Source organism: Actinotignum schaalii FB123-CNA-2 (assembly GCF_000411135.1).
GTDB lineage: Bacteria > Actinomycetota > Actinomycetes > Actinomycetales > Actinomycetaceae > Actinotignum > Actinotignum schaalii_A.
The window spans coordinates 640,976-696,847 of record NZ_KE150262.1 but is presented as its reverse complement, the minus strand read 5'-3'; the positions used below and the strand labels follow the sequence as shown (position 1 = coordinate 696,847).

The 55,872-nt window shown below is 60.1% G+C and carries 40 protein-coding genes and 3 tRNA genes; 21 read left to right on the top strand and 22 right to left on the bottom strand.

Annotated elements, in window-relative coordinates; genetic code table 11:
* Positions 1-468: 468 nt before the first annotated feature.
* Positions 469-2,667: a BspA family leucine-rich repeat surface protein gene (locus HMPREF9237_RS08845; RefSeq protein ID WP_016442212.1), complete on the top strand. Its 2,199-nt coding sequence runs from the start codon at positions 469-471 to the stop codon at positions 2,665-2,667.
* Here the strand turns inward: HMPREF9237_RS08845 and HMPREF9237_RS02810 are convergent.
* Positions 2,664-3,041, bottom strand: coding sequence for a DMT family transporter (locus tag HMPREF9237_RS02810; RefSeq protein WP_016442211.1), 378 nt, complete (start codon positions 3,039-3,041; stop codon positions 2,664-2,666). The two genes, HMPREF9237_RS08845 and HMPREF9237_RS02810, sit on opposite strands and share 4 nt — an antisense overlap.
* Positions 3,041-3,355: a DMT family transporter gene (locus tag HMPREF9237_RS02805; protein ID WP_016442210.1), complete on the bottom strand. Its 315-nt coding sequence runs from the start codon at positions 3,353-3,355 to the stop codon at positions 3,041-3,043. Before HMPREF9237_RS02805 ends, HMPREF9237_RS02810 begins: the two co-directional genes overlap by 1 nt.
* Before the next feature lie 109 nt (positions 3,356-3,464).
* Between HMPREF9237_RS02805 and HMPREF9237_RS02800 the strand changes: the two genes are divergently transcribed.
* Positions 3,465-4,190 (top strand): hypothetical protein, encoded by a 726-nt coding sequence (locus HMPREF9237_RS02800; RefSeq protein WP_016442209.1) that lies wholly within the window; start codon positions 3,465-3,467, stop codon positions 4,188-4,190.
* Positions 4,191-4,328: 138 nt separating this feature from the next.
* A complete protein-coding gene (locus HMPREF9237_RS02795) occupies positions 4,329-5,813 on the top strand; it encodes an AI-2E family transporter (RefSeq protein WP_016442208.1) in 1,485 nt (494 codons plus the stop codon).
* 65 nt (positions 5,814-5,878) lie between these two features.
* Here HMPREF9237_RS02795 and HMPREF9237_RS02790 read toward each other — a convergent pair whose 3' ends face one another.
* The 4 genes from HMPREF9237_RS02790 to HMPREF9237_RS08835 all read right to left on the bottom strand — a co-directional run bounded on the left by HMPREF9237_RS02790 (position 5,879) and on the right by HMPREF9237_RS08835 (position 10,094).
* Positions 5,879-6,805, bottom strand: a complete 927-nt coding sequence (locus tag HMPREF9237_RS02790) for an AEC family transporter (RefSeq protein ID WP_016442207.1) — start codon at positions 6,803-6,805, stop codon at positions 5,879-5,881.
* Positions 6,806-6,883: 78 nt separating this feature from the next.
* Entirely contained in the window at positions 6,884-7,681 is a 798-nt protein-coding gene (locus HMPREF9237_RS08840) for an endonuclease/exonuclease/phosphatase family protein (RefSeq protein WP_016442206.1), read from the bottom strand.
* A gap of 90 nt (positions 7,682-7,771) precedes the next feature.
* Positions 7,772-8,248 (bottom strand): peptide-methionine (R)-S-oxide reductase MsrB, encoded by a 477-nt coding sequence (msrB, locus tag HMPREF9237_RS02780; protein WP_016442205.1) that lies wholly within the window; start codon positions 8,246-8,248, stop codon positions 7,772-7,774.
* Positions 8,223-10,094, bottom strand: a complete 1,872-nt coding sequence (locus HMPREF9237_RS08835) for a mechanosensitive ion channel family protein (RefSeq protein ID WP_016442204.1) — start codon at positions 10,092-10,094, stop codon at positions 8,223-8,225. Before HMPREF9237_RS08835 ends, msrB begins: the two co-directional genes overlap by 26 nt.
* 271 nt (positions 10,095-10,365) lie before the next feature.
* Between HMPREF9237_RS08835 and HMPREF9237_RS02770 the strand changes: the two genes are divergently transcribed.
* The 5 genes from HMPREF9237_RS02770 (at position 10,366) to HMPREF9237_RS02745 (ending at position 15,842) form a co-directional block, all read left to right on the top strand.
* Positions 10,366-10,438 (top strand) — tRNA-Glu (locus HMPREF9237_RS02770).
* Positions 10,439-10,463: 25 nt separating this feature from the next.
* A tRNA-Asp gene (locus HMPREF9237_RS02765) sits at positions 10,464-10,537 on the top strand.
* A gap of 39 nt (positions 10,538-10,576) precedes the next feature.
* Positions 10,577-10,652: transfer RNA gene (locus HMPREF9237_RS02760), tRNA-Phe, on the top strand.
* A gap of 1,470 nt (positions 10,653-12,122) precedes the next feature.
* Complete coding sequence (locus HMPREF9237_RS02750) at positions 12,123-13,313, top strand: NAD-dependent formate dehydrogenase (RefSeq protein ID WP_016442202.1); 1,191 nt, start codon at positions 12,123-12,125, stop codon at positions 13,311-13,313.
* 291 nt (positions 13,314-13,604) lie between these two features.
* Positions 13,605-15,842 (top strand): CAP domain-containing protein, encoded by a 2,238-nt coding sequence (locus tag HMPREF9237_RS02745; protein WP_016442201.1) that lies wholly within the window; start codon positions 13,605-13,607, stop codon positions 15,840-15,842.
* Between the two features lie 60 nt (positions 15,843-15,902).
* On the opposite strand, the gene HMPREF9237_RS02740 is transcribed toward HMPREF9237_RS02745, so the two are convergent.
* Entirely contained in the window at positions 15,903-16,841 is a 939-nt protein-coding gene (locus tag HMPREF9237_RS02740; protein ID WP_016442200.1) for a sugar kinase, read from the bottom strand.
* Between the two features lie 330 nt (positions 16,842-17,171).
* Here HMPREF9237_RS02740 and HMPREF9237_RS02735 point away from each other — a divergent pair, with 330 nt between their 5' ends.
* The 5 genes from HMPREF9237_RS02735 (at position 17,172) to HMPREF9237_RS02715 (ending at position 21,382) form a co-directional block, all read left to right on the top strand.
* On the top strand, positions 17,172-18,605 hold the full coding sequence (locus HMPREF9237_RS02735; protein ID WP_016442199.1) for a sodium/glutamate symporter: 1,434 nt from the start codon (positions 17,172-17,174) through the stop codon (positions 18,603-18,605).
* A 67-nt stretch (positions 18,606-18,672) separates the two neighbouring features.
* Complete coding sequence (locus tag HMPREF9237_RS02730; protein WP_016442198.1) at positions 18,673-19,428, top strand: HPP family protein; 756 nt, start codon at positions 18,673-18,675, stop codon at positions 19,426-19,428.
* 202 nt (positions 19,429-19,630) lie between these two features.
* Positions 19,631-20,131, top strand: a complete 501-nt coding sequence (locus HMPREF9237_RS02725; protein WP_016442197.1) for a phage holin family protein — start codon at positions 19,631-19,633, stop codon at positions 20,129-20,131.
* The gene (locus tag HMPREF9237_RS02720) at positions 20,128-20,841 is read left to right on the top strand and encodes a DUF3618 domain-containing protein (RefSeq protein ID WP_016442196.1); all 714 of its coding nucleotides are present in this window, start codon (positions 20,128-20,130) and stop codon (positions 20,839-20,841) included. The genes HMPREF9237_RS02725 and HMPREF9237_RS02720 overlap by 4 nt, the downstream gene beginning before the upstream one ends.
* A gap of 265 nt (positions 20,842-21,106) precedes the next feature.
* Entirely contained in the window at positions 21,107-21,382 is a 276-nt protein-coding gene (locus HMPREF9237_RS02715) for a DUF3073 domain-containing protein (RefSeq protein ID WP_016442195.1), read from the top strand.
* Between the two features lie 507 nt (positions 21,383-21,889).
* On the opposite strand, the gene HMPREF9237_RS02710 is transcribed toward HMPREF9237_RS02715, so the two are convergent.
* From HMPREF9237_RS02710 to HMPREF9237_RS02695, 4 genes are all read right to left on the bottom strand, one after another.
* Positions 21,890-22,306 carry a sterol carrier family protein gene (locus HMPREF9237_RS02710; RefSeq protein WP_016442194.1) on the bottom strand — a complete coding sequence of 139 codons (417 nt, stop codon included), beginning with the start codon at positions 22,304-22,306 and terminating at the stop codon, positions 21,890-21,892.
* Between the two features lie 135 nt (positions 22,307-22,441).
* The gene (gene gdhA, locus HMPREF9237_RS02705; protein ID WP_016442193.1) at positions 22,442-23,791 is read right to left on the bottom strand and encodes an NADP-specific glutamate dehydrogenase; all 1,350 of its coding nucleotides are present in this window, start codon (positions 23,789-23,791) and stop codon (positions 22,442-22,444) included.
* 78 nt (positions 23,792-23,869) lie between these two features.
* On the bottom strand, positions 23,870-24,820 hold the full coding sequence (locus HMPREF9237_RS02700) for a phosphoribosylaminoimidazolesuccinocarboxamide synthase (protein ID WP_016442192.1): 951 nt from the start codon (positions 24,818-24,820) through the stop codon (positions 23,870-23,872).
* A gap of 293 nt (positions 24,821-25,113) precedes the next feature.
* Positions 25,114-26,397, bottom strand: coding sequence for an adenylosuccinate synthase (locus tag HMPREF9237_RS02695; RefSeq protein ID WP_016442191.1), 1,284 nt, complete (start codon positions 26,395-26,397; stop codon positions 25,114-25,116).
* Between the two features lie 222 nt (positions 26,398-26,619).
* On the opposite strand from HMPREF9237_RS02695, the gene HMPREF9237_RS02690 reads away from it, so the two are divergent.
* A complete protein-coding gene (locus HMPREF9237_RS02690; protein ID WP_016442190.1) occupies positions 26,620-28,983 on the top strand; it encodes a glycogen/starch/alpha-glucan phosphorylase in 2,364 nt (787 codons plus the stop codon).
* Between the two features lie 562 nt (positions 28,984-29,545).
* On the opposite strand, the gene HMPREF9237_RS08830 is transcribed toward HMPREF9237_RS02690, so the two are convergent.
* The 10 genes from HMPREF9237_RS08830 to fbaA form a co-directional block, all read right to left on the bottom strand.
* Positions 29,546-30,316, bottom strand: coding sequence for a hypothetical protein (locus tag HMPREF9237_RS08830; protein ID WP_016442189.1), 771 nt, complete (start codon positions 30,314-30,316; stop codon positions 29,546-29,548).
* Positions 30,317-30,530: 214 nt separating this feature from the next.
* Positions 30,531-31,361: a carbohydrate ABC transporter permease gene (locus tag HMPREF9237_RS02675; protein ID WP_081637306.1), complete on the bottom strand. Its 831-nt coding sequence runs from the start codon at positions 31,359-31,361 to the stop codon at positions 30,531-30,533.
* 158 nt (positions 31,362-31,519) lie between these two features.
* Positions 31,520-32,362 carry a carbohydrate ABC transporter permease gene (locus HMPREF9237_RS02670; protein WP_016442187.1) on the bottom strand — a complete coding sequence of 281 codons (843 nt, stop codon included), beginning with the start codon at positions 32,360-32,362 and terminating at the stop codon, positions 31,520-31,522.
* A gap of 132 nt (positions 32,363-32,494) precedes the next feature.
* Positions 32,495-33,844 carry an ABC transporter substrate-binding protein gene (locus HMPREF9237_RS02665; RefSeq protein WP_016442186.1) on the bottom strand — a complete coding sequence of 450 codons (1,350 nt, stop codon included), beginning with the start codon at positions 33,842-33,844 and terminating at the stop codon, positions 32,495-32,497.
* Positions 33,845-33,968: 124 nt separating this feature from the next.
* Positions 33,969-34,103 (bottom strand): hypothetical protein, encoded by a 135-nt coding sequence (locus HMPREF9237_RS09800; protein ID WP_269208110.1) that lies wholly within the window; start codon positions 34,101-34,103, stop codon positions 33,969-33,971.
* Complete coding sequence (locus HMPREF9237_RS02660; RefSeq protein WP_016442184.1) at positions 34,103-35,896, bottom strand: glycoside hydrolase family 13 protein; 1,794 nt, start codon at positions 35,894-35,896, stop codon at positions 34,103-34,105. Before HMPREF9237_RS02660 ends, HMPREF9237_RS09800 begins: the two co-directional genes overlap by 1 nt.
* 83 nt (positions 35,897-35,979) lie before the next feature.
* Positions 35,980-37,212, bottom strand: coding sequence for a hypothetical protein (locus HMPREF9237_RS02655; protein ID WP_155875792.1), 1,233 nt, complete (start codon positions 37,210-37,212; stop codon positions 35,980-35,982).
* A gap of 21 nt (positions 37,213-37,233) precedes the next feature.
* Positions 37,234-37,716, bottom strand: coding sequence for a tetratricopeptide repeat protein (locus HMPREF9237_RS02650; protein ID WP_016442182.1), 483 nt, complete (start codon positions 37,714-37,716; stop codon positions 37,234-37,236).
* A 269-nt stretch (positions 37,717-37,985) separates the two neighbouring features.
* A complete protein-coding gene (locus HMPREF9237_RS09795) occupies positions 37,986-42,482 on the bottom strand; it encodes an SdrD B-like domain-containing protein (protein WP_016442181.1) in 4,497 nt (1,498 codons plus the stop codon).
* Between the two features lie 975 nt (positions 42,483-43,457).
* Positions 43,458-44,486, bottom strand: a complete 1,029-nt coding sequence (fbaA, locus tag HMPREF9237_RS02640; protein WP_269208114.1) for a class II fructose-bisphosphate aldolase — start codon at positions 44,484-44,486, stop codon at positions 43,458-43,460.
* A gap of 246 nt (positions 44,487-44,732) precedes the next feature.
* Here fbaA and HMPREF9237_RS02635 point away from each other — a divergent pair, with 246 nt between their 5' ends.
* The 3 genes from HMPREF9237_RS02635 (at position 44,733) to HMPREF9237_RS02625 (ending at position 48,021) form a co-directional block, all read left to right on the top strand.
* Positions 44,733-45,572, top strand: coding sequence for a Sir2 family NAD-dependent protein deacetylase (locus tag HMPREF9237_RS02635; RefSeq protein ID WP_016442177.1), 840 nt, complete (start codon positions 44,733-44,735; stop codon positions 45,570-45,572).
* Positions 45,573-45,576: 4 nt separating this feature from the next.
* Positions 45,577-47,340 carry a hypothetical protein gene (locus tag HMPREF9237_RS02630; protein ID WP_016442176.1) on the top strand — a complete coding sequence of 588 codons (1,764 nt, stop codon included), beginning with the start codon at positions 45,577-45,579 and terminating at the stop codon, positions 47,338-47,340.
* 114 nt (positions 47,341-47,454) lie between these two features.
* The gene (locus HMPREF9237_RS02625; RefSeq protein WP_155875790.1) at positions 47,455-48,021 is read left to right on the top strand and encodes a hypothetical protein; all 567 of its coding nucleotides are present in this window, start codon (positions 47,455-47,457) and stop codon (positions 48,019-48,021) included.
* Here HMPREF9237_RS02625 and HMPREF9237_RS02620 read toward each other — a convergent pair.
* Positions 48,018-48,428, bottom strand: coding sequence for a hypothetical protein (locus HMPREF9237_RS02620; RefSeq protein ID WP_016442174.1), 411 nt, complete (start codon positions 48,426-48,428; stop codon positions 48,018-48,020). The genes HMPREF9237_RS02625 and HMPREF9237_RS02620 overlap by 4 nt on opposite strands.
* 42 nt (positions 48,429-48,470) lie before the next feature.
* Here HMPREF9237_RS02620 and HMPREF9237_RS08825 point away from each other — a divergent pair, with 42 nt between their 5' ends.
* From HMPREF9237_RS08825 to HMPREF9237_RS02600, 4 genes are all read left to right on the top strand, one after another.
* Positions 48,471-49,010 carry a hypothetical protein gene (locus tag HMPREF9237_RS08825; RefSeq protein ID WP_016442173.1) on the top strand — a complete coding sequence of 180 codons (540 nt, stop codon included), beginning with the start codon at positions 48,471-48,473 and terminating at the stop codon, positions 49,008-49,010.
* Positions 49,011-49,159: 149 nt separating this feature from the next.
* Positions 49,160-51,070, top strand: a complete 1,911-nt coding sequence (locus tag HMPREF9237_RS02610) for a Dam family site-specific DNA-(adenine-N6)-methyltransferase (RefSeq protein WP_196800225.1) — start codon at positions 49,160-49,162, stop codon at positions 51,068-51,070.
* Position 51,071: 1 nt separating this feature from the next.
* Positions 51,072-52,850: an AlwI family type II restriction endonuclease gene (locus HMPREF9237_RS02605; protein ID WP_016442171.1), complete on the top strand. Its 1,779-nt coding sequence runs from the start codon at positions 51,072-51,074 to the stop codon at positions 52,848-52,850.
* A gap of 168 nt (positions 52,851-53,018) precedes the next feature.
* Complete coding sequence (locus HMPREF9237_RS02600; protein WP_016442170.1) at positions 53,019-55,622, top strand: AAA family ATPase; 2,604 nt, start codon at positions 53,019-53,021, stop codon at positions 55,620-55,622.
* Positions 55,623-55,872 lie beyond the last annotated feature (250 nt).

The window sequence follows — 55,872 nt, the reverse complement described above, 5'->3', positions numbered from 1 at the left end:
GAACTGTTGGCTGGCTTGGGTGATGTCCATGTTGCCCTGGGTGATTGCTAGGACGAGGGCACGGTTTCTTGAGAACGTCATGTCTCATTTTGCTGGTTTGAGTGTGGACGGATGTCGTGGGACATGCGCGGACGTATGTCGTGGGACATGCGTGTTTAGGTTGTGGTGGGGTGGGATGGACATATGTCCTGAAACTAGACACCACGGGGCCTACCATTACGCTACCCCTCCCCGGGCTATCCCTTTTCGCCCACCCGCGGTTATACAAGCAAAGCACCAGCCCACATCGGCCACCACAGCCCATTCCACAATCTCGTCATTTCTATTTACCGAAAATACTAAAATCCCCGCTTTGCATTCATTCAATAATCATGCCTAATACCGGTATAATTAATTGATGACCTGCCATTATGGCCATCCGCACGAGGGAGGCACAGAAGCTTCCCACCCAAGATAAGGAATACTACTGTGACTATAAAACGCACTAGGCAGCTGGTGGCGGCGGGGTTGTTAACCGTGATGACCTCCACCGCTCTCGCGCCAGCAGTTTTCGCGGAGCCCGTCAATCCCGCCCCACCTTCCGCAGCGCAGTGCAGCGTGTGGAATACCTGGGATAAGGCCGAGTGGTGCCTCACCGATGGCACACTCTTCCTCCGGGGACCAGCCATTCCAGCAGTGGCGAATAGTGGAATACCGCCGTGGGATCGCAACGCCGTCGTCAATATGGAACTCATCCCCGTGGGGGCTGAGAAAATGGTGCTCGAAGGGCGCTTCGGAGGCGGTTCAACAACCGTGTTTTCCCGGATGCCGAATCTGCGCGCTATTAAAGGTCTCGACAAAGTTGATGCCAGCAAAATTGAAGATATTTCTAACCTCTTTTATGAGGATGCCTCGCTGACCTCTCTTGATCTATCAAGCTGGGATGTTAGCAAGGTATACAATATGACTTCCACCTTCGCGAAGACACCCAAGCTTACTGATCTCAAGATTTCAACCTGGCGACCGGTTGCTTTGGAAACTGCGCGGCAAACATTCCGCGGCTCCGGGGTACGTGACCTTGACCTGTCGGGGTGGGATACTCCGAGGCTGAGTGACACCTCGGATATGTTCAACGAATCGCAGATCCGCAGTCTCGATATTTCCGGCTGGGATCTCACCGGAACCGACGGCGGTTACCGCCCGCGCATGCTCTTCGCGAAATACCTACACACTCTCACTCTCGGTAAGAAGAGCACCATCACTCAAACCGACCTGCTTGGCAGTCTCACGGGGCTCAATTTGCTGGCGGATAACTACGGGCCTGCCTGGCGCGCCGTCGATAAGATCGACCCCGCAACCGGTGCGGTGCTCGAAAAGGGCACTCTCACGGACCCCAAGGGTGAGCCGATTGGCGGCGCTGATGTTGCGGCACTGAGCACGAAACTTGGAAACCTCCAGCAAGATAAGCTCACCTTCGTACGCCGGCCCGTCACTGTCACCGTTCATATGGGCGATGCCGCCGCGGGCGGTTCCGAAACCGTGTACACCTGCCTGACCAGCGTGGGCACTGCCTTCGGTTCCGGTTCACCTTTCACTTGCCTCAAGGGTACGACGGCGCCCGTCGTTGATAACGACGGGAATGTCGCTGGCGACGACGAAGCAACCAAGCTGGTGAACTCCTGGTTCGCAAAGACCAACCCCGTCGCGCCTACCCAGGAAGGCAAGACCTTCAAGGGCTGGAGCACCGATGCTGCCGGCAACCAGGCCTATGATGTGGCCAATGCTCCGGCCATCACAGTTGGCACGAACCTTTACGCACAGTGGGAGACTCCCGAGGTAAAACCGCCGGCACCCGAACCGCAGCCGCAACCCGAACCGCAGCCGCAACCGGATCCCGCACCGGCACCGCAGCCCCAACCGGATCCTGCACCGGCACCGCAGCCCCAACCGGATCCTGCACCGGCACCGCAACCCCAACCGGATCCTGCACCGGCACCGCAACCCCAACCGGATCCTGCACCGGCACCGCAACCCCAACCGGATCCTGCACCGGCACCGCAACCGGAACCGCAGCCCCAACCGGAACCGCAGCCGCAGCCCGAACCGCAACCGGAACCGCAACCGGATCCCGCACCGCAGCCGCAGCCCCAACCGGATCCTGCACCGGCACCACAACCGGAACCGCAGCCCCAACCGGAACCGCAGCCGCAGCCCGAACCGGATCCCGCACCGCAGCCGGAACAGCAACCGGAACCGCAACCGGATCCCGCACCGCAGCCGCAGCCCCAACCCCAGCCTGAAAAGCCGGCAGTAGTTGCCCCGACAGCTCCGGAATGGCCGAGTGTCAGTGCTCCGGCGGGTAAGACGATTAAGGTCAAGAACAAAGGTGGCGCGGTTCCGAGCGGTGTCGCCCTTGAGGTGAGCGGCCCGGGTACCGCCGCACTCAATGCGGATGGCTCCATCACGCTAAGCCTCGATAAGAACGCCAAGCCGGGCGCTACTATTACGGTCACGGCCCTGGCCAAGGATGGGACGAAGCTCGCGTCCTTCACCGTGACTATCAGCAGCCCCGCGGAGGGACCTGCGCTTCCGGCAACGGGCGCGGCAACTCTGGGACTGACGGCTGGCGCGTTTGCGCTTCTCGCACTCGGTAGCGCGGCTGTCGTACGGCATCGTCGTGCTTCCTAAGCATCTCCGTTAACCGGAACGTTCATCGGCTGGCTACCCTCGTGGTAGCCAGCCGATTTTCGTTCTACAACCCGCAGCCCGACCACCGCACCGACGACCCCACATAGGAACACCACTTTCAGCACGCTGAGTTCCTCGACTCCCCGTGCGGCCGCAATCACCACGGTGAGCACCGCACCGATCCCTGTCCACACCGCGTAGGCAGTACCGAGCGGAATCTCGCGTAGCGCCCGGGAGAGACCCCACATGGATACAATGAGCGCCACGCCGAACACAATCGCCGGCAACGGGCGGCTGAGCCCGCGTGACTCGCCGAGCGCCGTCGCCCATACGGCCTCGAAAATACCGGAAGCTACCAGAATTACCCAGGCCATTACCCCACCACCTTGAGTCCCACCACCGAAGCGAGGAGCACGATAAGCAGCAGCACGCGGGCACGTGAGGTGCTTTCCTGGCCGCTCAGCCAACCGTAGATCAGCGTGAGGCTTGCGCCCACCCCCACCCAGACCGCGTAGGCCGTGCCGGTGGAGATCTCGCGCATGGCCCAGGCCAGGCCGAGCAGTGAAAGTGTTTGCGCCAGCACAAAGACCGCGACCGGCCCGCGCCTGGAAAAATGGTCGGATTTATCCAGGGCCGCAGCCCACACAGTTTCGAGCGCTCCGGAGAGCAGCAATATTATCCACGCCATAGTTACGGTGGCCGTCTTTGCGCTGGGCGGGTACGGCTCCCTCGTCCGCGGCGGTTGGTGCGCGCCCGGGCCCAGGCTAACACAGGCCGCCGGGGAGTATCCTCGAAGCATGAATATCACCTCCCTCACCCTTTCCGGGCAGCCGCTTGCCGCACTCGATATCACCCCTTCCGAGCAGGGCTTTTGCCTTGTTGCGATCACGTACGTGAACGGTTCCGAGCAGCGCCGTGTCCTTTCCGACGACGCCGCCCTTATCTTTTCCGCCGCTCCGGCCGCGGATGTTTCCACCGGCGTCACGGCGCTTCTCACCGAACCGGGCGAGGGGAAAGCGGATTTTGCACCGTTGGCCGGGCAGTTGGTGGCCCTGGGAACCGCGCGTTTCCAGGCAGGTGCACCGGACGTGGCGGGAGCGCGCGGCAGCGAGCTACTGGAGCTCCGGCCGGTGGCCCCCGGGCGGGTGAGCGAGCGGGACACTCCGCGGATTGTGCCTGCTGAGATGCTTGAAGGGCGCGATCCGGCGGCGGTATTCCCGCGTATTCCGGATGGTTTGCCCGATGCGTGGAGCACGCCGGTGGGGCGTTTCACTCCCGAATATGAGGAGCGCGCCCGGGTGGTATGGGAGACTCTGGCCGCGGCCGGCTACAGCCCGGAGTTCTGGTGGGCGGGCAGCGAGGATGGGGAGGTCATCGCGGTACCTTTCGGCGAATGCGGAGAGTCGTTCCTCGTTGGTATTGAGGAACCGGATGAGCAAGTGGAGATTGATGCGCATATTGCCGCGGGTGAGCTCGCCGAGTGGCTGGAAAGCGAAATTGATCTGTTGCGGCCAAATGAGTAGCGCGGCGGGGAGGCGGCGGCGTCGTACCACCGCACACGGCACGCCCGCGTACTAACGCTCGTGCCGTAACGCGCCCGGCGCAGGCCGTTCTTCAGTAAGCTAAAGCTTGTGAAGGAATCAAAGAAGTCACCCTCCTTGATGGATCGAATTCGCTCGGCGGTGTCGCGGCGCGAACAGATTGAGCGCGTGGCCGAGGAGGCCGTGGAGCGTTACGCGAAGGATCCTGCTGATAGTAGTGGGCGTTCGCAGCGCACCGTGGTGGAGATTCATCCGGCTGGGGTGCAACCGGTTCTGGTGACGTGGGGCGTGAGTGCCTGGCTGCTTATCGGCGTGGTAATTGCCATTTGGGGCATTTTCCACATGGCGGCGTCCGTGCAGTGGGTGCTCGTGGCGGTGTTCCTCGGGCTGGTGATGACCTCGCTTCTCCATCCGATTGTCAATATTTTGGATCGGATTATGCCGCGGGCGCTGGCGACGGCGTTGGCCTTGCTGGGCCTGTTCGCGGCATTGGGTGGGATTATTTACTGGATTGTTGATTCGGTGGCGAATCAGTGGTCGAGCCTGTCCGAACAGATGCAACGCGGCCTTGATGGCATTTTTAATTGGATTGCGAACGGGCCGATTCCGATTAATATTACGGTCGATGAGCTGCGCGAGGGCCTGAACGAGGGTATCGAACGTGTGGCTACGTACTTGCAGAATAACGCGGGAAATATTGCGTCGACGGCGCTTTCGCAGGCCGGCACGGTAGCTTTGGCTTTCACCTTAGTTGCGCTGGCGCTTTTCTGCTCAATTTTCTTCCTGGCAGCCGGGAAGAATATGTGGCTTTGGTTTATTAATGTGTTACCGGATCGGGCGCGGCGGCGCACCCACGCTGCTGCTACCGCCGGGTGGTACAGCTTCTCCGGGTATGCGCGCGGCACGATTCTTATTGCGTTATGCGACGGTGTTATGGCCGCGATTCTGCTGGTGGCTTGCGGGGTGCCGCTCGCCGCTCCCCTGGCGACGCTCGTTGTCATCGGTGCTTTTATTCCGCTTTTCGGTGCTCCGGCGGCGATGATTATTGCGGCGCTGGTGGCTCTGGCCACCAAGGGTGTGGTTATCTCCTTGGTGGTGCTGGTGGGTGTGGCGCTCATTGGCCAGTTCGAGGGGCATGTGCTCCAGCCGCTGATTATGGGGCACCAGGTTTCTCTCCATCCGGTGGTTATTGCGGTGGGCGTGACGGCCGGTACGTTCGTGGCGGGGTTGCTGGGTGCGATTATTGTGATTCCGCTTATTTCTATCGTGTGGGAAGTTTTCAAGGTGCTGCGCCGTACCCCGGACAAGCCGCTTACGGAGCTTCCCGAGTTGGATCTGCGCGATTTGGCGGGTACTGCGGTGGCGAAGCAGCTGCTGGAATACAACGCGAAGGAGCTCAATACCCGCGCGGAGGAATCTCCCTCGCCGGTCACGGCGAGGGCGGCGTCGTACACCCCCGGCGGGGAGGATCGCGTGCTCGATACCACGGATATTAACTCCCCTACCCCCGCGGCTCCGGAACCGGATTATGCCTTTGACCAGCCGGGCTTTGAGGTGGATGGGGAGGTACCCGGCCCTGATTACAACCCGGTTAAGGGCCAGTAGCTCCGCGGCATGTAATTCCGCCGGCGCGGCTTCATACCGAAAGTGGCCTCATGGCGAAAGCGCCCTTATACCGTTTGCGCGATGACGGTAATGAGGAGGATAACGAGGAGCGAACCGACCGTGGTGATGATAACGGCGTCGCGGGCCATGGTGACGCCGGAGCGGTAGCGGTGGGCGTAAACGAACACATTGTTGGCCGTGGGGAACGCTCCGATGATGGCTATCGCCATGAGGGCTTCGCCGCGCGCGCCCAAGAGGTAGCCGGCTCCGAAGGCAATAAGCGGCCCGAGGACTAACCGGCAGAAGATACCGAGCAAGAGGGGTGCGCTTTCGCGCCCGAATCGGGGCAGGTGCGCCCCGCGCAGGGACATTCCCATGGCTAGCAAAATAATGGGAACGTTGGCACCTGCCATTTTGGTGAGCGGTGCGGACACAAGTTCCGGGATGGGGATCTTGAGGAGGGCGACCATGAGCCCGGCGAAGACCGCGATGAGTAGCGGGTTTTTGAGGCGGGAGAGGATGGTGCGCCACAGCCCTTCCGTTTTCTTCCCGGTTTGGTTGTCGAGGATGGAGAAGAATACCGGCACCATAACGAGGATTTGGAAGAGCAGGATAGGAGCGGCCGGGGTGGGGTCGCCGGTGATGGCCACGAGGAAGGCCACGCCCAGGTTGCCAATATTGGTATAGCAGGCAACGAGCGCGCCGACGGTAAGTTCGGTCCCTCGGCTTTTGAGCAGGGTCGCGGCCAGGGCTGTGTAGATGAGTCCGGTCCCTACCGAGGAGATGATATTGGCTAGTCCGTTCACTCCGAAGAAGGACGCCGGGTCGGAGTTCGCCAGGGTGGTGAACATGAGTGCCGGCAGGGTGGTGTAGAAGACGAGCTGGGTGAGGGTACGGTCGCTTCCCGGGGGTACGATTTTGCAGCGCGCGACGACGTAGCCGACGAGCATGATCGCGATAATCACCCAAAAGTTGAGCAGTACAGAAGCCATAACAGCACTAGTGTAGACAGAGTTCTTCAGGTGTGAGGGCGTATCTCGAGTGCGCGGTGCGGCAGTGGCGGGGCGAGCCTATTTCCAGACGACGGTAGCGCGCAGGGCACGGTGGTCGGAGAGTGGCAGGAAGAGGTTTTCCGCAGCCCGCACTTCGACCCCGGTTCCGAGGATATGGTCGATTTGACTTTCTGGCTCGTCGGAGGGGTAGGTGAGGGCTTCGGCGGCCGCTTCGTATCCGGTGGCTGCTAGGGGTACGTCACATCCGCGGATATTGAGGTCCCCGATGATGAGGCGCGGGGCATTTTCCAGGCCGTAGCGCTGGGCAAACCCGGCGAGGGCTCCGGCTACGGTACGGAGTTGCGTGACGTTGAGACGGTACGTGTAGGTGAGGTGCGTTGCGGCGACGACGACGGAGTGCCCAGGCGCCACTTTAATTTCTGCGAGGATCGCAACCCGAGGAATTTCACCAATCCCGATATTTGTCCGCAGGGTTTTCAGCCATGTTTCTTGCTGGTGGACGGGGAGGTTGATGACTTCCCTAGCACCGATGGGGTAGACGGAGAGAAGTGCGGTGCCAACGCCGCGGGCCTGCCCTTTTTTGGTGGCGCGGAGCCGGCTGCGTTCATTCTTGGTGGGCGCGAAAATGGCTTCGTGGTAGTTGCCTGCGGCGAGGAGGGGCGCGTAGAGGTATCCTCCGGGGGTGGTGACTTTGAGTTCTTGAAGGGCGAGGAGATCCGGGCCGGCGGCGGTGATCTGCCGAATGGCTTTACTAATGGATTCGCGCTGCCATGCCACTTTGTCCGTGCCCGGGCGCGGGCGCCGTGAGGCCTTACCTTGTTGGAGGTTTGCGGACATGACATGAAGGCTCGGCATGGTTTCTCCTTTGTCGCGACCCGGTGGACACCGCCAGCCCGGGGAGAGCCCCGTTGGCCGCGGTGTACAACACCGGTGATTCTACCGAATCTATGCGGTGGTGGACTTACGTGTGGGTTCGGATAGCGGCCCGGGTGCGGGCGAGGCCTGGGAGCCGGGTGCGGGCTCGGTTTCAGGTTCGAAGGCGAGTGCTACGGAGTTCATGCAGTAGCGCTGCCCGGTAGGAGTATGGGGAGCATCTGGGAAGACATGCCCGAGGTGGGAATCGCAGGTGGCGCACCGGACTTCGGTGCGCGGGTATCCGAGTTTGTAATCAACGTCTGTTCGCACGGCGTCACTGCGGGAGGGGTCATAGAAGCTAGGCCAGCCGCATCCGGCATCGAATTTGGTGGTGGAGCGGAAGAGTTCTGCCCCGCAGGCCCGGCACCGGTAGATACCTTCGCGTTTTTCGTTCAGGAGTTCACCTGTGAAGGGCGCTTCGGTTCCGGCTTGGCGCAGAACCGTGAATTCTGCCGGGGTGAGAACCCGGGCCCATTCTTCATCACTTTGCGGGAGCATCTGTGCCATGTGCTGTCCTTTCTTCAATTTCCTCATTGCTGTCAGTTTGCTTTGTGATGTCACTTTCATCCGCTTCTCCGGAAACTGCCGGGAAGACCGCGGTAGGAGGAGCCGATGATTCTGCCGGGACCTTGCCGGCTTCGTGGACGGGTTCTTGCTGACCGGTGCGGCGCGCAGCATTATGTTCGCGCTCTGCCAGGACTTCAGCACCCGGGCCGGAGAATTCTTGGCCGCGTTTTTCGGCTTGGATGGATCCGGTGAACAGCGAGGCTTCGTGGCCTTCCCGGATCCGGGTGGCCGGGCCTTCCGTGCCGGCGGGGCTTGCGGGGCGGCTAGCTACGGGTACCCGCTCCGGGCGCACCGCCGCTTCAATATCAGCTGCGGAGAGGATACGAGTTTCCCGGTAGTCCTGCGGGTCGAAGGTGGTATCCGGCTCGGTTTGTTCCTGGACACCGATGGAGGTACGGGAAACTTCGCGAACCGCGGGACTAGCCGGCTCTTCAACCTCCGCCAACGCGGATTGTGCGGATTCCTCAGCCGCGACTTTCTCAGTTTCTTCGGCCTCGGCTTCGCGCGATTCGCCAGCCGTATTGCTTCCCGAATGTTCCGAGTCGGATTCGGCTTGCTCCGCATTACTTTCCGCGAGAAGAGCGCCGGGTGCGGAAGAGGCTGCGGCGTCGTTATAAAAACGGGTGTGCGGGAAGGCATCCGGGGCGTTGTTTTGTAACCACACGATGAGCTTTTCACGCACGTGGTTACGCAAGTCGGTGAGTTCGCCGGGTGAGGAGGCGGAGACAATCGCAGAGACTTGCAGACCGTTCGCGGTGGAGGCATCCCCCACCACGAGGGTGCCGGTGTCACCATCCCAGAGATCGGTATTGGCGAGGATGCGGTCAAGTTCGGCACGCAGCTCCGCGATGGGAGCGCTCCAGTCCAGCTGGAGGACCACCGAACCCGTAATATCCAGATCGCGGCGGCTCCAGTTTTCAAACGTGGTGGAGGTGAGTTTATTGGAAGGCACGATGAGGCGCCGGCCGTCCCACACTTTGAGGACCACATAAGACAGCGTGATTTCCTCAACGGTGCACATATTTCCATCCCAGATGACGATGTCATTGACGCGAATGGAATCCGAGAAAGCCAGTTGCAGCCCCGCGAAGAGGGTGCCCAGAGTGGATTGCGCAGCAATACCAACAACCAGGGAGATCACGCCCGCGGAGGCGAAAAGTGAAGCGCCGGCGGCTTTTGCACCCGGGTAGGTCATGAGCATGGCGGCCACACCAATCACGACAATGAGGGCTACCGCCAAGCGCCGCAAAATCTGCAGCTGGGTTTGCACCCGACGATAGCGCGTTTCAGCCACCCGCTCCACGAATTTGAGGTACGCACGCGCTGCCCCGTTGACCACACCGACAAGAAGCCAGGTCAGGCCCGCGATAATGAGGAGAAGCAGCAGGTGCTTGAGCACGGGCGACCAATTGGGCCGATCCTGTTCCGGGAAATTCTCCATATAGGAGAACACCCCGAAGCGCGCGCCCACCACCGCGAGCGTGAATTGCGCGGGCACTTGGATGCCACGTACCACATCGATCAGCCCGGTATGCCGCCGGAAACCGGCCTTGACCACCGCCACGATGACCACGGCAATCACCCAGCCGATGAGCGCACCCAGCAGGCACACCCCGAGCAGCTGCGCGATATCAACCGTGGCGGCGACGGCTTGTTCCGCAACTTCGTGCAGATCCGAGGTGGGGGTGGGTTCCGGCGTGGGCGCCTCACTTTCCGCCCGCAGTAAGGGCGCGAGCGAAAGAGCTTTCCAGGCAGCCGGGGCCACCGCGAGTACCGATGCGTTCATATCTGAAAGCCTAGTGCGTGCTTGCGACAGAAAAAGCGGCGTCGAACTTCTTTCGCCTGCGGCGTGAGATCGCCGAGAGGCGCCCACACGGCGTCTATCTGGTACGACGACGCCCGCCTGCAGCGTGGTCACCTCTCCGAAAAGCGCGGATTGCCGCGGAAAACTCGGGTGGTGATCGAGAACACCCTCGTTCAATTTGCTAAGACCTGGAATCCTACGTAAGCTTATACCCGTTCCCTCAGCGGGGACGCTTTGAGAACAACGTTCTTGAGCCCCCATCGTCTAGAGGCCTAGGACGCCGGACTTTCACTCCGGTAACACGGGTTCGAATCCCGTTGGGGGTACGCGATGGTTATTTGCCTAGCAAATGGCCCCGTAGCGCAGTTGGTTAGCGCGCCGCCCTGTCACGGCGGAGGTCGCGGGTTCAAGTCCCGTCGGGGTCGCGAAGGAAGAACGCCCGGGAAACCGGGTGTTTCTCTTTCGGCTCTGTAGCTCAGTTGGTAGAGCGTTCGACTGAAAATCGAAAGGTCACCGGATCGACGCCGGTCGGAGCCACCACCTCTCCCCCTTGCTACAACAACACTTTCTCGCATTCACGCCACTTCCTTTTCTTTGCTTTGGTGACCCAGTCCGAGAAAACGGCCAAACACATCCCCAAGCCTTTGGGCGAAGCCAATAACATACACTCGCTAAGATAGCCGCCATTCCGCAATATACAGGCGCATACTCAACGTGTTTTATACAAAAACCGCAAACTCAGAACCGTATTCAGTATCACAGTCTCTTTTGGGTAGTTTTTTATAAAGTTAAGGCCATTACCGCACTATTATTGCAATTGAGCACCCCCCCCCCCGCGGGGTTGGCCATTCGTAAAAATAACGCATTTGTAACAAAAAAGGGGGAGATTATGATTCCTACCGTGAAACGTATCATCGGACTTGGCGTCATCACCGCCTTGCCCTTCCTCACGCCAACAGCGGCAGTCAGCGCCACTCAAGACAGCCCTCAACCAACGGCAAGTCCAGACGAAGCTGCACCTACGATTATTAGGGAAATAATCGACCATCCCGATCTACTTATACCCCTGCCTCCCGTACCGAAACCGATGCCCACGGCTACACCCGTGGTAGAACTGCCCCCGGTTCCAGTGCCACCTCGCAGGCCGAAACTTAGACCAGTCCCACCACCACCGCCACCATTGACGCCACCAACACCGCGGCCGATGCCCACGGCTACACCCGTGGTAGAACTACCCCCAGCTCCGCCGAAACCACCCCGCCGGCCAACGCCTTTGCCAACATTGCCGCCACCAACACCGCGGCCGATGCCCACAGCCACCCCAGTCGAGGAAAACCCTCCCGTTCCAGTACCATCACCAACAACAACGCCGACACCGACCGCGACACCGACGGCAACACCCGTCCCCACGGAGTCACCTTCTGCGGACCCCACACCCACACCGACCGCCTCGGAGACGCCGACGCCGACGGCAACACCTGATCCCACCGAATCGCCTTCGGCAGAACCCACGCCAACACCAACGGCTAACCGGCCGGCGAAAAGCCTGGCCAACTCAGGCGCTTCCATCGGGGCCGCAGCGCTTCTCGCCGGGGGATTGCTCGTGGCGGGGAGTGGCGTCGTCGCCCGAAAGAAGCGCGCCTAGCGGACCGCACCCAACAACACCCCATCGCGTACACGAAGAAGGGTGGCCGGCCTTCACACACCGGCCACCCTTCTTTCGCACCACCACCCACAAGCAAGGACTAAGAAGGCTCGCAACAAATCCGCAAGCTAGGACTAATGGCACACTCTCATAAACTCCATATCCATTATTTGCGATAAAAAATAATACTATTTCGATCATAAAAACTCGTAATAACAGCGCGGTTTCGCCATTTTCACCCCAACGCACCACAACTTAGCGACACCAATAAAAAGGGTCTTGACACACACGCACCACCTGGGACTAAAGTACTAAGCGGGCTGGCGAAGAAGCTGGCCTCTCACTACTAAAAGAGGTGATTTTTAATGGCGAAAATTCTCATGGTGCTGTACCCGGATCCCGTGGACGGCTTCCCACCCAAGTACATCCGTGATTCAATCCCCACGATTGATTCCTACCCGGGTGGCTCCAGCACCCCTACGCCGTCGGGCATCGATTTCACGCCGGGCGAGATGGTGGCATGCGTATCCGGCGCCCTGGGCCTGAAGAAGTGGGCTGCGGATAACGGGCACGAACTCATCGTCACCTCCGATAAGGAAGGCGAGAATTCGGAATTCGAGAAGTACCTGCCGGAAGCGGACGTGGTTATCTCGCAGCCGTTCTGGCCCGCTTACCTGGGCAAGGATCGCCTGGAGAAGGCTAAGAACCTCAAGCTGGCCATCACCGCCGGCGTGGGCTCCGATCACGTGGACCTCACCGAAGCTATGAAGCGCAATATTACGGTTGCTGAGGTCACCTACTCGAACTCGATTTCAGTGGCCGAACATGCGGCTATGACCATCCTCAACCTGGTGCGCAACTTCGTTCCCGCCCACCGCATCGTCACCGATGAGAAGGGCTGGAATATCGCCGATGCCGTCAAGTGGTCCTATGACCTGGAAGGCATGGATGTCGGTGTTATCGCCGCTGGGCGTATCGGCCGGGCTCTGCTCAAGCGCATGAAGCCCTTCGATGTTAACCTGCACTACTACGATCTGTACCGTCTCGATCCGCAGACCGAGAAAGAACTCGGGGCCACCTACCATGAATCCGTTGAGGATCTCATGCGCAGCGTGGACGTGGTTTCCATCCATTCCCCGCTCACCTCGGATACCTACCATATGGTGGACGAGAAAATGATCAACTCGATGCGCCGCGGCTCCTACATTGTCAATACCGCCCGCGCGGAGATCGTGGTGCGCGACGATATTGTCAAGGCCCTCGAATCCGGCCAGCTCGGTGGCTACGGCGGCGACGTGTGGTACCCGCAGCCCCCGGCCGAGGATCACCCGTGGCGCACCATGCCGCGCAACGCGATGACCCCTCACACCTCCGGTTCCTCGCTGTCCGCACAGACTCGCTACGCTGCCGGCACCCGCGAAATCCTCGAAGATTTCTTCGCTGGCCGCCAGCTGCGCGATTCTTACATTATCGTCCAGGGTGGGGCGCTCGCCGGAACCGGCGCAAAGTCCTACACCACTGACGGTAAGGCCAGCCCCGGATCCACCGGTAAGTAAGAAATTCTCTAGCTCTCGCAAGTCCTGAACTCTCCGTCGGCGCCGTGTGGCGAAGCGTGATCTCCCCTCTCGGGAATCCGATTCGCTGCGCGGTGCCGGTGTCGTATACGGGTATTTCGCGGCGCCGGTGTCGTGCATGCGGATTAACCGCCCGGCTCCGCGCGCTAGCAGCCTTCCGCTAGGCCAGCATCTTCCCAATCTATGTCCGGTTTATATCCAGAAACGCCCACTAACCTGCGCACCGGGAATCATCCCTTTCACTTTCACGGTCGAAACAGAAAGAGAACTCTTATGCGCACATCGGCACTCCTCATGACGGGGGCTCTGCTGGTCCCGCTCGCCGCCCAGGCACTGCCGGTCATCAGTCCCGCTCCCGCCGCCGCCAGTGAATCCACGCCCGGTGACAATTCCGCAGCGCAGCTCGCCGAGGCTCGCGCCCGGCTCGCCGCCGCCATCGCGGCTCGCGACTCCATTCTCACCGAGATGAAGGAAAGCGGCGCGAGCACCGCGGATATCCAGAGCGCCGCGCAGGCCTACGCGCGGGCGAATGCGCAGGCGGAGGCCGCGCAACAGGCTTATGATGCCGCGGTAGCGAAAGCTTCCGGTTTCGATTCCGCGAAGAAGGGGTACGACGACGCCGCAGCAGCCATGCCCCATCTCACCACAAATGCCGAGTCAACTAAGGCCCGCCGCGATGCCGCACAGGCCGCTTACGATAAGGCCATCGCGCCCAATCCTGAGGCTGCCAAAACGGCCCAGGAAAAGGTTGACGCTGCACGGGCCAAGCTTGAAGAATCCAAGGCCGCAGCGCAGCAACAATGGGACCGGGGAGCCCTCGGGTTCTATGAAACCCGCAATGCCCAGAAAGCCCTCGATGTTTTTGCTACCGACAAGGACTACCAGGGTAAGCCGCTGGCCTCCTATACCCATCCGGGCGCAGCCGATGATGCTACGAACCTGGATTCCATGGCGAAAACCCTCAGCCTTATTAATAAGATCAACGAGCTGCGCGCGCAGCATCAGCTCGAGCCCTTCAAGGTCACGGACTACCTTATGGCGGTAGCGCAGCTGCAGGTGAACGCGCAGTCCCGCACCAATAAGATGGCTCATATTAAGGCTTTCAATGTGGCGGAGAACCTCGCTTCCGCCCGCTATGCCGGAGATGAGCTCTCTCTCAAGCTCTGGTATCACAACGAAAAGGCCCTCCACGACCAGGGCGTCACGGATTTCGCGAAAGTCGGGCATTACCTTAATATTGTCAGCCCCAATTACACGGTGACGGGGCTGGCCTACGCTCCCAATATTCAGGCAAATACTTTCGATCACACGCCTCTCTACGAGGATCGCTCCGAAGCGCAAACGGTTGCCGAATACTCCGATTCATTGCAGCGCTATATGGAGGGTCTTAAGAACACTATTTCGAACGGATCCCTCGCAGCTCGCATGGCTCTCGATACTGCCACCGCGGAACTAGCCACCGCCAGCAAGAACAATCCCGATTCCATAGAAGCCCAGGTCGCGAAGGCGAAACTAGAAACTGCCACGCGTGAATACGAGGCCGCCAAAGCCGCACTCGATGCCGGGCAGGCCAAACTCACTGCTGCGACCGAAACCTACGAGAGCGCGAAGTCCGCAAAGCAAGCTGTCCAGAAACTGGCAGAACAGCTCGCCGCGGCAACCGCGGAACGTGATCGTGCCGCCGCCCGCGCCGCACAGCTCGGCGAATTTGGCCAGCGGCTTGCCGCCGCCGAAGCTGATGCGGCGCGCGCTCAGGCCGATGTGGATCGTCTCTCCCCGGCGCCCGCGCCTAAGCCCACGCCGGGCGGCCCCGGTAGAGATATGCCCGCCACCGGCAATGTTTTCTATGTTTCCAATGATTGGACCTCGCGCCAGGCCAGCAATGTGTTCTCCTACGGTCGCGCGGGCGATGAGGTTCTCGTGGGTGACTGGGACGGCGACGGTGTCGATACCTTCGCGGTGCGGCGCGGCAATAAGATCTACGTGAAGAACAGCGTCGACGGCGGGGCGGCCGATGTTGAATTCTCCTACGGTCGCGCCGGTGATGAGATCCTGGTGGGCGATTTCGATGGCGATGGGAAGGATACCTTCGCGGTGCGGCGCGGCAATACCTTCTACGTCCTCAATTCCTTGCACGGCGGAGAGGCCGACGAGGTCGTCCACTACGGCCGCGCGGGCGATACCGTCCTCACCGGAGATTTCGACGGGGACGGGAAGGACACGTTCGCGGTGCGGCGCGGCAACCTGTACTACGTCAAGAACATTGTTGCGGGCGGCGCGGCGGATACCGTTTTCTCTTACGGCCGTGCGGGTGACGCCACAATCCTGGGCGATTTCGATGGCGACGGCGTCGATACGCTGGCAGTGCGCCGGGGCAATACCGTTTATGTGAAGAACTCGCTGGCCGCTGGCGAAGCGGATCAGGTCCTCACCTACGGGCGGGCCTCCGATCAGCTCTTCGTGGGCGATTGGGACGGCAACGGTACCGATACCCCCGCCGTTCGCCGCTAACCCGTAACACTCCGAACCGCTACCGAGGTGGCGCGTTAGCCAAGGCCCGCAACCTATGTGCTAGCGCGCCACTTCGCCGCCGGAAATCTCCGCGATGGTGAGTTCTTCGCGGGTGGGCCCGCCTTCCCAATCGCCGATGGTGCCCACCGCGAAGGCTCCCAGGAGGTGCCCGCGATCCAGGCGCTCCGCGAAGGAAAGCCCCTCGAGCCACCCGGAAAGATACCCGGCCACGAAGGCATCACCAGCCCCGATGGTGTCCACCACGGTGACCCGCCGCCCGGGTCGTTCCACCGACTCGGTGGGGGTGGTCACGCGCGCCGTCGTCGAATCCTTCCACACCACTTCCGCAACGCCCCAGTCCAGCAGGCGCTGAGTTGCCGCGGCTACCTCGGATTCACCGGTGAGCAGCTCAAGTTCCTCCGTACCGCCGAAGACCACATGCGCCCCGCGCGCGATCCGCGCGAGCACCGGGGCCGCATCCGCCGCCTCCCACAAGCGCGAGCGGAAATTGACGTCGAAGGAGACCGGTACCCCGCGCTCCCCGGCCAGCTCCACCGCAAGCATCGTGGCGGCGCGCGCCTCCTCCCCGAGCGCCGGGGTGATACCCGTGAGATGCACGATTTTTGGTTCCAGCTCAAACATGGCGCGGATCTGATCAGGGGTAATGAGGCGCCCCGCGGAGAACTTACGGTGGTAATCCACCGCGAAGGTCCCCAAGCCCGCGTGGCGCGAGACCAGCACCCCGGTGGGCGCGGTGGTGATCTGGCGGGCGTGATCCCAGCGCACGCCCTCGCCGCGCAGGGTGCGCATAATCATGTAACCAAATAGGTCCTTGCCGACGCTCCCGACCCACGCGGTGGAATGCCCCAGCCGCGCCATCCCGATGGCCACATTCGTTTCCGCACCGCCGAAAGACGCGCGCGGCCGCGCCCCGATCTGCGGGGATTCCGTAAAGGTCAGCGCCCCCATCGATTCGCCGAAAGTCACCAGATCCGTCATATTTTTCCTCCTTGATGACGACGCCGCCCGCGCCCCGCCGCCCCGGCCTGGTGCGCCGGCGCCGCGTGCGTGGCGGTCACCATAGCCATCATATCGAGGGGGAGCACGCACGGGAGAAGAGGTCCGGCGTCGTCGTTAATGAAGGAAAAAGCACACAGCGCAAGCCACGACGAGACGCAAGCCCCGGCGTGAAACTCCGCACATCACAACCCCCAGCACCACACCTAACTAAAACATCACAGGAGTTTTACTGTATCTTTACCAATGGGAGGAGGTTCCACGCACCCCTCCCCTAAGCTTCGCGCAACTATCGCAACCGTAGGAGGGACGATGAACGCATACACGCCGTGGACCATGCTGGTCGACGCCGGAATGATTGGCCTGCTGCTCGCCATTGGGGTATTCCTGCGCGCCCGGGTGAAGTGGCTGCAGAATATGCTAGTTCCCGCCTCGGTGATCGCCGGCGCATTGGGGCTGGTGCTCGGCCCGAATGTGCTCGGTGCGATAGCGAAAAACCGCGGCTGGCATATCGGCTCCTGGCAGGTAACCGGGATTCCGTTCTCCGAGCATATGGGCACCTACGCCTCGATTCTTATCGTCATCGTATTCGCCTGCATGGCCCTCACCGATGATTTCGACATCCGCAAAGTCAATAAAACGGTAGGCGGTTTCGCCTCCTACGGAGTGCTCATGTACGGGGCGCAGGTGGCGCTCGGCATGGCTTTCGCGCTGCTTTTCCTCACCCCGGTACTCGGTTCGCCGGACGTGCTCGGAATTATGCTCTTCACCGGCTGGGCGGGCGGTTTCGGAACCGCCGCGGCCGTGGGCAATATTTACGCGGAAAATGGGCAACCGGAAGTGGCCTCGCTAGCCTTCACCTCGGCCACGGTCGGCCTGCTGGTCGGGGTGATCGGCGGGATTATTCTCGCGAAATTCGGGGCGCGGCGCGGGCAGGCCAAGGCTTTCCGCGGCATGGATTCCCTGCCCGATGAACTCCGCACCGGGGTGCTCGACGCCAATAAACGCCGCCCGGCCCTGGGCTACCACACCTTCTCCGGCGGCTCGATTGAGACGCTCTCTTTCGAGGTTGGGATTGTGAGCCTGGTGGCGGTGGTGGGCTACGGCATCGGACAGCTCCTCAAGCACCTGTTCCCCGGCATTTCCTTCCCGCTTTTCGCCATCGCTTTCCTGGTGGGTATCGTGGTGCGTATCGTCATGAACGGGGTGGGTGCCTCCCACCTGCTCGACGCGGGCACCCTGCGCTCGGTATCCGGCCTATGCACGGACATTCTTATCGTGTGCGGTATCGCGTCCATTCAGCCGGAATTTGTATCTGACCATATTCTTGCTCTCGGGTTGCTGTTCCTCTTCGGCCTTATCCTGTGCACGGTTCTGGGCCTGGTAGTGGCCCCGCGGCTCATGGGCGAGGGCTGGTTCGAGCGCCAGCTCTTCACCTGGGGCTGGGCCACCGGCTCGGTCTCCACCGGCCTGGCGCTGCTGCGCATCGTGGATCCTAAGCTGGAATCAGGAACCATCGAGCAATTCGGTTACGCCTACCTACCCGTCGTGCCGGTGGAGATTTCCGCGGTGTCCTTCGTGCCCGTTATGGCTTTGGCCGGTATGGGATGGGCCGTGGTGGGTGTCTGGGGCGCCATCGCGGTGCTCGGACTGCTGGGCGGCTGGTGGGTGGTGCGCTCCGGGCACGCGAATACTCACGGTGCGCCCGGCCCGGTGGGCACCCTGGGTACCGGGTTTACGGGCTAGGCGGATCGGTTGCGCGGGGCGGGCCACTAGGCGACTCGCGGCACCGCCGCTTCGCTACCATGGTGATATGCACGACGACGCTACTTCTTCCACCGCGAACTCCCTCACCCAACGTTTCCTTTCCGCGGTGGAAGATCTCCGGGCCGAGCTTGACCATGCCACCGGGCTAGATTCGCGCGGTTTTGGGGATGCCTGGGCGAAAGCGTACGCGAAGCGGGTTCCCGCGGTGGTCCGCAATCATGACTTGGGAGAGGTGCTGCGCAACCTGCGTAATACCATCGCGCATAACAACTACAAAAATGGCCAGCCCATTGCCACCCCGCGCGCCGATCTGGTGGAGGCCGCTGAACGGTTACTTTTCCAGGTGCGTAACGAACCTCAAATCCAGAACTTCATGGTTCACGACGTCGCTACCGTCTCCCCCGCGGACACCTTCGCTACTGTCGCCACCATTCTGCACGCCCACGGCTACGCCCAACTGCCGGTGGTGGACAAATCCACGGAGTCCACAGACGCCACGATTACCGGACTACTCACCACCAATATGGTGGCCCGCTGGGTGGCCGGCATGGTAGCGGCCGGGAAGGAATCACAGCTGGCTGAGGTACCGGCCGGGGAGATCCTCGCCCACAGCGGTGCACATGATGCTCCTCTCTACGCCAAACCTTCCGACCGCGCCATGGCGGTATGCACGGCCCTGACCGACCGCGGCCACCCCGCCGTACTGATCACCCGCACCGGAGATGCCACCGGGGTGTTGATCGGGCTGGTGGCCCGCGCCGATGTGGGGCGAATTTTCCGAGAAATCGCCATTGCGAGATAGGCGCACCGCGCGGGAGGCTGCTGCGGCGTCGTACCACTGAGGGAACACCCCGTCATCGGAACGGCACCGCCCCGCACGGCGTGAAACCGCCGCGCCCTCGCTCAGGAAGAAATTTTCAGCCTTCCGTTATCTATTTAAAGCTTTCTGGGGCACACTAGAATGTATCTATCGCCACGTTATTGGCCGACGCAAAGGGGATGTGATGGCGCAAAAAGATGTTGAGAACGCACGGGCAAGCACCACCGGGCCACTTCCGGGCTCCGGCTACGTGGCGTCCTCCTCCGAAGAAGCGCGAGCAGCCGCGGCACGCGAACCGAACCGCCGCACCGTGGGCGAATTGTTCTCCTCCGCCACGGCTCAGTTCTCCACCCTGGTTCGTGACGAGATTCAGTACACCCAGGCCAGTCTCAAGCACAAGGTCCTCAATCTCGGGATGGGCGGGGTACTCCTCGCGGTGGCCGGCGTGCTGGCGCTGTTTATGTTCGGTTTCCTGCTGCACGCGGCCGCGGCTTTCTTCACGATGGTCTTCGGTGGGCGCTGGTGGGCCGGCTACCTGACGGTTGCCGGGATGCTGCTCCTTATCATTGCGGTGCTCGCGCTGCTGGGGCTGCGCAAACTCAAGAAATCCGGAAAGTATCCAACTAATCTTGTTGGCGGCCTGAGCAAGGACGTCGACGCCGTGAAGAAAGGCCTATCGAAGTGAGCGCTTCCGATAACCGTAAACCTGAGGACATCCAGCGCGATATCGAACGCACCCGCGCGGAGCTAACCGCCACCGTCAATGAGCTGGTGGATCGCCTCGATCCGCGCACGAATATCAAAAACGCTACGGATGCCGCTAAAGACAAGGTGGCTTCCACCACGGCCACCCTGAAAGATAAGGCTGCTGCTTTGACAGAAGCCGCGAAGGATAAGGCTTCGGCTTTTGCGGATAGCGCGAAGAGCACCGCGGCCGAGGCCTCCGCCAAAGCCTCCGATTTCGCGTACACCGCGAAGGAGAAAGTGAACTGCCTGGCTGATTCCGCGAAGGAGCGTTTCGCCGACGTGGGTGCCAGCGCCGCGGGTGCCGATGACTGTGGCCCGTGCGGTTGCGGTTGTGCCGATACCGACGTGACACTCGCAGAATGCGAGGGTGGCGGGACGTGCGGTGGGGCGTGTGAATGCGGTGGCGCGCACCATTACGACGACGCCGCCGCCGGCCACGGGTGCTCCGGGCATTGCTCCGCCGGGCATTCCCCCGCCGGGCATTGCTCCGCAGGAATTCCCTCGCCCGCGCAGGTAGCCCAGGATGTTATTGCCGATGCTCGGCGCGGGGAACAAACCGGGCTGGCCGTGGTGGCTGGTCTTGGGATTGCCGCCTTGGGTGCAGTTACACTACTGGGTAGTGCCCTCTTCGGGCACCGGCGCAAGTAGCTGCGCGGCGCCTTCACCTGCGGGTTGCTCGCCGGGAGGTACGTTGCCCCGAGGTGGGGCGAATCATTTCCGGGGCCTGTCTGACCTAAACTGCGGGCGTGGCGCGTGACACCTGTCGCGGGCTCGCAAGATCTTTACAGGCCATCTACCTGGGAAAGGTGAGGAGCGCCGTACTCTTTCCGCGTATGTCACATAGCCATCTATGGGCTACAGCGGCTAATATAGGTCACGAAATAGTAAACCGGGCTAGAAGAGCCCAGATGAGATGAAGGGGGTCGAGCTCATGGGGCGCGGCCGTCAGAAGGCTAAGCAGCGTAAGGTAGCCCGGAATCTCAAGTACTTTACACCGGATACTGATTACGCCGCTCTCGAACGTGAGCTGGGTATTAATCGTGATGCGCGTCAGGAATCCCACTACGATTCCTCGGATGATCCGTACGCTCGTTACGCAGACTACGCAGATTACGACGAGTCAGATGACAATGACGATGACTGGGCGGACGACTACGATCCGAACAATATTCCACCAGCCACCAAATAGGTACTCATTCCGTTAACGAACGTGCCGGCGGCCACAAGGCTGCCGGCACAATTGTTTCCAAGCCAAGCCCGAAAACAAAGTGCGCGGGAGAGCACCGTTTCAGAGCGATTTAATGCCCGTGGCGTACACTCCGCGGCCCTAACAGTCCAAAATGCACCTTTTACAGCCTTGACGCTTGAGAATGACCCATCCTGCCTACCTTGGGCCGGCGGGAGGCGGGTGTGTTTTTCCGAGATGTACTTCGCATGTACGACATCTGCACTACAGCTCGGAAAACACCTACCCCCCCCCCCGCCGGGACGCGTGTGACTGTTGAGGCTCCAGAGACTTGTGTGACTTATGGGATTCCCGCGATCAGCTCCCACGCCGGCCCGAAAAACGTAGTGCAAATTGGCGCACGGTTTTGGAGGTTTTTCTGTCACCAGGTTGCACTACGAGGCCGGCACAGTCCAGGATTTACACCTGACGGCTCTCGCGGTCCGGGAAATTGCCTTACGCGCCCTCAGCTCAGCGCTCCATACCCTCGGTGCGGCGCTCCACACCCTCAGCTAAGCGAGCCGAGCCGGCCACATGCACCAGCGGGAGAAACTCGGAGAGGTTCGCGCGGGTTCCGGAGGCGTCCACCCGCCCGGAAGCCACGGCTTCATCCCAGTTCAGAGTACCCACGCACAATCCCAAGAACGTGCCCGCATCACATTCGACCACATTCGGCGGGGTACCACGCCGGTGGCGCACCCCGGCAACCGCCTGCACCGCCCCAACATAAGGAACTCGAATTTCCACCGCGTGCCCGGGATGCCGCGCCGCGAGCTCCTCGAGAAGGAACCGCACAGCCGTGCGCGATTCACTCGCGCTGAGCTCCTCACCCGCGTGAAAACGGGAGAGGAGGGGCAGCGCATCCGCGCTATCGATTTTTCGTGTCACGGATCCACTCTACGACGGCTTGGATAACAACGGCATCTAAGGTACGACGGCGCCACCGCGAGCGCGCCGGGCACGCCGAGCGCGCCGGGCACGCCGAGCGCGCCGGGCACGCCGAGCGCTCCGGGCACACCGCTCTTAGATCACGCCCTGGGCAATCATCGCCTCCGCGACCATCTCGAAGCCCGCGGCATTGGCGCCCACCACATAATCACCTTCGTGGCCGTAGCGGGCGGCGGCATCCAGGGCGGTGTCGTGGATATCGCGCATAATGTCGTGCAGTTTGGCATCCACTTTCTCGAAGTCCCAGCTTTGGCGTGCGGAATTCTGCTGCATTTCCAGGGCGGAGGTGGCCACCCCTCCGGCGTTCGCGGCCTTGCCGGGCGCGAAGAGCACACCGTTCTCCTGGAGCAGGTGGGTGGCCTCGAGGGTGGTCGGCATATTCGCGCCTTCCACCACCGCGCGCACTCCCCCGTCGAGAAGCTGGCGCGCATCGGCCTCATTGAGCTCGTTCTGGGTGGCACACGGGAAAGCAATATCCGCGCGAATCCCAAGGTCTGCCAGGTTCCACACCTTCGCCCCGGCCTGGTACCGGGCCCCGGGGCGCTGCGCCGCGTAATCAGAGACCCGCCCGCGCAGATCTTCCTTAATATGGCGAAGGAGCTCGACGTCGATGCCGGCGTCGTCGTACACCATCCCGGAAGAATCCGAGGCGGTGACCACGCGCGCGCCCAGCTGCTGCGCCTTCGCAATCGCGTACAGCGCAACGTTCCCGGAACCGGATACCACCGCGGTGCGCCCGTCCAAGCTTTCCCCGTGCGCGGCGAGCATGGCGTCGGCGAAGTAGACCGCGCCGTAACCGGTGGCTTCGGTGCGCGCGAGCGAGCCGCCGAAGCCGAGTCCTTTGCCGGTAAGCACGCCGGCGTCGAAGCTATCGCGGATGCGGCGGTACTGGCCGAAAAGATAGCCGATTTCGCGCCCGCCCACGCCGATGTCACCGGCGGGAACATCAATATCCGGGCCGATGTGGCGCTGCAGCTCGGTCATGAAGGACTGGCAGAAGCGCATCACTTCGTTATCGCTTTTACCCTTGGGGTCGAAGTTCGCCCCGCCCTTGGCGCCACCGATGTGCTGGCGGGTCAGCGCGTTCTTGAAGATCTGCTCGAAGCCGAGGAATTTGAGCATGCCCAGGTAGACGGTGGGGTGGAAGCGTAAGCCACCCTTATAGGGCCCGAGCGCGGAGTTGAATTGCACCCGATAGCCTTTATTGACGCGAATTTTCCCGGCGTCATCCACCCACGGCACCCGGAAGGCAATGATGCGCTCGGGTTCGACGAGCCGTTCCAGGATGGCTTGGTCGGCGTACTCGGGGTGAGCATCGAGGACCGGCGCAATGGAGTCGAAAACTTCGCGCACGGCCTGATGGAATTCGGGTTCGCCCGGGTTGGCGGCGACGACCTGATCGTAAACTTTATTCGCGTAATGCATATCAAAATGGTAAAACGTCCGGGTGCTTTCGCGGTAAGATTTCGCACCGCGAACACGACTCCGCGGTGCACGTCACACTTACCGCCCGGGCCAGCGCTCCCCGGTGAGCATTTCACAAACACGCAGGTAACGGTCGCGAATATCGGCCACCACAGCGGCGGGAAGGGCTGGCGGTTGGGTGCCTTGCTCCGCATTCCACCCGGATTGCGGGGACATGAGCCAGACCTGGGCAGCGTCCTTATCGAAAGAACGCAGCGCTTCCGGGGTGGGCAGCACCTCCCCGGATTTCACCGCACGGTAGTCGGTGGAAAGCCAGTAGTGGGCGGTATCCGGCGTGAAGGCTTCGTCGGCCAGGATGAGCCGGCTGGAACCGGCATCCATATCCGTACCGAACTCCAGCTTGGCATCCGCGAGCACCAGCCCGCGGGCCAGCGCGATGGCGTGGGCGTGCCGGTAAAGATTGAGAGCCAGCACGCGCACTCGCTCCGCGGTGCTCTCCCCCACTCGAAGTATGAATTCCTCCCACGGAATGGGGATATCCGGGCAGCCAGGCCGGCGCTTTTCCGCAATCCCGACCCAGGGTAGTTCCAGTTTGGCGCCCACCTCGATAGCGCCGTTGTACGGCATGGCATCGAGCGTGCCGAGGGTTCCGAGCGAGCGCACCGCGCCCGCGGTCAGATAGCCGCGCACCATTACTTCGTACGGGAGCATGCGCAGGGCCCGCACCAGGATCCCGCGCGCGGCAATATCCCGCGGGACGCCGCCAGGTAGGTAGTGGCTTTCTGCGATATCCCCGGTACGGTCGAACCACCAGCGGGCGATCCGGGTGATTATTTCGCCCTTATCCGGAATGAATGTGGGAACAACGTGGTCGAAAGCCGCGATGCGATCCGAGGCCACAATAAGATAGGTATCCATCCCGGCCATCGCACCCCCGGGCACGGGCCGGTATAAATCGTGCACCTTCCCGGAATAGGTGCGTTGCCATCCCCGAATGGGGACAAGGCTACCTGTGGTGTGTGTAGACATTCCCGCCCCTCAATCTCTTCACGCGGGAGGCTCCTTCGCGTTCCCGCTCCGGTGTTGCGCGAGGGATCACCGCGGGCTCCGCATCACGCATCGCAGCCCAACGGTGATTCTCCCCACACAACGTTCTTTCCTTATAGTAAAGGAATCTTCACCGCCTGTCCTGGGAGCTAAGTCACCTATGCCGCATTTACGTAGGTCAAGCGGGGTAAAGCACGACGGCGCAGCTGCCCGTGGGGCAGCTGGCGGCGCGCCCGCGAGCTACCGCTCCGCGTCACGCGGCCGCGCCGCCAAGCTCAGCCCAGCAGGTCGTGGAGCACAATCGTCTGTTCGCGATCCGGACCCACCCCGATGAGCGAGAAACGGCAACCGGCCATCTCCTCCAGCCAGCGCACGTAGCTTTGCGCATTGGCGGGCAGGTCCGCGAATTCACGCACCGTGGAGATGTCCTCCGTCCAGCCCGGGTGATATTCGTAAATGGGCTTGGCATTGGCGAAATCCCAGGTATCGATGGGGAATTCATGAACGCGCTGGCCGTCAATCTCATAGCCCACGCACACCGGGATCTCTTCCACGCCGGTGAGCACATCCAGCTTGGTGAGGACCAGGTCCGTTAGGCCGTTGACCCGCACCGCGTAGCGTGTCACCGGGGCGTCATACCAGCCACAACGCCGCGGGCGCCCGGTTGTCACCCCGTATTCACCGCCCGCTTCGCGCAGCCAATCGCCGGTATCTCCGTGCAACTCGGTGGGGAAAGGTCCTTCGCCCACGCGGGTGGCATAGGCCTTGACGATACCCACCACCCGGTCGATTCGGGTAGGGCCCACCCCGCTGCCGGTGACAGCCCCGCCGGCCGTGGCATTCGAGGAAGTCACATAGGGATAGTTGCCGTGGTCGATGTCCAGGAGGGTGGATTGCCCGCCTTCAAAAACGACCGTCTTGCCGTCATCAAGGGCCTCGTTGAGTTCACGCGAGGCGCTAATCATCATGGGTGCGAGGCGTTCCCCATAGGCGAGGAGCTCGGTGAGTACGTCGTCGACATTAATCTCCTCGCGCCCCAGGGCCCGCAACACCAAGTTTTTCTGCGCCACCGCGGTCTCCACCTGCCCGCGCAAGCGCCGCGGGTGCACGAGGTCTACGATTCGGATCCCCACGCGATTGGCTTTATCCGCGTAGGTGGGGCCGATGCCGCGGCCGGTGGTGCCAATTTTGCCGTCGCCGAGGACCTCCTCGTTGAGGCGGTCGAACATTTTCGTATACGAGGTGATGACGTGGGCATTTCCGGCGATGCGGAGGTTTTTTGTTGAAACGCCGCGCGATTCCAGCTCCGCCATTTCCGCGAAAAGCGCTTCGGGATCAACGACGACGCCGTTTCCAATCACCGAGATGCAATCTGAATTAAGAATGCCGGACGGGAGGAGGTGGAGAGCGAATTTCTGGCCATCCACGCTGACCGTGTGGCCGGCATTATTACCCCCGTTAAATTTCACAACATAATCGGCACGCTGGCCGAGCTGGTCAGTTGCCTTGCCTTTTCCTTCGTCGCCCCACTGGACGCCGAGAATAATGACCGCGGGCATAGTATCTAATCTCCTCGTTATATCAAACAGGTGTAAAGAGCTCCGCCGCCCGTGCCGCTCTGCGGCTACCGTGCCGCCACCGTTGGACAGCCCAGGCTAACGTCCCGCTTTACTACACAATAATAACCGCCACAGCCCGCCGCGGGCATCTTTGCACATTTTCAGAAAGTTTCTCAGCTAAGGTAGAGGAGGCACGTGCCCTAATATTTTTCGAGGAGAAAAATGTCTGAACTGACTCAACCACTCGGGGCTTTTACCCGTTCGGTATCCGGTGTTTCGACCTCCGGATCCTCCCTGCGCGATTACTGGGAGGGGCTGTCCGAGCTCACCATGAGCCGGCTGGCCGATAACTGGGAAGCTACCACTAAGAAATACCGGGAGGGTCAGCGCGCCAGCTACTTCTCCGCGGAATTCCTCATGGGGCGCGCACTTCTCAATAATCTCGTCAATCTTGGCCTGGTGGAAGATGCCCGCAAGGCCCTGGAAGATTACGGTCTCAACCTCACCGATGTGCTCGATGAAGAACCCGATGCCGCGCTCGGTAACGGTGGGCTGGGGCGCTTGGCCGCCTGTTTCATGGATTCGTGCGCTACCCTCAATTTCCCCGTGGTCGGCTACGGGATCCTTTACCGCTACGGCCTTTTCAAGCAGAGCTTCGTGGATGGTTTCCAGAAGGAAGAGCCGGATCCGTGGATGGAAAACGGTTCGCCTTTTGTGGTGCGCCGGGAGGCGGAAGCCAAGCACGTGAAGTTCGCGGATATGGATGTGCGCGCGGTTCCTTATGATATGCCGATCACCGGCTACGGCACCGCGAATGTCAATACGCTGCGCCTGTGGAAGGCGGAGCCCCTGGAAGAATTCGATTACGACGCTTTCAATTCCCAGCGTTTCACCGATGCGATTGTGGAACGCGAGCGCGTGAATGACCTGTGCCGGGTGCTCTACCCGAATGACACCACCTACGAAGGCAAGGTGCTGCGGGTTCGCCAACAGTACTTCTTCTGCTCGGCTTCCCTCCAGTGCCTGATCGCGGAACATAAGGAAGCGCACGGAGATATTCGTTCCTTCGGGGAGTACAACTCGATCCAGCTGAACGATACTCACCCGGTGCTCGCTATTCCGGAGCTCATGCGCCTGCTCATGGATGAGGAAGGCTTGGGTTGGGAGGATGCCTGGAAGATTGTTTCGCAGACTTTCGCCTACACCAACCACACGGTGCTGGCCGAGGCGCTGGAGACCTGGGAAACCTCGATTTTCACCAAGCTTTTCCCGCGTATTTATGACATCGTGGCGGAAATGGATCGCCGTTTCCGCGCGGAGCTGGCGGAGGCCGGTTTCCACCCGGGCAAGATTGAGTACATGGCGCCGCTGTCCGGCGGGCTGGTTCATATGGCCTGGATCGCGTGCTATGCCTCGTTCTCCATTAACGGGGTGGCCGCGATCCACAGTGAGATCCTCAAGCGCGATACCCTCCACGACTGGTACGACATCTGGCCCGAGCGTTTCAACAACAAGACGAATGGCGTGACGCCGCGCCGCTGGCTGCATAATTGCAATCCGCGCCTGGCCGCGCTGCTCACCGAGGTGCTCGGGGATGATTCCTGGGTCACGGATCTGGATAAGCTAGCCACCATCGAGGAACGCGGGAATGCGGATATTTACCGCCGTCTCATGGAGATCAAGGCGGAAAATAAGCGTGATTTCGCGCGTTGGATTAAGCGGCGTGACGGCATTGATATTCCCACCGATGCTATTTATGACACGATTATTAAGCGCTTGCACGAGTACAAGCGCCAGCTCATGAATGCGCTGTACATTCTCGATCTGTACTTCCGGATTAAGGACAATCCCAGCCTGGAGGTCCCGCCGCGGGTCTTCATTTTCGGGGCGAAGGCCGCGCCGGGATACAAGCGCGCCAAGGCGATTATCAAGTTCATCAACGAAGTGGCGAAGCTGGTGAATAACGACGCCGATACTCGCGGGAAGATCACCGTGCTCTTCGTGGAGAACTACAACGTGTCGCCGGCCGAGCATATTATTCCGGCCACCGATATTTCCGAGCAGATCTCCCTGGCCGGAAAGGAAGCTTCGGGTACCGGCAATATGAAGTTCATGATGAACGGCGCGCTGACGCTGGGCACCATGGACGGGGCCACGGTGGAAATCGTGGACGCCGTGGGCGAAGAAAATGCCTATATTTTCGGGGCTCGTGAAGAGGAGCTGCCGGAATTGCGGGCGCACTACAATCCGCGCGAACAGTACGAGACCGTGCCCGGGCTCAAGCGGGTGCTCGACGCCCTGGTGGACGGCACCGTGAGCGACGGCGGGACCGGCGAATTCCACGACCTTCTCGGGTCTTTGCTGGATGGTTCTTCGTGGGAGACCCCGGATGTGTACTACGTGCTCGGCGATTTCGCTGATTACCGGGCCACCCGCGACCGCATGGCCGCGGATTACGCCAACCAGGAAGAGTGGGGCCGCAAAGCGTGGATCAATATCTGCCGCTCGGGCCGCTTCTCCTCCGACCGCACCATCGCGGACTACGGCCGCGATATTTGGGGCGTGAAGGCAGCACCGATTAAGTAGCGCGTGCAGCGCGTGTAGCTGCGCGGCTGCGTAAGCTGCGCGGCTACGTAAACTGCGCGCAACGCAACCCATGCGGGCGGCTATGCAGCTGCGCGAACCGCGGGCAGCGACGCAAAGAGCACGCAAACTAAGCGGGCGGCGGGTGTGTGATTCTGGCACATCCCGCCGCCCGCGTTTATTTTTGTTTCGTGGCCCAGCCTGCACGCTATCAATGTTCATACGCAGGCGTCTTCTCATATTTAAGAACGACGACGCCGCGATATTCTCACGGGCCTTACAAACGTCAATAGTCACAGCAAACTCAGAATTCACACCAGGCCCCGCGGGGGCGGTGTGTGTTGTCCGAGCTGTAGTGCAGATGTCGTACACGCGAAGTACACCGCGGAAAAAGCACCCGCCTCCGGCCGGGCGGTGAATTGGCGGGCACCAAGCGTGCATCTCAGACAGCGCATCCCGCGTAGTGTGCGTAAAAGACACAAAATCGCCCCGAACCGGTGCTCTCCCGCACACTTTGTTTCCGGGCCGGGGATGCCGGGCCGCTGGCAGCTGCCGGCGCTGCGGGCTAGCCTTCAGCCTCGGCGAGGAGGGCGTCGAGGACCGGGCGTTGCAGCCAGGCCGTGAGGTAAAGCGGGACGCTCAGCCCGGCCAGCGCCAATGCCCAGAAGATGGCCAAGCGCGATACCGGCGCATAAAGCCAGGCCAGCGGGAGCGCCACCACGGCCGCTACGCACGCGGCCGTGCGTAGCGGCCGGGTGATGGCGAGGAGCACCGAGTTACCTAGGTGCTCCAGGAAGGCGTTGGAGAAGAATGCCTGGAGCGTCACCAGCCAGACCAGCACCGCCAGCACAAGCAGGAGGGCCACAATAATAAGGCCGGAGAGGATGCCGGCCAGCCGCGGATCCGCGGCGATTGCGGGGTTAGTAGCGAGCACCCCGGCAGAGTCGGCGACCGATTGCCCGGCTAGAGCAGAATCGGCGGCGTGAGCGGCCGCGTCGGTGCTGAGCCCTGCCGCGGGGGCGTTTTTGCCGGGGCCGGCCAGGCCGGAGACCCAGCGGTTTTCCCACCAAGCCAGACCGAGAAGGCCGAGAGTGGGCAGCCACCAGGCCAGCGACGGCAGCAAAGCCGCGCGGAAGTGCTGCCACCAGAGGCGCCACGGCCGGGGTGCCTCGCCGCGGAGCAACTGGGCACTCACTCGCGCGGAGGCCACCAGGCTGGCGCCGCCGCTCACCACAGGGAGCAGCCCGAGCAGCGTCATAATATTGAGCTCCACCAGGATGACGGCGTCGGAAAGTCCGCGCTGGAAAGGTGAGTCAGGATCGAATATCCGGCGCATACATCTCCTTCGGTTGGTGGACATCCTCGTGATGGACATCTTCGCCCGGTACGCCCACGCCCGGTACGCCCGTGCCCGCGGGCGGAAACGTTACGAGCCTGTGCGGCGAGCGAAGCCCCACGAACCGGCCCACGCCCGCAAAGCCCCACGTGGCCGACTTACGGCGCCGCGCTCCCGATATCGGGTGCGCGGCGCCGCGGCGTCGTCGTACTTCTTAACCCTTGACGGAACCTGCCGCAACGCCTTCCACAATATAGCGCTGCGCAAAGAGGTAGAAAATAATAATCGGAATAATGGCGAGCACGAGCACCGCCATCTGGGCCCCCAGATCCTTATTTCCGTTCGAGCCCACCAGGAATTGGATGACCACCGGGACGGTCCGGTAAGCCTCCTCGCGCCCGATCACGAGGTTCGGAAGCAGGAAGTCGTTCCAGATCCACATGGTGTTGAGGATCGCGACCGTGACCGCCGTGGGTTTGAGCATTGGCATGACCACCTGGAAGTAGGTCTTGAAGGGCCCGGCGCCGTCGATAGATGCCGCCTCTTCAATTTCCCCGGGAATCGAGCGCACGAAGCCCGCGAAAATAAAGACCGACAGCCCCGCCCCGAAGCCGAGGTAGAGCACCACCAGGCCCCACGGGGAGGATAGCCCCAGCTTGTCCGCGATTTTCACGGTCGGGAACATGACCATCTGGAAAGGCGCCACCATGGAGAACACCAGCAGGTAGTACAGCAGCGATGTCCACCAGCTCCGCACCCGGGCCAGGTAGTAGGCCGTCATCGCGCAGAAGAACACAATCACCAGCACCGAGGCCACCGTCACGAAGAATGACCAGCCCAGGGCCCGCATAAAGCCGGATAGGTTCAGCGCGGTCTGGTAATTATCCATCCCCGCGAAAGTTTCACCGGCCGGCAAACTGAAGGGGTCGTCCGAAATGAAGAAGCGGCCCTTGAAAGAATTCACGAGGATGAAGAGCAGCGGCACCACGTAAATGAGGGAAAGAATCCCGAGGAAGCCCACAGCCGCCCAACGCCCGGGCGTCATGCGCACCCGGTGGCGCGGGGCCTTGAGCTTCGGCTTTGCCACGGGATCAGTGCCGCGTGCTCTCGCGCGAGCAGAGTCGCGTACCTCCGTGCGCGTTTCCGCGGGAACGACGGCGCCCTGGGACTCAGCGGCGACCGCGCGTTTTCCAGTTTCGGTACTCACAGGTCCACCTCCTTCGTGCGGGTGGCGCGCAGCTGAATAAGCGCAATCGAGGACACGATGAGGAAGAAGATCACGGCCTTGGCCTGCGATACTCCCTGCTGCCCGACCTGCTCATACATGCTCTTGACGATATTGAGCGCCGCCATTTCGGTTTCCCGCATGGGGGCGCCGTTCGTGAGCGCCAAGTTTTGATCGTAAATCTTGAAGGTATTCGCCAGGGTCAAGAAGAGGCAGATCGTAATCGAAGGCATCATCATGGGGATGGTGACCGAGCGGAGGGTCCGCCACCGCCCGGCGCCGTCGATCTGCGCGGCTTCGTTGAGTTCGGCGGGCACATTCTGGAATCCGGCGATATAGATAATCATCATGTAGCCGATCATCTGCCAGTTGACCAGCAAGATGAGGCCGATGAAACCATATTTCGAATCATTAACCAGCGTGGTGCCGTAATTGGAGAGGATCGCGTTGAGGAGGGACTGCCAGGTGTAGCCCAGCACGATCCCGCCGATGAGATTCGGCATGAAGAAAATCGTGCGGTAAAAATTCGTGGCGGGTAGCTTCTGCGTGAGCAGATACGCCAGGAAAAACGCGATGATATTAACGCTGATAATGGACACAATTGCCACCGAGGCAGTGAAGATCAACGCCCCGACGTAATTTTGTTGCTCCGTGAAGGCATTGACGTAATTTTGCACGCCCACCCAGGTAGCATCATCCAGCGTGGTGAAATTCGTAAACGAAAGATAAATACCAATAAAGAACGGGGCGAGGAAAGCTATCCCGAACGCCACGTACGTGGGCCCCACGAAGGCGAGCCCGTGTTTTTTCAATGTTCTCATGAGAAACCCCCTGTGACACGCGGGGCCCACCGCGATGGTGAGCCCCGCGCCTCACCTCAGGCAAGGCGGGTGTGGTAGCAGTGGACACGGGCGCTGGCTGCGTAGCGCACGGCCTGCGCCCGCGCCGCCCCGCTACTTCACCCCGGCGGCTGCCTTCTCAGTATTCCACTGGGTGACGAAGTAGTCCTTCACCTGATCCCAGCTTTCCTTACCGACGGCATACTGGCTCAGGTGCTGCCCCAGCCCGTTCTTGAACTCCATAGAGGGAGCCACCTGGAAGTCCCAGGCAACGTTGTACCTATCGGTATCCTTCATGTACTTGAGGACTTCCTTACCGAGGGGATCGGTGGGCGACAAGCTCGCGTATTCCTTGAAGGGGGCAATGAAGCCGAGGTCCTCCGCGCAGAGCTTAGCGCCGGTGGGATCGTTGAGCATCCAGTTGAGGAAGTCCATCGAGGCCTTCTTATCGGCATCCGAGGCCTTGTTATTGATGGTCAGGTAAGCTTCGGTACCTACCGAAATACCGGCCTTTTCTTCGCCCTTGACACCCATGTAAATGGGGAGGAAGTGGATATCTTCCGGCTTCACGGTATTTCCGGATACGCCATCAATCTGAGACCAGGCCCAGTTACCGTTCTGCACGAAAGCCACCTGGCCCAGCGCAAATTCCGCCATGGAATCGGTGACCGCCTTCGCGGTGGTTTGCGAGGGTTCTACCGTGGAATCGGTGAGGTACAGATCGAAGATCTTCTTCATATTATCCAGGTAGGTGCCTTCAATCTGGCCGGTATCCGATACGCCCTTATCGCGCAATTCGTAATGCAGCGCCCAGTTCATGAGGTGGGTCTGCCAGCGCCAATCTTCATTGGGCGAGAGCGAGGTGGCCGCGAAAGCGCCCTTAATGCCAAGTTCATCCTTCTTGGCCTGCATATCATCCGCGACTTCCTTGAGCTTGTCAAAGTTCTTGATCTCATCCACGGACTTAGCCTTGGCGCCCGGTAGCGCGAAGTACTTCTGCAAAATAGCATCGTTGTAAATGATGCCGAAGCCTTCCACAGCGTGGGGGACGCCGTAAATCTTGCCGTCATCGCCCTTGAGGGCCATGTCCTTATCCGTCATGGCCTCAATGAAGGGCGCATCGGAAATATCACTGGCGTACTGCTTCCACTTGGCCAGACCGACGGGGCCATCCACCCGGAAAATGGTGGGGCCATCCGCACGCCCGAGCTCATTGGCGAGGGTGGGCTCATACGAGCCGCCGGTCGCGGATACGATCTTGATATCCACCCCGGTTTGCTCGTGGTATTTCTTCGCTAATTCTTGGAAGGCCTGGTCAGATTCAGGCTTGTAATTGAGGTAGTAAACCTTGCCGGCCCCACCGTCACTACCGCCACTATCGGAATTGGATACACAGCCACCCAATCCCGCGATGGCCACCAACCCAGCTGCGGCGAGAGCAGCAATTTTCTTCACTGAATGCATCGTTACGTCTCCTATGATCGTCAATGCGAGCAAGAAAGCCGTAGCCGCGACAGCACCGTAGCGCCCGGCTCCCTTACCTGTGTGGTGATACTAGTTTACACCACAGTGTGACTTATCTTGCTTTCTACAGTTCTAATTTAATGTCACCTTCGCGTGTGCGTCCGGTGGTCGTGGCGACGCCGCCCGTTCCGGTGAGCGCACCCGTGTCGGTGGGCACGTCCCTTTTCGGCGACGACGCCGCCACGCGCGCCATCAGCATCACTCCTCGGTATCCGTGCGGAAAGGCACCAGGTAGACCGTGGTATCGGGTGGGAGCACCCCTTCTTCCTCCAAGGGTGCGGAGCTGAGGAGCACCGCCCAGCCTTCGGGCAGGGGGAGGGGCTCGGCGAAGGCCGTCATAATCAAGAGGTCCCCGCGGGAGGTGGCGGCGTCGTCGCCCTTCCCAGAATCACCCTTCCCAGAATCGCCCGCATAATTAATGAGCGCAACGCCGTTGCCGGCATACTCGGGGGCGCGGCGCAATCCGCCCAGGCCCAGGTCGTAGCGGGCACGCAGGTGCAGCAGCTCCGTGTAGTAGGCGAGCGCGGATTCCGGATCGGCCTCCTGGGTATCCACCGCGAAACGGCCCCAATCGGCAGGTTGGGGCAGCCAGCTTTCCCCGTCGGGAGAGAATCCGAAGGCCGGGGCATCCGCGCGCCAAGGAATGGGCACCCGGCAGCCGTCGCGACCCAACTCCGCGCCACCCGTGCGCGCGAAGGTGGGATCTTCGCGAGATTCGGGCGGCAGCTGGGTGGCTTCGGGAAGTTCGAGCTCTTCGCCCTGGTAGAGATAGTAGGAGCCGGGCAGCGCGGCGGTGAGCGTGTGCCAGGCCCGGGCCCGGCGCGCTCCCAGCGCCGCATCTGGCTGCGGGTCATCGGGGCCGATGCCGCTCGGGCCGTTCCCGCACCAGCCGGTGGTCACGCCCTCCAGGCCCAGGCGCGAGGTGGCGCGCAGGGTGTCGTGATTGGAGAGCACCCAGGTGGTGGGGGCACCCACGGCATCGGTGGCACGCAGCGAGGATTCAATCAGCGCATTAATGCGGTCCGCGCGCCAGGGCGCGGAAAGGTATTCGAAGTTAAAAGCCTGTTGCATTTCATCGCTGCGCACGTAGCGGGCCAGGTCTTCCTCGGTATCCACCCAGGCTTCGGCCACCATCATGCGGTCGCGCCCGTATTCGTCCAGGATCGAGCGCCATTCGCGGTAAATATCGTGAACGGCGGGCTGGTTGGCCATGGGCGCGGGCGGCACGCTTACATCCGGGTTATAGCGCACCTCCTCCACCTTGTAGGGCCAGTCCGGGAGGGCCGGGTCTTTGGCCAGGCCGTGGGCCACATCCACCCGCAGCCCGTCCACACCGCGATCCATCCAGAAACGAATGGTGTGGGCAAATTCATCATGAATAGCCGGGCTTTCCCAGTTGACATCCGGCTGCGAACGGTCAAACAAATGCAGGTACCAGGTTTCTTCGCGTTCCTGCGGGGTGCCTTTCACCCAGGGAATATCCTTGACCTGAGACCAGGCCGGGCCACCGAAGGAAGAAAGCCAATCGGTGGGCGGCTCGTTCCCATCTTCCCCGCGCCCGGGGCGGAACCAGAAATTATCGCGCTGCGGTGCGCCTGCACCTGCCAGCACCGCTTCCCGGAACAGCTTGTGATCCCAGGAGGTGTGGTTCGGGACGATGTCCACAATGACTTTCATGCCGTGCGCGTGGGCTACCTCAATGAGCCGCTCGGCATCGGCGAGGGTGCCGAAGCGCGGGTCGACGTCGCGATAATCGGCCACGTCGTACCCGGCATCGAATTGCGGGGAAACGTAGAAGGGCGAAAGCCACACCGCATCCACCCCGAGCTTCTCCAAATAATCGAATTTTTCGGTGATGCCGGGCAGGGTGCCGAGCGGCCCGCCGCTCGACGCATAGGAACGCGGATAAATCTGGTAAATAACGGCATCGCGCCACCACTGGTCACGCTGCTGGGGCGGGTGGATAACAGTGCCGGGGTGTTGTGCTGTCACGATCAACCTCTTCGTTGCCGGGAACCGGTGCCGGTTAGCACCGCACTTCCAAGCTTACGTGATAGGTACGACGCCGCAGGCAGCTAGGCGAGCGCTCCCCCGGCAGCGCTGAGTTTGCGGCGGAATTCCTCCAGGTCCCGCGCCGGGCCGGCCGGTAATTCCCCGCCGCCTGCCGCGGCCTGTGCCGCAGCGGCTTCCAGCGCCACAATGGCAGCCTGCCAGGCTGTGCGCGCCGCGGTCATATCCCGAGCTTCAGCGTGCAAATCGCCGAGCAGCCCGCGGCAGTGTGCGGCGGACAGCTCCTCGCCCAACCCCGCGTAGATCGCGGCGGCTGTGCGCATAGCGGGCACGCCCTGCGCGGGCGCGCCGTTTTTGGCATGGGCCACCGCAACGTGATGCCAGGACATGGCGGCCACTTCCCAGGCGGCCCGCTCGGCTTCGGTGGCGGTGGCGTTGGGCTCGGGCACACCCGCAGCATCGGCACGCTCGGCAGCCGATGCGGTGCCGGCTGATTCCACGCCAGCCGGCTCCCCGCCGGCGAGCACCGTGGCGCGTGCCGCGACTTCCGCAAACTGCGCCGCCGCGGCCGGATAGTCCCCGCTTCCGAGCACCGCGCGAGCCCGCCCGAAAGCACAATCAATCGCATTAAATTCCTGGCCGGGGAGCCCCGCGAAAGCCGCCTCTGCCACCCGGTAATCGCGCGCGGCGGCCGCGAATTGCCCGGCGTCCAAGCGCGCCGCGGCGAGGGTAGCCCGAATAGCCACCCGTCCCAGGTCCACCTCCGGCAGTGCCCCCGCGGGTAGCAGCGCCGCTTCCAAAGCCGCGATAGCAGCGGCTAGATCGCCGGCTTCCGCGTAGGAGATCCCGGCGTTATACAGCGCATTGGCCTGCTGGGCCTCATGCCCGCCCAAGGCTGCGTACACGCCGGCCGCCTCCCGCATAGCCTGAGCGGCTGCGGCGTCGTTCGCGCCGTCGTGCAAAAAATATCCGTACGTTTCCCAGGCGCGCGCGGCCCGCAAGGACGCCGGCGCCACCCGATACGCCTCCACGGCGCGGCGCGCGAGATCGAGCGGATTCTCCCCCAGCTGCCCGGTGGCAAGCGCCGCGAAATACAGGGCATCCGGGTCACTCACCTGCGCAAAAAGCTCAGGCGCGGAACTGCCGGGAAGTCCGCCGCCAGCGCCCCGAGCACCCGCGGCGCGCCGCTCGCTTTCCCGCGCCTCCACGAAACGGGCGCGGGCTTCATCTTCATTGTGGCGCTCAAGTGCGGCGAGCCCGGCGCGCAGCAGCTCGGTAACGGTGGCGTGCATAGACATCGTTGAGATCGATGAGCCGGCCTAGATAGACCGCAGTTTTTGGAGGACTTCGATCTGGAGCTCCTGGGTATTCGGCGCGGTGCGGTAGGCCGAATACGCCTGGTTGTAGGAGATGCGGGCAGCGTCAAAATCGCCGGCTTCCTCGTTGATCTCCCCGATATGCCAGAAGCAATTGCCCATGCTGACCGCGGCGTCGCCGTTTTCCGGGAACTGTTGGAAGAGCGCGATCGCGCGGCCGAGCCGGTCCGCGGCCTCATCCATCTCCCCGATGGCCTTGAGTGAAATCCCGAGCTGGCCGTTGGCGACAGCGCGCTCAAGATAGAGCTCCGGATCCCGCTCGAAAGTATCCGCTGCCTTCCGGTAGAGCTCCGCGGCTTGCTTGAGATTGCCGGCACTGAAAGCCTGCTGGGCATCGTTGAAATAGGCAAGGCCCGCACGCTTGCCCTCGTGCGGATCGCGGGCGGCAGGCTCCGGATACGCGGGAGTGACTGGTGATTGCGTCATGTGCGGGCTTCTTTCTTACTTGTTCATTTACGTGGGAGCGGCCACCGGCGCGAGGCCGTGGCCTGGACCACTGACTATTCTATTACTTGTGAGCGGAAACACAAACCTGGGGAAGGTATGCCTGACACGGGCGCGCGAAGCGTGATGGCGGGGCCCTGCGCCACACGCCGCGCCTAGGCCCAGCGCACACGCGAAAGGCGGGAGACCGGGCGCTTTCACGCTCGGGCTCCCGCCCTATCGCTACACGGTTGCGGATTTACCGCGGTGGATTATTCTCCACGACGACGCAGTACCAGCACCCCACCGGCCAGCAGCGCGAGGACCGCTCCCGCGGCACCCAGCACGCCAGCGCCGGTGCGCGGCAGGCGCGGGCCGGAGCCAGCATTCGCGGGCGAGGCCGGAGTCTCGCTCGACGTGTCACTCGGGCTCAGCGCCGGGGTCGCACTCGGGGTCGACGACGCCGCCGGCCCGTCCGTGCTTGCGCTGGGCTGCGGCGCGGGCACCGTGGCACTCGCCGTGGGAACCGCGGTGCTCGGCACCGGCGTGCTCGGTTCCGGCGTCGTCGGTTCCGGAGAGCTCGGCTCGGGTGCCGGCACAGTTGCCGTCGCGGTCGGTTCCGGAGCGCTCGGCTCGGGTTGCGGCGCGGGTGCCGTCGGTGTCGCGCTAGGCGAAGGTTCCGGCTGCACGCGATCCGAGGTTGGCTGCGGTGCGGGCGCCGTGGTCGTGGGTTGCGGGGCCGGCGTGGTCGGTTCCGGAGTTGTCGGCTCGGGTGCCGGCGGGACCGGCGGCTCCGGCGGGACCGGGGGCTGCGGCGGCACGGGCGGGACCGGCGCCACGTAGTGGAAGCCGAAATCGGCATCCAGCACATTGGCGGTGCTCAGGGTGATGTTCCCGGAGCTGGCCTTCGCCTTATCGCCCGAGCCTTCCCGGACATGGGTAGTTTCCCAGGTTCCCTCACGCTTCGGGAGGGTAGCGCGGTCGACCACAACCGAGTACGTGCCAGGTTCCAGGCCGCGCACAAGGTACTTACCGCTGGCGTCCGTCGTCGTCGTAATAAATGGTTTCGTATCGCCGGGGCGGAATACCTTCACGGTGACACCCGCCAGGCCCGGCTCACCCGGATCGTCCGCGCCATTGTTATTGACGTCCTCCCAGATGCGATCACCCAGGTCCACGCCCACGGTCAGGCAAGCATTCGCCTGTTTACCCGCGAACTTCTGGCCCTTCGAATCGAGGCGTTCCTTGGCCGGGGTGAGCGCCTCGTTGCAGACCTGCTGGGCGCGCGCGGTTTCATCAACCACCGCGTACAGGTGCAGCACCTCTTCGCTGCCCGGGGCGATCCCGCGTTCGTGAGTGAAGCGCAGGTAGGCATCATCGGTGGCATTCGGGTCCACACCCTCCACCGGATCGCCGGTGTGAGGATCGACCACCTCGGTCACCGTGTCATTGATGCGCCAGGTTCCGGTGGCGGCATCGTACCCGCCATTCGTGCTCCAGTAGCCCACGTACGTGACCCCCGTGGGGAGCATATCGGTGATTTCCACGCCGGTGGCAAAGCCTGGTCCGGCGTTCTTGGCACGCACCACATACTCCACCACGGAGCCGGTGGCCCAACGATCAGTTTCGTTGTTTTTCTCCAAGTCAGCGAGCGCCACGCCCTCGGCCAGGCCGGCGTGCGCGGGATCAGCGGCGGTCTTCTCGCTGAGCACGCTGAGATCAGCGGATTTCGCGTGAATATTTTCCTTGGTGAGGTCAAGGTCGAAGGGCATGGTCAGCCCGACCTTCGCCGGCTCGGTCGTGATGATCGGCGCGCCAGTTTCAGCATTCTTACCGGTGACCGCGTAGCTATTCCAGGCGATACCGCGCGCGGCCGCAGGAGCCGTCACATTGGCGTTGATCGTCCAGGTATCCGCGCGAGTGAGTTTGGCATCATCCGGGAATTCCACCCGGAATGCCCGCACCTGGGAGAAGTCCCCGCCCAGCTGTTCGGCGGTCTTCCACGTGCCCGATTCGCAATTCTCCGGGCCGGATTTAGGCTCACCGCCCAGGGTGATGACCTCACCGCGGCACGGATTCACGGAGGTGGAGTAGAGCACCGAGCTGGGCTGCGGGGTGCCCTCCCCGAAGGTCAGCGGTCCGTTCAGGCGCGGGCGCCAGGTGGATTCGCGTTTATTCTCGGGGGTATTGGCCCCGCTCACACCGTGATCACCCGGGTAGGGCAGCACATCGTACACCACCACACCAGAAGCCCCGGCATTACCGTTATTAAGGAGGTCCAGCTTGAATTCAGCATTGGAGGCCGGCGAAACCGTCCCGTAATTCGGGTTGGCCTGGAACTCGGTATCGACGTCGCCCTTCACGTAATTCTTGCCCGCGAGCGCCGGCAAGCCCGCCACGTTGAACTTCGTGGAGGTGGTGCAGCCGCTCGCTTCGGGGCGGTTGAGGCCGTCGAGGTTATCGGTGAGTTTGCGGCTATCGGTGCGCGCCCACCAGTTGCGGATGCACTGGTTCGGGGCGACGGCGGTGCCGAGGTTGGGGCGCTTGGCATCCGCGAGGATCATGTCGTTGGTGTTTTCGCCGGGCTCGGTGGCCGCGGTGATTTTCGCGCCGAAGTAAAGCACCATTTCCGAGGAGTTGGAGCGGCTTTGATCCCCGGTGCTGGGCGGGGCAAAATAATCGCCCGTACCGTCGTCCGGCCAGGTGAAACGCACCAGCTGGCGTTGCTTGCCGTCCACCTTTTTCATCTCGGTTTCCACCCGCATTTTGTCGAGCGGGAGGGAGGCCGGCCAGTTCGCGGAAGTGGTGATCTGCTGCTTGGGATCGTATTCCATGCCCGGGGCAAGCAGATCCATAATCACCGGGTAGAGCTTGGCGCCCTTGCCGGTGTAGAAGCCCAGGCCGAAGGTGTAGGTCTGGCCGGTTTGGAAGAGCTCACCGGGTTTGGTGTCGAGGTTGCCCACCATCTGGCCGCCCAGGTGCGAGGTTTTCGACACCCCGTAGGTGGGGTAGCCGTCCACAATCGCGACCTGCGCCGCAGCTTCCCGCGTGGTGATTTTCGCGGGCAGTTCCGGGGTGGGGTTGCCAGCAAAGTCAAGGGATTGCGCGGTGACGACGGCGCGATTTTCCAGCGTGGGGACCTCGTAGTTCGGGGCGTAGCTGTAGGTGGCGCCATCGGGTGCGGTGGTGCCGTTATGCACATCGGCCGGGAAGTCATCGACCACGGTGCCGCGGATTTCCAGCGTGATATCGCCACGTTCACTGTTCATCACGTCCGCATCCAGGGCGATGGAGGTGATCTCCTCTCCCGCCGGAACGGTGAGCGGGAAATCGCGGGTGGTGGTGGGGTCGACGTCGACGCTGAGCTCCTTCCCACCCGTGGTGGTGTAGGTGACCTTGGCGGGAACCTTCTTGAGGAGCGGGCGCACCAGGGCGGCCGTGATATTACGCAGGGCCGGGGTGGCGCAGGCGCCGGGATTCTCCGGGGAAATGTAGCGGCAGGGCAGGTTATCAGCCACGTGCATGCGCAGCGGAACATTCCCGGTATTCGACCACGAGATATTCCACACGGCTTCCCCGCCGCGCTGGGTTACGGCCTTATTGGCTGTTTTGCGGAAATTACCTTCGGCACGCAGGTTTTGCAGCTGGCGGGTCACGGAATCGGTGGCGGTGACGGGCGCGAGCTTGGGATCGAGCGGGGTGCCGGTGGCTTCCACATTGTTGGTGGCGCTGACGCCCTCGGTGAAAGCACCGGTGGGGAAAACAACTGTCACGCGGTAATCGGCGACGGCGCGCACGATGGGCGAGCCGGGAACTACCCAGGTGACGGTGCGGGTGGCCGGATCGTAGGTGCCGCCATCGGTGGCACGCACAAATTCCGCACCCTCAGGCAGGGTGTCAACCAGACGCATTTCGGTCAGGCCCATGAGGCCGGGAACACCGGTGCCCGGGTCCTTAAATTTATTTTCGTTGGTATTGAAGGCACCTTCGTAACCAGCGGTGATGGTATAGGTGTACTGACCGCCGATAGCCGGATGGGATTCGGGTGCGAATTTACGCACCGCGATGCTGGGCTTGGCATGCACCGGCGTGGTGAGTACTACCGGATCGGCCACCTGGCCGTTGGTTTCCCCGGCCGCCTTCGGGCGGATTGCTTCACCTTCGGGCCAGCGCAGGTTCTCCGGGCGTACCTGCACGCGCATGCCACCGGTGGTTCCCACCGGTACGGTGCCCAGATTCCAGGTGTAGGTATCACCCTCGCGCACCGGGAGCGCGGCCTGGTCATGGGAAGAATTGGTAGCGCTCACGTGGAGGAGTGGGAGTTTATCGGTATCGGAAACGTAATCAACCAGGCCGGGGATGGTGACACTGAGAGCGGTGTTCTCGCACTGGCCTTGCACGCCGGCGCAGGACCATTGCACGTCATAGCTGGCCAGAGCTCGGGCTTGGACCCCGGCGGCTTTTTGCTCTGCCGGTTCGGCCACCGCGATTTCCAAGCGCGCAGAAGAGGCCGCATCCACGGCCCGATCTGCGGTCTCGCCGGCCGCGTTGACGTTTTCACCATTCGCGTTGGTTCCGGATTCGTTCGTTCCGCTCGCAGAATTGGCATCATCTGCCACCACACGCACGTTCGCGGCCATGGCCGGCGCGGTCAGCGGAATCGCTCCACCCACCGCGACGACGGCAGCAATAAGTGCCGCCACCGCACCCGTGATCAACCGGTGCACCGCGACTCGCGAACGCGCCGCTCCCGTTCTCAACTTTTGCATTATTTGATCCCTTATTAGTTACCCGTTCGTACCGGATTCCACGCCCCGGTGGCGCGGTGAGACGCCCCAAACACGTGGCCCAGTTGCGGAAACACCTTGATTTCTCGAGGCACTCCTGGCGCCCCGTGATTGTAAACCATTTGGAAGGTGTTCATGCACGACTTAAATAACTATGTGGTAAATCTTATCTTCCGAGGTAACTGTCTCAAAGTGTGGCCATTGGTGCTGGTGGTGACGGTGTGGCGGCGTGATGCCGCGACGGCGGGCGGCGTCGATGTCGGGGAACGGCGGCGGTGTGGTGGCGGTGTGGTGGCGCGGCGGGAATCCCACACGTCACACGAGTCTCACGAGCCTAAGTAGTCACACGCGTCCCGGAGTAGGCGGCATGTGTTGTCAAAGCTGTAGTGCATATGTCGTACATGCGAAGTACATCTCGGAAAAACACACCGCCTCCCGCCTGCGCGGCGGGCCGGCACAGCGACTCGGCTCGGCAAAGTGCGCATTCTGGACATTGACCCCCGCGAAGTGCGCATTTCGAACCGTGGTGCCCGTCAAGTGCGCGTAAGGAACATGAATTCGCTCTGAAACAGTGCTCTCCCGCGCACTTTGTTTCGAGGGCCACCGGGACTAACCACTATCCACCTATTACGGCCCAGCAAAGTGGTACTCGACAACGGCGGAACGCGCAAAGTGGTACTGCACAACAGAAAATCGGGGGTTGGCTGTAGCTCCAGTACCACTTTGCGATCCGACATGATGACGGGCAACCCGCATCGCCATCAGCCCCGCAAATTGAAGCTTTCCAACGCGAAAGAGGGCAAAGCGAACAAAGAAAACATCGGAAAAGACGCACGAAGTGCAGCACAAGGGGCTGGTAGCCTAGATAAGCTACCAGCCCCTTGTTACGCAGAACGTGCCGAACCGCGAACGGCACACGAGCACGCCTGCCTCACGAACGGCCCGAAAGCGCCACCCTTACTTCATGCGGGTACCGGTGGAGCCGAGGCGCTCGCACGCTTCGACAACGCGAGCGGCCATGCCGGCTTCGGCGGCCTTGCCCCACGAGCGCGGGTCGTACTGCTTCTTGTTACCCACTTCGCCGTCAATCTTGAGGACGCCGGAGTAGTTGGTCAGCATCCAGTCGGCCACCGGACGGGTGTAGGCGTACTGGGTGTCCGTGTCCACGTTCATCTTGATGACGCCGTTTTCCACCGCGGTGCGGATTTCTTCGGCGGTGGAGCCGGAGCCACCGTGCATAACCAGATCGAAGGGCGATTCCTTGCCGACCTTGGCACCGACTTCCTTCTGGATCTCACCGAGGATTTCGGGACGCAGCTTGACGTGGCCGGGCTTGTACACGCCGTGCACGTTACCGAAGGTCAGCGCGGTGATGTAGCGGCCATTTTCGCCCAGGCCCAGCGCTTCAACGGTCTTGAGGCCGTCCTCAGCAGTGGTGTAGAGCTTTTCGTTGATTTCGCCGACGACGCCGTCTTCTTCGCCGCCCACAACACCGATCTCAATTTCGAGAATGGTATTGGCCTTCTGGGAGAGCGCCAGCAGTTCCTTGGCGATTTCCAGGTTCTCCTCCAGCGGCACGGCCGAGCCGTCCCACATATGGGAGTTGAAGTAGGTCTGCTTGCCTGCCTTGTGCTGCTCAGCTTCGAGCTCCATGAGCGGGCGGATCCAGGAATCGATGTTCTGCTTGGCGCAGTGATCCGTATGCAGGGCGATGGTCACATCGTAGTTCTTGGCGACGGCGCGCACGTACTCCACCAGGGCGATGGAACCGGCCACGCGATCCTTAACGGTGGAGCCGGAGAGGTATTCGGCGCCGCCCACGGACACCTGGATGATGCCGTCCGATTCGGCTTCCGCGAAACCGCGCAGGGCAGCGGTGGCCGTCTGGGACGAGGTGACATTGATGGCCGGGTAGGCGAACTTATTCGCCTTGGCGCGGTTGAGCATTTCGTCGTACTGTTCGCGGGTTGCAACAGCCACTGAGATCTCCTTTATTCGGCGTTCCTCGAACCATCTGTCCGAGAGGTTTTCTGTGTGAGCACGCGAACCACCGCGATGTGGCGAAGGCTCCGTGCGAGTGCCGCGACCGGCACTCTTTGAGGGTTCCTCAAACAGGTTTTATTATCCCACGTTTGGCCCCGCCATGCCCGGACCTTTGCCCTGAGGCGAAAGATTCACCCCGCCGGGCATTCGGGTTACGATGAGCGAGGAAGCCAGCACGAGGGAGTCACCATGATCACCAGCGACACCACCGAGGCCGCTCGCGAACTAGCCGAGCTCATGGAGGGGCGCACCACCGTAGTTATCGCGGGTGCGGGCGTCTCCACAGCTTCGGGCATTCCCGATTACCGCGGCACCGGTTCCTCCGATGTCCCCTCCATTGATTACGATGCTTTCGTTTCGGATCCGGTATGGCAGCGCTGGGTGTGGCAACGTAATCAGGAAACGTGGCGCGCGCTGAGCGGCGTCGTCGCCAATAATGCCCACACGGCACTGGCGCGTTTCGAAAAAGCGGGCCTCATTAACGGCGTCGCTACTCAAAATGTCGATAATCTCCACCAGAAGGCCGGTTCTACCAGGCTCGCGGAACTGCACGGGAATTTTTTGCGGGTCGTATGCGTGGAGTGCGGGGCGGAGTTCCCGCGCGCGGAGATTGCGGCGCAGCTGGACCGGCTCAACCCGGGGTGGCCGGAGGATCCCGATCCCGCGCACGTCGCGATTTTAGCTTCCGCGGACCGCGCCGGTGCGGAGGCCTCCACGTTCCGGGTGGCACCGTGCCCGCGTTGCGGCGGCTTGCTCAAACCCGCGGTGGTATTTTTCGGCGAGGCGCTGCCGCGGGCGGCGATGGAGCAGTCCTTCGCGTGGGCGCGCGAGGCGGATCTTGCGGTGGTGGTCGGTACCTCGCTCGCGGTGCTGACCGGTTCGTGGGTGCTCGGCGAGGCGCTCCAGCACGGTGCGGCGTGCGCGATTGTCAATATCGGCCCCACCACCGCGGATCGTTACGCCGATCTGCGCGTGGAGGGGGACGTGGGGACGGTGCTCGCGGGTGCCGCGGATCTCTTAGGGGCGTGAGTCCATGCGTGGTTCAGCTTTTAGTGACGACGACGGCGCACGCGGCTGGTTCAAACGCCGCCGCCAACGTAAACGCGCCCAGGACCTGGCGGAATGGCAAACCCGCACGCACCGCTCGGCGTTTTCGGAAAGTCCGTCGCGCGCCGGTGCCGGCTCGGCCTTCGGGGAGCCGGAGGGTGAACGACGGCCGGTAGTGGCGCGGGCGAAGGAGGGCGCGCGCACTCTCCAAGGCTCCCGCACGAAACCGCATCCGCGCGATGAGCGGGCGATGCGCCAGGCTTACGCAAGCTCGGCGCAATTGCTGCCAACCGTCCCGCCACTCCCCTATCCCGCGAGCGCGAGTGCGCAGCAGGCCGGCGGCGCGACCGCGAGCTACGGCGCAACGCGGGTCAATACCGCGCCACCACCCGAGGAGCCGAAGAAAAAGAAGGATCGCGGCCTCTTCTGGTGGATTTTCATTGTTTTTGTGTGTTTCCCGGCCGGGTTTTTCCTTGCCGATATGGAAGATGAGGTGAGTGACCCGCCGGCCGAGGTGGGGAGCGCGCAGAGTGCTGAAGATTCCGACGATGCCGGGGGCGCTGGGGCTGCCGCGGCTCCCGAGGCTGGCGCGCAGCCGCTGGCCACTTACGCCCCCGTTCCGCAAAATCTTGCCGAGGCGCGGGCGGTGCAGACTGACGCACGTGTTCCCGCCTTCCCGGATCAGCCTTTCGTTATCCCGGCCGGGCACGTTTTCGGCGGCTACAACGCCAAAGCGGATTCCACGAGCTTTTATGACACGGAAACCGGGCAGCTGCGCTACTCCCTGCCCGGGGAACTCAGCTGCGCGCCCGCTGGTGACACCGCGAATATGTGGTGCAAGCCGAATTCCTGGGGTAATTCTTACGCCAGCTCGTATATTTCGGACGTACCCGCCACTCTGCGCGCAGCCGCGGATGGCGCTGTGATCTGGGAAAGCGGAGAGGATGCGCAAGGCTTCGCGCCCGGGGTGCTGCTTTCCGAGGCCGAGGGCCGCGAGGAACATTTTTCCTGGCTCTCCCCCACGGATGGCACGGTGCTGCATGAAATAACTCGTCCCGCTGCTTTCGGTAATTATCACGTAGCGCCGAGCGGGGAGGTACTCCTCCTTGAAACACGGGATAAGTCCACATATCTCACGGTTCTTAGCTCAACAGGACAGGAGCGCGGCGCTCTCGTTATCGAGGGTGCGGATGTTGGCACTGCAACCATGGTCACTACAACCGATGGATGGTTCCTCCCCGAATTCAATATCTCCATTACGAATGAGGGTAAATTCTCACGAGGTACCGCTTTCCAGGGCTACGTGCGCGCCAAGGCGCCCTCATGTTTATCGCCGCAAGCGAGCACAGCGCAGCTACGCACAAATCTAGAAACGCTATTAGCAGACGCGCCCCGCAGCTCTACAGGAAACTACTACGTGGGGATCTCTTCCTGCACGCCCGGTGGCATGGCCTATCTGGTGAGTTCATCGGCCCCTAATGCCAGGATCGTGGCGAACGGGCAGATGCGGAAGCTCCCCCTTTCAAGCGTTAGTTGGGATTTCCTGCCGCTAGGAAACGGCTCGGTGTTGGCTGGTTACCAGGCCGGCTCCCGCGACGGCACTTTCGCTTTCGATTGGAATCAGGGCGATGCCCCGGTGTGGTCCATCCCGGCCACCCTTACGGACGTTGTGCCCGGCTATGGCTTCTTCGGCACCGATTTCTCCACCCCTGATTCGGAGCCGGTCTATTACGCGCTGCGGGCGAAGTAGACCTTGAGCCTTTGCCGTGGCATTGCTAGAGTTTATTCACCAGAACCGGCCCGCCCATCCGCCTCGCGAATGGGTCAGGGCCGGGCTTCATATACCAAGGTTCAGCGAGGGCGCGTGACCGAAACAAAGTGGCCAGTCCCAAGCCAGCTCATCGTCGAAACTTTCGTGCTGCGCGAAACCACCATCGTGGATCCGGGCGAGCTAACCGCCCACCCAGCCACCCACCTGGTATCCATCGCGAGCGAGCCACGTGAAGCCGCCCGCTGCTGGCACCACCAGCAGCGCACCGGCAAGTTCGCCGGCGAAGGCTGGATTTCCCTGGAACTCAACGGCCAGCAAATCATGCCGCGCGAAGCCTGGACGCATCTCGCGCTGTTCTGGCAGAGCATGCTGGACGCGGTAGAAGGCTATCTCGATACCGGCACCGGGCGCGGCGATTTCAGCGAGGAAACCGCGGGCTTTTCACTCACCCGCAGCGGGCAGCTACTCATTTTCGAGCTCCGCGGCCAGCGCTACCCCGCCGAGCCACTATCTTTCCTACACGGTGTTTTGCGCGGCGCCAACCAGTTTTATCGGTGGGCCCACGAGTACGTGGGTACCGTTCCCGCGGCCAACCTGGACTACGTCACGCAACTTCAGGCACGCCTTGCGGCGCTTACCGCCGCTCGCAACGCGCGCTAAGCTTCTGCACCAACCTGTGGCACCGGGTGCCGTTTGTCGATATACGCGCTGCATCCCATCGAGGTCACTAGCATCCACACCACCAGCAGGAACGACGGCCACCGAATCGATTCGTACGCGTACTGAAACACCAGGAAGGATAGCCCGGCAATGATTCCGTAGCCGGCGTCGAGGAGGTACCCGAAGCGCCGCGGCGTTCGCCCCACCGCGCGCGTCATGTAGAAACTGGCGATGCTAAAAAGAATAAGTACGACGACGAAGCTCCATAGCGGGAAGGAATGCCGGCCAGCAAGGAAAACCACCGCGAGGGCAAATCCGAAACCGACGAGGAGGATGATCAGAAAGCTAACAATCTTGCCGATGGGGACTTTCCTAACCAGCTGCCGATGCTGCGGTGCGTCCGCCATAGACCGTTCCCTTCGACGTTGAATATCGGCAATAATTATCCTATGAACGAGCATGCCACACAAGAACCTAAGGAGCAGCCCACAGACACCACGCACTCATCCGCAGGTTCCGCGAACGCACCCGCTAGCTCCACACACGCATCGGCAGATTCCACACACGCACCCAAGAACCGTGAGAAATCCACCGAGAGGGCGTACCGCTACCGCAAGGGCGCTACTTTGCTCATCGTGGTCGTTGCCGGGTTGGCTGCAGCGATGCTCCTGTTCTGGGCCACCGGAGGTCCGAAAGTGGAGATGTGGATGTTCTGGACTTCCACCCTCGTTTACCTCGCGGCGAGCGTGCTTCTCACCAAGGCTGCGGCGGTGCTGCGCCGAGCGCGTGGCGTGCGGAGTCCGTGGGGCTATGCCTTGGATGCCGTCTACGGCGCTTTCTTCGGCATCTCTTTCATCATCGCAACCGAGCTACCCCGCATCAAGCTCTTCGGCGGCCTCAACTGGTACTCTGCCCTGGCCTGGCTCTGGATCCTCGCCTTCGCGGTCTTCTTCAGCACCTACCTAGCCCAGCGGCATCCTCAAGAGTAAAAATCCCTGATCAAACGATCCACAGGACCCTCTTCATATAGAAGACACCGCTCCAAATACCGTCAGTCGAAACAGTACCCATTCCACGCACTTCTCGATAGCTACTTCGAGGGAGATCACACCCTCAACCGTTTGGTAGTATCGTCAGTGTGGCTGATAATTTGATTCCTCTAGAAGCGATACCTGAACATTCCAGCCAGGCGCGCCCGTTACTCAAATGGGCTGGGGGAAAAACTCAGCTGCTTCCGGAGCTGCTGGAACGAATGCCGAAAGATTACGGCAAGTATATCGAACCGTTTTTTGGTGGAGGAGCACTCTTTTTCGCCTCACGACCTCAAAGAGCCATAATCGGAGACATAAATCCGGAGTTAATCAACCTGTACACCGCAGTTAAGGATGACGTAGGCTCTGTAATAGACGCTTTAAAGATTCACCATAACGATGAGAGCTACTTTTACACCGTTCGCGCGCAAAACTGGGAGGAACTATCCCCGGCGGTTGCGGCCGCACGGACAATTTTCCTCAATCGCACATGTTTTAATGGACTATACCGGGTCAATCGTTCTGGACAGTTCAATGTACCTTACGGCCGGTACAAAAACCCTAAGATCGTTGATGAACATAACCTTTACGAAGTATCATCCGCACTGCAGGGGGCTGAAATAATTCAAGGCACCTACGAAGATATACTTCAGGCCAACGCCGAGCCAGGCGATTTCGTCTTCCTCGATCCTCCATACTTACCAACAGGTAAGTACTCCGACTTTAAGCGTTACACCAAAGAGCAGTTTTACGAGGAAGATCATCTCCAGCTAGCCCAGGAGATTAAGCGCCTACACGAACTCGGATGTTTCGTAATTTTAACAAATTCCAACCACCCGCTTGTTCACGAACTATTCGACGGTTTCCACATTGACATAGTTCAAACTAAGCGGTCGATTAGTGCAAAAGCCTCCAGCAGGTATGGAGAGGACGTCATTGTAACAATTCCTCCGAAACGGAAAGTGAATCTAGAAGCCTGCCGTGAACCCCTCGATAAACAAACACTCGCCTTCCCATCAACTCGATACATGGGATCCAAAAAGAAATTACTGTCGGATATCTGGGCTGTAGCCGAGCAGTTTGACTACGAAAACGTCGTAGATCTATTTTCCGGTTCCGGAGTGGTTTCATACATGTTCAAAGCGAAAGGAAAGAGCGTTCTCGCCAACGACTACATGGCATTTAGTGCAAATTCGGCTAAGGCACTCATTGAGAACTCGGGGGTTATTCTACCTTTAGACAAAGCATGCCGCCTCGTTGAGACCGATTTTAAAACTGATGGGTTCGTCTCCGAGACTTTCCACGAATTATACTACTCAGACGAAGATAACGCTTTCATCGATTCTATGAGGGCGGGCATTAAAACGATCAAGAATCCATACGAACGCTCAATCGCAATGGCGGCACTAATACGAGCGTGTCTAAAAAAGCGCCCGCGCGGAATTTTCACTTATGTCGGAATGCGCTACGATGATGGCAGAAAAGATTTACAGATGTCTTTTCAAGAACATTTCCTCAGAGCTGTCCAAGAAATAAATAATGCGATTTTCGATAACGGCAAGCAATCGCTTTCGAGAAGAGGGGACGCGATGACTGTGCGTGCCGTACCGAACTCTCTCACCTACATCGACCCGCCGTACTACTCCCTCCGCTCAGACAACGAGTACGTGCGCCGTTACCACTTTGTTGAGGGACTTGCGCGCGACTGGAAGGGAGTCGAAATTCAAGAATCCACCCAAACAAAGAAATTCAAGTCCTATCCGACTCCATTTGCATCTCGCAAAGGCGCCTACGACGCTTTTGACCGTTTATTCCATCAGCATCGGAACTCAGTTTTACTCGTTTCATACTCCTCCAACTCACTGCCAACCCTTGATGAGATGGTCGAAATTATGAGCAAACATAAGCGAAACGTGGAAGTGCTTCCGATCAACTACAAATACTCTTTCGGAAATCAACACGCTCGAGTGGGTAACAATAGAAATTCAGTCCAGGAATACCTTTTTGTCGGATATTAAAATGAATCATGAGATCGATTTCAGCTTACGGCCTTGGCACCTAGCCAACACAACCTTGCGAAATCCTTTGCGGCTCAGAAATGCTTTACAAGCCCTCGTCGATGCCGGTTTCGAAGGCCGCATGGGTAAAGAAGAGGAAGAAGCAATTGCGAGAGCGCTCGATAACGCCGGTATTATTACGCTGAATCCTCGCACTAAAGATATCACTTCCATTTCCAGAAAATGGCGTTCAGGGCTCAGCAAACTAGGCTTTATCACCCCAGATTTCACGAAGTTAAAGGAGATTAGAGATCTTGACACAAAACAAATCCTTAACGAACTTGGAAAGCCATACACCGTCACCGAAAATGGACAACGCTTATTATCGGCACAGTCACTGCAAGCACAGCAAGAGGTCTTCTTGCGATCAATTTCAGCATTGAGCTTACCTAGCCCCCTTGAGCATAATTACGCATTCAAACCATTCTCGCCACTGCGACATATTGTAGGTATTTTAAGGCAGTTGAAGAAAAACGGAATAGAGCCATACATTTCGCGTCTTGAAATGGCCTCTCTTGTGATTTTCACTCACAATACTTCCGATATCGAAGCCATCTGCGACGAGATAATGGCGCTCCGAACCCGTCGAGAAAGGGCTGTTAGTAAGAGAAAATTCGATGTAGAAACTATGGAATCAGCTTTGGAACGCCAACGCACTCTTGGTGCATCACACAGTAATTACGGAACATTCTACGACTATCAAGACGTATCTTTCAGGTATCTTAAAATGACAGGGCTGTTCCAAGCTAAGGGACGTGGAATTAGTCTGGTCCCTGAAAAAAAGACCATTGCGCACGCGATCTGTGATAACTCCTATGATCCCCTCCCTGGGCCAGTTCGGTATATGCAACGACTTTTTAGCGGTGCCGAGCTTCCAACCGACAATATTCGTGGCGCTGTGTCCGTACTCGAAGACCTTATTAAAGTCGCGAAAGCCCGACGCCTCGCTTTCGACAAATCAAACTACGATTTAAGCACAGTAGCCGGTGCGAGTGCCGCGCGCTACGATCTGGACGCACTAATTTTTCAGAATAAAGAACTTGAATTCGCTTTGGAGCAGCCGCGAGAAATCGATGAAATATCGGCCTACCTTGCAATGCTAGATGAGAATAAGACTACCTACCAATTCGGAGACTACGAACTGAAGATTCCGAAAGAGGAGCGAGCCGCATACTTAGAGTGGACGTTGTGGAGGGTAGTTTTAGCTTTCGGCGATCTCGTCATTCCCCCAAATTCTGTTCGCCGATTCCACATTGATCAAGATTTCTTACCCATTGGCACTGCTTCTGGTGGTGGTGCAGATATAATTGCGGAATACGACGACAAGGTAATTGTGATAGAGGTTACCCTTACTGAAAGTTCGCGCCAGGAGGCTGCTGAAGGAGAGCCAGTAAGGCGTCACGTCGCCGACATGCTCGCCGCACATCGCACAGACGGAAAAGATGTTCTAGGTCTTTTTATTGCTCGGAACATTGATACTAATGCCGCAGAAACTTTCCGTGTTGGGACCTGGTATTTGAGCGATAATGACAAAGTTCGACTAGATATTGCGCCTCTCACTTTAAAACAGCTACGTATAGTCGTCGATTACGCAGGCCGGCACAAGACCCTATCTCCGCGAGTATTTTTCGAGCTAATCCAATCCGTTATGTCGAGCCGCGATAACACATCGGGCGCACCGGGATGGAAAGAAGAAATCGAATCTCACGTACGGTCAGTCTACAGTCCTCAACGTAGATGAAAAGCATCAGTTACAGTGCCTTGAAATTCTTGCATGGCACCGGACGGCAAGTTATCCCCGGTTTAGGACACGTTACCGAGCCTGCCTACTATCAGTGGATGAACATGACCACTGGCCCGCCAGTCTCGGTACAATTAAACACGACCGAAAGCTGGCGAAGGAATGGGCATGAGCGATACAACTATGCGGCTGGCCGAATGGTTTTCAAATCGGCACTGGTGGCTTCAAAATGCGGCTACTCTTCTGCTTGAGCAAGCTACACTCACAGACGAAGACATTTCAAAACTTGCGCTACAATGCCTGCAAGAAGTCCAAGGTAAGTTACCCAAGCCAAGTTGTAGTTTCCCCCTTTCCTCTTTCTCCCCAATCGGAGGAGATTCCCTACGACTATGCTCGATAAGTAATATCGAAGGCATAAACGCTCTCGCCCCGAAGAAACCACTTGAATTCTGTAAATGCAACAAATCTGAATTCAATAAGGATAACAATCTCACGATTATTTATGGCCATAATGGATCCGGTAAATCAGGGTATATCAGACTACTTAAACACGTATGCGGCGCACGTGAAAAGGGCATTTTACATAATAATGTATATAAACGCGACCGCCACAATAAGAAAGCCTGTATTTCATTTGTGCAAAACGGAATACAGAAGAGCTATATATGGTCGGACGATGGTGTCTGCAACGATCTTAGCAACGTTGAGATTTTCGACAATTCCTTTGGCAAGATATTTGTAGATAAAGGAGGCGAGGTAACCTACGAGCCACCAATTCTATCATTTCTCACCTCACTCATCCAGTTATGTGAAAAAGTCGCAGCATCTCTCGAGGACAAAGCTAGTCGGCATCAATCAAGGAAGCCAAGTTTCCCTAGTGAAAAGAACGAAACAGCTGAAGGTCTATGGTATAAATCCATCAATGTCGATACTTCCACCCGAGATATCGACAATAATTGTACTTTTAGCGACAATGACGATGCCGAAATTCTGGCTCTACAGCAACGGCTTGCCGAATTATCCCCAGCTGACCAAGCTAAGCGGTTGGAACAAGAGAAAGTCCATATCGACCGTTTGGTTCGAGATGCCCAGACATACCTGGAACAATTGTCGACTGATAATTGCCGGAGAATTATTGCCGCAAAAGTCAATTTGATTTCCAAAGAGAAAGCAGCGAATATAGCTGCCGCAGAGACATTCTCCGGCAGTGAGCTGGAAGGCATCGGGTCTGACGTTTGGAAAGAATTATGGGAGGCGGCCCGCAAGTACTCCACAACAACCGCCTACAAAGAGGAAAGCTATCCGAATATTGCCGAACACTCACGTTGCGTCCTATGCCATCAAATGTTGACAGAACAGGCAAAAAACCGCTTAGTTTCTTTCGAGACATTCGTGAAGGGCGAGATGCAAGCAGCTGTAACAAAATCTACCCAGGAATACGAAGCGGCAGTACAGAGTATCGGCGAATTACCAACAGCAGAGATGCTTAATGCGCGGGTAGGCGCAACCGGTATTACAACGGAGCGATTCAGAGATAATGTGATGAATTTCTTCGAAGAATTACGCTCAAGAAAGGATTCGCTACTAAATGGGGGCGCCGACGGCACGCCCCCGAAGCCCTTACTTCCACCTGAATGGTTTAATCAAGCCGAGATGCTTTCAAATGAAAAGAGTCAATTAGCTGAACAATATAGCGAAGACGCCAAAAATGATAATCGGGAGGAACTTCAGAAAAAGCTAAATAGCCTACGGGCTAGAAAGTGGTTATCCGAGAACCGTGTCGCTATCGATGAAGAAATCAACCGATTGAAGCTGCTGAGGGACTTCGAAAAAGCCAAGAAATTGACCCACACCGCAGGGCTCTCTCGGAAGAAAAAAGAGCTGGCAGAAGCTCTAATCACAGATGCGTTTGTACAACGATTCAATGATGAGCTTAAAGCTCTCCGAGCGTCTCATCTCAAAGTGGAGCTCACGCAAGGAGGAACTTCCAAGGGACGTGTCCTACATAAAGTTCAGCTCCGAGACGTTTTACAGAAAGAGTCGGTTAATCTCCGCGATATCCTAAGTGAGGGCGAAAGTCGAATTGTTTCCATCGCGGCATTCTTGGCAGATGCCACCGGAAAGACTAGTAAAGCTCCCTTCGTTTTCGATGATCCAATATCGTCACTTGATCAAGACTACGAAGAAGCTGTGGTTCAACGATTGATTAGCCTTTCTCGGGAGAGACAGATTATTGTCTTTACCCACCGCTTATCCTTACTGGGAACCGTGAACCATTTCACTAAGAAGAATGGGGTGAAGCCAAACGTAATAAGCATTCGATCTGTCGACTGGGGAACCGGCGAGCCTGCCCCTATTCCACTTTCACAAAACGACATCAAAACGGCCTTAAACAAGCTCATGAATGAGCGCTATCTAGAAGCTAAAGAAGCCTTCCAAAACAACGAATTTGATCGAGCGGACTCTTGCGTAAGGTCGATATGCAGCGATTTCAGAATATTGTTAGAGCGTTCTATTGAGAATGATCTTATATGCGGGGTGGTGCAAAGATTCCAACGACCCGTCTACACTTTAAAGCTTAAAGAGCTGGCTAAAGTCCGAGAGGAGGATTGCAATTTCCTGGATTCGCTTATGACCAAATACTCCGGATTTGTACATTCACATTCAGAAGAATCGCCGATCAGCCTACCTACACTAGACGTCCTTTTGGAAGACATGACTTCGTTAAAAAATTGGCGAGAAGAATACGCAAAACGAAAAGTAGCCGAGTAGCTGTATAGCTGAACGCATCGCACAGCGTGCAAATCCCTTTGCGCAACACGTTCACTTTAGGTCAAGTCCTGGTTAGTGGTGTATCTGTGTTCTCGAATCATGATTGTCATTCTCTGGTTTCGATACTAATAAGGACTGGATATCAGACACAGGTCAAGCAATAATTTCCTTCCCACTAATAGTCTTCTCGTCGATAACACCACGAGCGATAACATCCCGGGTTTGCGCCAGACTCGCCAACGACATGTAC

Bases quoted from the DNA above. Each gene is read 5' to 3' on its own strand.
- HMPREF9237_RS08840 (WP_016442206.1), bottom strand. From the start codon at position 7,681: ATGCCGAGCCTTCATGTCATGTCCGCAAACCTCCAACAAGGTAAGGCC.
- msrB (WP_016442205.1), bottom strand. From the start codon at position 8,248: ATGGCACAGATGCTCCCGCAAAGTGATGAAGAATGGGCCCGGGTTCTC.
- HMPREF9237_RS02620 (WP_016442174.1), bottom strand. From the start codon at position 48,428: ATGGCGGACGCACCGCAGCATCGGCAGCTGGTTAGGAAAGTCCCCATC.
- HMPREF9237_RS02600 (WP_016442170.1), top strand. From the start codon at position 53,019: ATGAGCGATACAACTATGCGGCTGGCCGAATGGTTTTCAAATCGGCAC.
- HMPREF9237_RS09800 (WP_269208110.1), bottom strand. From the start codon at position 34,103: ATGCTGATGGCGCGCGTGGCGGCGTCGTCGCCGAAAAGGGACGTGCCC.
- HMPREF9237_RS02715 (WP_016442195.1), top strand. From the start codon at position 21,107: ATGAAGGGGGTCGAGCTCATGGGGCGCGGCCGTCAGAAGGCTAAGCAG.
- HMPREF9237_RS02735 (WP_016442199.1), top strand. From the start codon at position 17,172: ATGAACGCATACACGCCGTGGACCATGCTGGTCGACGCCGGAATGATT.
- HMPREF9237_RS08835 (WP_016442204.1), bottom strand. From the start codon at position 10,094: ATGAACGCATCGGTACTCGCGGTGGCCCCGGCTGCCTGGAAAGCTCTT.
- HMPREF9237_RS02805 (WP_016442210.1), bottom strand. From the start codon at position 3,355: ATGGCGTGGATAATATTGCTGCTCTCCGGAGCGCTCGAAACTGTGTGG.
- HMPREF9237_RS02635 (WP_016442177.1), top strand. From the start codon at position 44,733: ATGATCACCAGCGACACCACCGAGGCCGCTCGCGAACTAGCCGAGCTC.
- HMPREF9237_RS09795 (WP_016442181.1), bottom strand. From the start codon at position 42,482: ATGCAAAAGTTGAGAACGGGAGCGGCGCGTTCGCGAGTCGCGGTGCAC.
- HMPREF9237_RS02730 (WP_016442198.1), top strand. From the start codon at position 18,673: ATGCACGACGACGCTACTTCTTCCACCGCGAACTCCCTCACCCAACGT.
- HMPREF9237_RS02695 (WP_016442191.1), bottom strand. From the start codon at position 26,397: ATGCCCGCGGTCATTATTCTCGGCGTCCAGTGGGGCGACGAAGGAAAA.
- HMPREF9237_RS08825 (WP_016442173.1), top strand. From the start codon at position 48,471: ATGAACGAGCATGCCACACAAGAACCTAAGGAGCAGCCCACAGACACC.
- HMPREF9237_RS02655 (WP_155875792.1), bottom strand. From the start codon at position 37,212: ATGTCTATGCACGCCACCGTTACCGAGCTGCTGCGCGCCGGGCTCGCC.
- HMPREF9237_RS02630 (WP_016442176.1), top strand. From the start codon at position 45,577: ATGCGTGGTTCAGCTTTTAGTGACGACGACGGCGCACGCGGCTGGTTC.
- HMPREF9237_RS08830 (WP_016442189.1), bottom strand. From the start codon at position 30,316: ATGCGCCGGATATTCGATCCTGACTCACCTTTCCAGCGCGGACTTTCC.
- HMPREF9237_RS02700 (WP_016442192.1), bottom strand. From the start codon at position 24,820: ATGTCTACACACACCACAGGTAGCCTTGTCCCCATTCGGGGATGGCAA.
- HMPREF9237_RS02800 (WP_016442209.1), top strand. From the start codon at position 3,465: ATGAATATCACCTCCCTCACCCTTTCCGGGCAGCCGCTTGCCGCACTC.
- HMPREF9237_RS02745 (WP_016442201.1), top strand. From the start codon at position 13,605: ATGCGCACATCGGCACTCCTCATGACGGGGGCTCTGCTGGTCCCGCTC.
- HMPREF9237_RS02650 (WP_016442182.1), bottom strand. From the start codon at position 37,716: ATGACGCAATCACCAGTCACTCCCGCGTATCCGGAGCCTGCCGCCCGC.
- HMPREF9237_RS02795 (WP_016442208.1), top strand. From the start codon at position 4,329: ATGGATCGAATTCGCTCGGCGGTGTCGCGGCGCGAACAGATTGAGCGC.
- HMPREF9237_RS02665 (WP_016442186.1), bottom strand. From the start codon at position 33,844: ATGCATTCAGTGAAGAAAATTGCTGCTCTCGCCGCAGCTGGGTTGGTG.
- HMPREF9237_RS02670 (WP_016442187.1), bottom strand. From the start codon at position 32,362: ATGAGAACATTGAAAAAACACGGGCTCGCCTTCGTGGGGCCCACGTAC.
- HMPREF9237_RS02740 (WP_016442200.1), bottom strand. From the start codon at position 16,841: ATGACGGATCTGGTGACTTTCGGCGAATCGATGGGGGCGCTGACCTTT.
- gdhA (WP_016442193.1), bottom strand. From the start codon at position 23,791: ATGCATTACGCGAATAAAGTTTACGATCAGGTCGTCGCCGCCAACCCG.
- HMPREF9237_RS02690 (WP_016442190.1), top strand. From the start codon at position 26,620: ATGTCTGAACTGACTCAACCACTCGGGGCTTTTACCCGTTCGGTATCC.
- HMPREF9237_RS02725 (WP_016442197.1), top strand. From the start codon at position 19,631: ATGGCGCAAAAAGATGTTGAGAACGCACGGGCAAGCACCACCGGGCCA.
- HMPREF9237_RS02790 (WP_016442207.1), bottom strand. From the start codon at position 6,805: ATGGCTTCTGTACTGCTCAACTTTTGGGTGATTATCGCGATCATGCTC.
- HMPREF9237_RS02605 (WP_016442171.1), top strand. From the start codon at position 51,072: ATGAATCATGAGATCGATTTCAGCTTACGGCCTTGGCACCTAGCCAAC.
- HMPREF9237_RS02750 (WP_016442202.1), top strand. From the start codon at position 12,123: ATGGCGAAAATTCTCATGGTGCTGTACCCGGATCCCGTGGACGGCTTC.
- HMPREF9237_RS02810 (WP_016442211.1), bottom strand. From the start codon at position 3,041: ATGGCCTGGGTAATTCTGGTAGCTTCCGGTATTTTCGAGGCCGTATGG.
- HMPREF9237_RS02675 (WP_081637306.1), bottom strand. From the start codon at position 31,361: ATGACGCCCGGGCGTTGGGCGGCTGTGGGCTTCCTCGGGATTCTTTCC.